At 42.8% G+C, this 51,359-nt stretch carries 67 protein-coding genes; 32 read left to right on the top strand and 35 right to left on the bottom strand.

The window, feature by feature from the left end; translation table 11 throughout:
- Positions 1–620 precede the first annotated feature (620 nt).
- Positions 621–758 carry a hypothetical protein gene (locus H6F98_RS01215; protein WP_192216849.1) on the bottom strand — a complete coding sequence of 46 codons (138 nt, stop codon included), beginning with the start codon at positions 756–758 and terminating at the stop codon, positions 621–623.
- Positions 759–1,189: 431 nt separating this feature from the next.
- Positions 1,190–1,327: a hypothetical protein gene (locus tag H6F98_RS01210; RefSeq protein ID WP_192216848.1), complete on the bottom strand. Its 138-nt coding sequence runs from the start codon at positions 1,325–1,327 to the stop codon at positions 1,190–1,192.
- Positions 1,328–1,410: 83 nt separating this feature from the next.
- Here H6F98_RS01210 and H6F98_RS01205 point away from each other — a divergent pair, with 83 nt between their 5' ends.
- Positions 1,411–1,932, top strand: a complete 522-nt coding sequence (locus H6F98_RS01205) for a hypothetical protein (RefSeq protein WP_192216847.1) — start codon at positions 1,411–1,413, stop codon at positions 1,930–1,932.
- An 87-nt stretch (positions 1,933–2,019) separates the two neighbouring features.
- Here H6F98_RS01205 and H6F98_RS01200 read toward each other — a convergent pair whose 3' ends face one another.
- A complete protein-coding gene (locus tag H6F98_RS01200; protein WP_192216846.1) occupies positions 2,020–3,819 on the bottom strand; it encodes a protelomerase family protein in 1,800 nt (599 codons plus the stop codon).
- A gap of 236 nt (positions 3,820–4,055) precedes the next feature.
- On the opposite strand from H6F98_RS01200, the gene H6F98_RS01195 reads away from it, so the two are divergent.
- Positions 4,056–4,775 (top strand): hypothetical protein, encoded by a 720-nt coding sequence (locus tag H6F98_RS01195; RefSeq protein WP_192216845.1) that lies wholly within the window; start codon positions 4,056–4,058, stop codon positions 4,773–4,775.
- 114 nt (positions 4,776–4,889) lie between these two features.
- Here the strand turns inward: H6F98_RS01195 and H6F98_RS01190 are convergent, their stop codons facing one another.
- Complete coding sequence (locus H6F98_RS01190; RefSeq protein WP_242058258.1) at positions 4,890–5,231, bottom strand: KGK domain-containing protein; 342 nt, start codon at positions 5,229–5,231, stop codon at positions 4,890–4,892.
- A 290-nt stretch (positions 5,232–5,521) separates the two neighbouring features.
- Here H6F98_RS01190 and H6F98_RS01185 point away from each other — a divergent pair, with 290 nt between their 5' ends.
- From H6F98_RS01185 to H6F98_RS01165, 5 genes are all read left to right on the top strand, one after another.
- Entirely contained in the window at positions 5,522–5,827 is a 306-nt protein-coding gene (locus tag H6F98_RS01185) for a hypothetical protein (RefSeq protein ID WP_192216844.1), read from the top strand.
- Positions 5,828–5,972: 145 nt separating this feature from the next.
- Positions 5,973–6,437: a hypothetical protein gene (locus tag H6F98_RS01180; RefSeq protein ID WP_192216843.1), complete on the top strand. Its 465-nt coding sequence runs from the start codon at positions 5,973–5,975 to the stop codon at positions 6,435–6,437.
- Positions 6,438–6,528: 91 nt separating this feature from the next.
- Positions 6,529–6,999 carry a pentapeptide repeat-containing protein gene (locus H6F98_RS01175; RefSeq protein WP_199348235.1) on the top strand — a complete coding sequence of 157 codons (471 nt, stop codon included), beginning with the start codon at positions 6,529–6,531 and terminating at the stop codon, positions 6,997–6,999.
- A gap of 669 nt (positions 7,000–7,668) precedes the next feature.
- The gene (locus H6F98_RS01170) at positions 7,669–7,857 is read left to right on the top strand and encodes a DUF2949 domain-containing protein (protein WP_192216842.1); all 189 of its coding nucleotides are present in this window, start codon (positions 7,669–7,671) and stop codon (positions 7,855–7,857) included.
- A gap of 168 nt (positions 7,858–8,025) precedes the next feature.
- Complete coding sequence (locus H6F98_RS01165; RefSeq protein WP_192216841.1) at positions 8,026–8,679, top strand: leucine-rich repeat domain-containing protein; 654 nt, start codon at positions 8,026–8,028, stop codon at positions 8,677–8,679.
- A 127-nt stretch (positions 8,680–8,806) separates the two neighbouring features.
- Here H6F98_RS01165 and H6F98_RS01160 read toward each other — a convergent pair whose 3' ends face one another.
- On the bottom strand, positions 8,807–9,019 hold the full coding sequence (locus H6F98_RS01160) for a hypothetical protein (RefSeq protein WP_192216840.1): 213 nt from the start codon (positions 9,017–9,019) through the stop codon (positions 8,807–8,809).
- Between the two features lie 135 nt (positions 9,020–9,154).
- Here H6F98_RS01160 and H6F98_RS01155 point away from each other — a divergent pair, with 135 nt between their 5' ends.
- The 3 genes from H6F98_RS01155 to H6F98_RS01150 all read left to right on the top strand — a co-directional run bounded on the left by H6F98_RS01155 (position 9,155) and on the right by H6F98_RS01150 (position 11,498).
- Positions 9,155–9,889 (top strand): class I SAM-dependent methyltransferase, encoded by a 735-nt coding sequence (locus H6F98_RS01155; RefSeq protein WP_192216839.1) that lies wholly within the window; start codon positions 9,155–9,157, stop codon positions 9,887–9,889.
- A gap of 875 nt (positions 9,890–10,764) precedes the next feature.
- The gene (locus H6F98_RS33875; RefSeq protein WP_277927482.1) at positions 10,765–10,887 is read left to right on the top strand and encodes a hypothetical protein; all 123 of its coding nucleotides are present in this window, start codon (positions 10,765–10,767) and stop codon (positions 10,885–10,887) included.
- A gap of 425 nt (positions 10,888–11,312) precedes the next feature.
- Positions 11,313–11,498 carry a hypothetical protein gene (locus H6F98_RS01150; RefSeq protein ID WP_192216838.1) on the top strand — a complete coding sequence of 62 codons (186 nt, stop codon included), beginning with the start codon at positions 11,313–11,315 and terminating at the stop codon, positions 11,496–11,498.
- 138 nt (positions 11,499–11,636) lie between these two features.
- On the opposite strand, the gene H6F98_RS01145 is transcribed toward H6F98_RS01150, so the two are convergent.
- Both H6F98_RS01145 and H6F98_RS01140 read right to left on the bottom strand, forming a co-directional pair.
- A complete protein-coding gene (locus tag H6F98_RS01145; protein ID WP_192216837.1) occupies positions 11,637–12,056 on the bottom strand; it encodes a hypothetical protein in 420 nt (139 codons plus the stop codon).
- 150 nt (positions 12,057–12,206) lie between these two features.
- On the bottom strand, positions 12,207–13,994 hold the full coding sequence (locus tag H6F98_RS01140) for a protelomerase family protein (protein ID WP_192216836.1): 1,788 nt from the start codon (positions 13,992–13,994) through the stop codon (positions 12,207–12,209).
- A gap of 233 nt (positions 13,995–14,227) precedes the next feature.
- Here H6F98_RS01140 and H6F98_RS01135 point away from each other — a divergent pair, with 233 nt between their 5' ends.
- From H6F98_RS01135 to H6F98_RS33200, 4 genes are all read left to right on the top strand, one after another.
- Entirely contained in the window at positions 14,228–14,371 is a 144-nt protein-coding gene (locus H6F98_RS01135; protein ID WP_206759629.1) for a hypothetical protein, read from the top strand.
- 111 nt (positions 14,372–14,482) lie between these two features.
- Positions 14,483–15,319, top strand: a complete 837-nt coding sequence (locus H6F98_RS01130; RefSeq protein WP_192216834.1) for a thermonuclease family protein — start codon at positions 14,483–14,485, stop codon at positions 15,317–15,319.
- A 175-nt stretch (positions 15,320–15,494) separates the two neighbouring features.
- Entirely contained in the window at positions 15,495–16,091 is a 597-nt protein-coding gene (locus H6F98_RS01125) for a hypothetical protein (RefSeq protein ID WP_313929779.1), read from the top strand.
- 68 nt (positions 16,092–16,159) lie between these two features.
- Entirely contained in the window at positions 16,160–17,215 is a 1,056-nt protein-coding gene (locus tag H6F98_RS33200) for a DNA/RNA non-specific endonuclease (protein ID WP_313929778.1), read from the top strand.
- Between the two features lie 15 nt (positions 17,216–17,230).
- Here the strand turns inward: H6F98_RS33200 and H6F98_RS01115 are convergent, their stop codons facing one another.
- Together H6F98_RS01115 and H6F98_RS01110 are read right to left on the bottom strand one after the other, a co-directional pair.
- Positions 17,231–17,641, bottom strand: coding sequence for a nuclease A inhibitor family protein (locus H6F98_RS01115; protein ID WP_192216833.1), 411 nt, complete (start codon positions 17,639–17,641; stop codon positions 17,231–17,233).
- A gap of 136 nt (positions 17,642–17,777) precedes the next feature.
- Positions 17,778–18,533, bottom strand: coding sequence for a hypothetical protein (locus tag H6F98_RS01110; RefSeq protein ID WP_192216832.1), 756 nt, complete (start codon positions 18,531–18,533; stop codon positions 17,778–17,780).
- A gap of 546 nt (positions 18,534–19,079) precedes the next feature.
- On the opposite strand from H6F98_RS01110, the gene H6F98_RS01105 reads away from it, so the two are divergent.
- The 4 genes from H6F98_RS01105 to H6F98_RS01090 all read left to right on the top strand — a co-directional run bounded on the left by H6F98_RS01105 (position 19,080) and on the right by H6F98_RS01090 (position 21,529).
- Positions 19,080–19,286: a hypothetical protein gene (locus H6F98_RS01105; RefSeq protein WP_192216831.1), complete on the top strand. Its 207-nt coding sequence runs from the start codon at positions 19,080–19,082 to the stop codon at positions 19,284–19,286.
- 96 nt (positions 19,287–19,382) lie between these two features.
- Entirely contained in the window at positions 19,383–19,559 is a 177-nt protein-coding gene (locus H6F98_RS01100; protein ID WP_192216830.1) for a hypothetical protein, read from the top strand.
- Between the two features lie 179 nt (positions 19,560–19,738).
- On the top strand, positions 19,739–20,368 hold the full coding sequence (locus H6F98_RS01095; protein WP_192216829.1) for a cytochrome b N-terminal domain-containing protein: 630 nt from the start codon (positions 19,739–19,741) through the stop codon (positions 20,366–20,368).
- A gap of 495 nt (positions 20,369–20,863) precedes the next feature.
- Positions 20,864–21,529, top strand: a complete 666-nt coding sequence (locus H6F98_RS01090; protein ID WP_313929777.1) for a calcium-binding protein — start codon at positions 20,864–20,866, stop codon at positions 21,527–21,529.
- Positions 21,530–22,394: 865 nt separating this feature from the next.
- On the opposite strand, the gene H6F98_RS01085 is transcribed toward H6F98_RS01090, so the two are convergent.
- The 4 genes from H6F98_RS01085 to H6F98_RS01070 form a co-directional block, all read right to left on the bottom strand.
- Positions 22,395–22,688 carry a hypothetical protein gene (locus H6F98_RS01085; RefSeq protein WP_192216828.1) on the bottom strand — a complete coding sequence of 98 codons (294 nt, stop codon included), beginning with the start codon at positions 22,686–22,688 and terminating at the stop codon, positions 22,395–22,397.
- A 23-nt stretch (positions 22,689–22,711) separates the two neighbouring features.
- On the bottom strand, positions 22,712–22,918 hold the full coding sequence (locus H6F98_RS01080; RefSeq protein WP_192216827.1) for a hypothetical protein: 207 nt from the start codon (positions 22,916–22,918) through the stop codon (positions 22,712–22,714).
- Positions 22,919–23,050: 132 nt separating this feature from the next.
- Positions 23,051–23,407 (bottom strand): metal-binding protein, encoded by a 357-nt coding sequence (locus H6F98_RS01075; RefSeq protein ID WP_192216826.1) that lies wholly within the window; start codon positions 23,405–23,407, stop codon positions 23,051–23,053.
- A 208-nt stretch (positions 23,408–23,615) separates the two neighbouring features.
- Positions 23,616–23,867: a hypothetical protein gene (locus tag H6F98_RS01070; protein ID WP_192216825.1), complete on the bottom strand. Its 252-nt coding sequence runs from the start codon at positions 23,865–23,867 to the stop codon at positions 23,616–23,618.
- Between the two features lie 528 nt (positions 23,868–24,395).
- On the opposite strand from H6F98_RS01070, the gene H6F98_RS01065 reads away from it, so the two are divergent.
- From H6F98_RS01065 to H6F98_RS01055, 3 genes are all read left to right on the top strand, one after another.
- Positions 24,396–25,082, top strand: coding sequence for an AAA family ATPase (locus H6F98_RS01065; RefSeq protein WP_192216824.1), 687 nt, complete (start codon positions 24,396–24,398; stop codon positions 25,080–25,082).
- The gene (locus tag H6F98_RS01060) at positions 25,072–25,347 is read left to right on the top strand and encodes a hypothetical protein (protein WP_192216823.1); all 276 of its coding nucleotides are present in this window, start codon (positions 25,072–25,074) and stop codon (positions 25,345–25,347) included. Before H6F98_RS01065 ends, H6F98_RS01060 begins: the two co-directional genes overlap by 11 nt.
- 71 nt (positions 25,348–25,418) lie before the next feature.
- Complete coding sequence (locus H6F98_RS01055; protein ID WP_192216822.1) at positions 25,419–26,183, top strand: hypothetical protein; 765 nt, start codon at positions 25,419–25,421, stop codon at positions 26,181–26,183.
- A gap of 104 nt (positions 26,184–26,287) precedes the next feature.
- On the opposite strand, the gene H6F98_RS01050 is transcribed toward H6F98_RS01055, so the two are convergent.
- The 8 genes from H6F98_RS01050 to H6F98_RS01015 all read right to left on the bottom strand — a co-directional run bounded on the left by H6F98_RS01050 (position 26,288) and on the right by H6F98_RS01015 (position 31,756).
- Positions 26,288–26,896: a hypothetical protein gene (locus H6F98_RS01050; protein ID WP_192216821.1), complete on the bottom strand. Its 609-nt coding sequence runs from the start codon at positions 26,894–26,896 to the stop codon at positions 26,288–26,290.
- 168 nt (positions 26,897–27,064) lie between these two features.
- On the bottom strand, positions 27,065–28,120 hold the full coding sequence (locus H6F98_RS01045) for an FHA domain-containing protein (protein ID WP_192216820.1): 1,056 nt from the start codon (positions 28,118–28,120) through the stop codon (positions 27,065–27,067).
- A 22-nt stretch (positions 28,121–28,142) separates the two neighbouring features.
- A complete protein-coding gene (locus H6F98_RS01040; protein WP_192216819.1) occupies positions 28,143–28,466 on the bottom strand; it encodes a hypothetical protein in 324 nt (107 codons plus the stop codon).
- 287 nt (positions 28,467–28,753) lie between these two features.
- Complete coding sequence (locus H6F98_RS01035; RefSeq protein WP_192216818.1) at positions 28,754–28,999, bottom strand: hypothetical protein; 246 nt, start codon at positions 28,997–28,999, stop codon at positions 28,754–28,756.
- 365 nt (positions 29,000–29,364) lie between these two features.
- Positions 29,365–30,033, bottom strand: coding sequence for a site-specific integrase (locus H6F98_RS01030; protein WP_192216817.1), 669 nt, complete (start codon positions 30,031–30,033; stop codon positions 29,365–29,367).
- 265 nt (positions 30,034–30,298) lie between these two features.
- Positions 30,299–30,706, bottom strand: a complete 408-nt coding sequence (locus H6F98_RS01025) for a type II toxin-antitoxin system VapC family toxin (RefSeq protein ID WP_192216816.1) — start codon at positions 30,704–30,706, stop codon at positions 30,299–30,301.
- Complete coding sequence (locus tag H6F98_RS01020) at positions 30,703–31,047, bottom strand: type II toxin-antitoxin system ParD family antitoxin (protein WP_192216815.1); 345 nt, start codon at positions 31,045–31,047, stop codon at positions 30,703–30,705. Before H6F98_RS01020 ends, H6F98_RS01025 begins: the two co-directional genes overlap by 4 nt.
- 202 nt (positions 31,048–31,249) lie before the next feature.
- Positions 31,250–31,756 (bottom strand): hypothetical protein, encoded by a 507-nt coding sequence (locus tag H6F98_RS01015; RefSeq protein ID WP_192216814.1) that lies wholly within the window; start codon positions 31,754–31,756, stop codon positions 31,250–31,252.
- A gap of 71 nt (positions 31,757–31,827) precedes the next feature.
- Between H6F98_RS01015 and H6F98_RS01010 the strand changes: the two genes are divergently transcribed.
- A complete protein-coding gene (locus tag H6F98_RS01010) occupies positions 31,828–32,322 on the top strand; it encodes a hypothetical protein (protein WP_192216813.1) in 495 nt (164 codons plus the stop codon).
- 83 nt (positions 32,323–32,405) lie between these two features.
- Here H6F98_RS01010 and H6F98_RS01005 read toward each other — a convergent pair whose 3' ends face one another.
- The 9 genes from H6F98_RS01005 to H6F98_RS00965 form a co-directional block, all read right to left on the bottom strand.
- Positions 32,406–33,245: a hypothetical protein gene (locus tag H6F98_RS01005; protein WP_192216812.1), complete on the bottom strand. Its 840-nt coding sequence runs from the start codon at positions 33,243–33,245 to the stop codon at positions 32,406–32,408.
- Positions 33,246–33,381: 136 nt separating this feature from the next.
- On the bottom strand, positions 33,382–33,687 hold the full coding sequence (locus tag H6F98_RS01000) for a helix-turn-helix domain-containing protein (RefSeq protein ID WP_192216811.1): 306 nt from the start codon (positions 33,685–33,687) through the stop codon (positions 33,382–33,384).
- Positions 33,684–33,995, bottom strand: coding sequence for a hypothetical protein (locus H6F98_RS00995; protein ID WP_199348234.1), 312 nt, complete (start codon positions 33,993–33,995; stop codon positions 33,684–33,686). The genes H6F98_RS01000 and H6F98_RS00995 overlap by 4 nt, the downstream gene beginning before the upstream one ends.
- Before the next feature lie 10 nt (positions 33,996–34,005).
- The gene (locus tag H6F98_RS00990) at positions 34,006–36,222 is read right to left on the bottom strand and encodes a hypothetical protein (protein WP_192216810.1); all 2,217 of its coding nucleotides are present in this window, start codon (positions 36,220–36,222) and stop codon (positions 34,006–34,008) included.
- A gap of 56 nt (positions 36,223–36,278) precedes the next feature.
- Positions 36,279–37,004 carry a hypothetical protein gene (locus H6F98_RS00985; RefSeq protein WP_192216809.1) on the bottom strand — a complete coding sequence of 242 codons (726 nt, stop codon included), beginning with the start codon at positions 37,002–37,004 and terminating at the stop codon, positions 36,279–36,281.
- Positions 36,997–37,185, bottom strand: a complete 189-nt coding sequence (locus tag H6F98_RS00980; RefSeq protein ID WP_192216808.1) for a hypothetical protein — start codon at positions 37,183–37,185, stop codon at positions 36,997–36,999. Before H6F98_RS00980 ends, H6F98_RS00985 begins: the two co-directional genes overlap by 8 nt.
- A gap of 223 nt (positions 37,186–37,408) precedes the next feature.
- Entirely contained in the window at positions 37,409–37,759 is a 351-nt protein-coding gene (locus H6F98_RS00975) for a hypothetical protein (protein WP_192216807.1), read from the bottom strand.
- Between the two features lie 224 nt (positions 37,760–37,983).
- On the bottom strand, positions 37,984–38,724 hold the full coding sequence (locus H6F98_RS00970; RefSeq protein ID WP_192216806.1) for a hypothetical protein: 741 nt from the start codon (positions 38,722–38,724) through the stop codon (positions 37,984–37,986).
- A gap of 4 nt (positions 38,725–38,728) precedes the next feature.
- Complete coding sequence (locus H6F98_RS00965) at positions 38,729–39,172, bottom strand: hypothetical protein (protein ID WP_192216805.1); 444 nt, start codon at positions 39,170–39,172, stop codon at positions 38,729–38,731.
- A gap of 547 nt (positions 39,173–39,719) precedes the next feature.
- Between H6F98_RS00965 and H6F98_RS00960 the strand changes: the two genes are divergently transcribed.
- The 3 genes from H6F98_RS00960 to H6F98_RS00950 are packed head-to-tail and all read left to right on the top strand — an operon-like array spanning position 39,720 to position 40,520.
- A complete protein-coding gene (locus tag H6F98_RS00960; RefSeq protein ID WP_192216804.1) occupies positions 39,720–39,992 on the top strand; it encodes a hypothetical protein in 273 nt (90 codons plus the stop codon).
- A complete protein-coding gene (locus tag H6F98_RS00955) occupies positions 39,989–40,177 on the top strand; it encodes a hypothetical protein (protein ID WP_192216803.1) in 189 nt (62 codons plus the stop codon). Before H6F98_RS00960 ends, H6F98_RS00955 begins: the two co-directional genes overlap by 4 nt.
- A 40-nt stretch (positions 40,178–40,217) precedes the next feature.
- Entirely contained in the window at positions 40,218–40,520 is a 303-nt protein-coding gene (locus tag H6F98_RS00950; RefSeq protein ID WP_192216802.1) for a fertility inhibition FinO-like protein, read from the top strand.
- 9 nt (positions 40,521–40,529) lie between these two features.
- Here the strand turns inward: H6F98_RS00950 and H6F98_RS00945 are convergent, their stop codons facing one another.
- On the bottom strand, positions 40,530–40,802 hold the full coding sequence (locus H6F98_RS00945; protein WP_192216801.1) for a hypothetical protein: 273 nt from the start codon (positions 40,800–40,802) through the stop codon (positions 40,530–40,532).
- 710 nt (positions 40,803–41,512) lie between these two features.
- Between H6F98_RS00945 and H6F98_RS00940 the strand changes: the two genes are divergently transcribed.
- The 5 genes from H6F98_RS00940 to H6F98_RS00920 all read left to right on the top strand — a co-directional run bounded on the left by H6F98_RS00940 (position 41,513) and on the right by H6F98_RS00920 (position 47,177).
- A complete protein-coding gene (locus tag H6F98_RS00940) occupies positions 41,513–41,656 on the top strand; it encodes a hypothetical protein (protein WP_192216800.1) in 144 nt (47 codons plus the stop codon).
- Positions 41,653–42,027: a hypothetical protein gene (locus tag H6F98_RS00935; protein WP_192216799.1), complete on the top strand. Its 375-nt coding sequence runs from the start codon at positions 41,653–41,655 to the stop codon at positions 42,025–42,027. The genes H6F98_RS00940 and H6F98_RS00935 overlap by 4 nt, the downstream gene beginning before the upstream one ends.
- Positions 42,027–46,061: a plasmid replication protein, CyRepA1 family gene (locus H6F98_RS00930; protein ID WP_192216798.1), complete on the top strand. Its 4,035-nt coding sequence runs from the start codon at positions 42,027–42,029 to the stop codon at positions 46,059–46,061. The genes H6F98_RS00935 and H6F98_RS00930 overlap by 1 nt, the downstream gene beginning before the upstream one ends.
- Before the next feature lie 68 nt (positions 46,062–46,129).
- The gene (locus H6F98_RS00925) at positions 46,130–46,627 is read left to right on the top strand and encodes a phBC6A51 family helix-turn-helix protein (protein WP_192216797.1); all 498 of its coding nucleotides are present in this window, start codon (positions 46,130–46,132) and stop codon (positions 46,625–46,627) included.
- 52 nt (positions 46,628–46,679) lie between these two features.
- On the top strand, positions 46,680–47,177 hold the full coding sequence (locus H6F98_RS00920; RefSeq protein WP_192216796.1) for a phBC6A51 family helix-turn-helix protein: 498 nt from the start codon (positions 46,680–46,682) through the stop codon (positions 47,175–47,177).
- Positions 47,178–47,276: 99 nt separating this feature from the next.
- Here H6F98_RS00920 and H6F98_RS00915 read toward each other — a convergent pair whose 3' ends face one another.
- The 4 genes from H6F98_RS00915 to H6F98_RS00900 all read right to left on the bottom strand — a co-directional run bounded on the left by H6F98_RS00915 (position 47,277) and on the right by H6F98_RS00900 (position 50,013).
- Positions 47,277–48,200 carry a pentapeptide repeat-containing protein gene (locus tag H6F98_RS00915; protein WP_192216795.1) on the bottom strand — a complete coding sequence of 308 codons (924 nt, stop codon included), beginning with the start codon at positions 48,198–48,200 and terminating at the stop codon, positions 47,277–47,279.
- 314 nt (positions 48,201–48,514) lie between these two features.
- Positions 48,515–48,967 carry an MAG6450 family protein gene (locus H6F98_RS00910; RefSeq protein ID WP_192216794.1) on the bottom strand — a complete coding sequence of 151 codons (453 nt, stop codon included), beginning with the start codon at positions 48,965–48,967 and terminating at the stop codon, positions 48,515–48,517.
- The gene (locus tag H6F98_RS00905; RefSeq protein WP_242058256.1) at positions 48,942–49,715 is read right to left on the bottom strand and encodes a Panacea domain-containing protein; all 774 of its coding nucleotides are present in this window, start codon (positions 49,713–49,715) and stop codon (positions 48,942–48,944) included. Before H6F98_RS00905 ends, H6F98_RS00910 begins: the two co-directional genes overlap by 26 nt.
- Complete coding sequence (locus H6F98_RS00900; RefSeq protein WP_192216793.1) at positions 49,693–50,013, bottom strand: hypothetical protein; 321 nt, start codon at positions 50,011–50,013, stop codon at positions 49,693–49,695. Before H6F98_RS00900 ends, H6F98_RS00905 begins: the two co-directional genes overlap by 23 nt.
- A 227-nt stretch (positions 50,014–50,240) precedes the next feature.
- Here H6F98_RS00900 and H6F98_RS00895 point away from each other — a divergent pair, with 227 nt between their 5' ends.
- Together H6F98_RS00895 and H6F98_RS00890 are read left to right on the top strand one after the other, a co-directional pair.
- The gene (locus H6F98_RS00895; protein WP_192216792.1) at positions 50,241–50,417 is read left to right on the top strand and encodes a hypothetical protein; all 177 of its coding nucleotides are present in this window, start codon (positions 50,241–50,243) and stop codon (positions 50,415–50,417) included.
- Positions 50,418–50,485: 68 nt separating this feature from the next.
- The gene (locus tag H6F98_RS00890; RefSeq protein ID WP_192216791.1) at positions 50,486–50,818 is read left to right on the top strand and encodes a hypothetical protein; all 333 of its coding nucleotides are present in this window, start codon (positions 50,486–50,488) and stop codon (positions 50,816–50,818) included.
- Positions 50,819–51,359: the final 541 nt, after the last annotated feature.

Raw genomic sequence — 51,359 nt, 5'->3', positions numbered from 1 at the left:
CAGTAACTAACCAGTTATGTCTGTTAATTTAAATTAACAGACATAACTGGTTAGTTACTGCGCTCCTAACCAGTTATTCTATTATCCCTTAACTTGTTCTATCTTGTATCTGGTTATCTCACAAGTTATTGTACTTTCCTAACTAGTTAATCTTGATTCTCCTAACCTGTCTGTAGTTATCTGTCTGAATGCTCGATTTACATAGGTTTCAGCCATTAGTTGAAAAAGTCGTTTTTGGTACTCCCTTAACTTGTTATTCATTGTCAGGCAGTTTCCTTAACTTGTTACTTTTATATTATAACTGGTTAGGTAAACGAATGCAAGTAGTTATAACCAGATACGTGTAACTAGTTACCTTGATTTAACCAGATGTTAAGTCACTGCGATCGCACCCGCGCTAGCTCCCAGTGACTCTCTCCAACCTGAGCATCCCAAACACTCATCCAATTGAGTGCCTAAATGGAGGCAAATTTAGGCATTATTGACCGCTAACCAGTTAGGTATAACTTTAAGCCTTACTGGGTAGAGACAAGCTTGAGCGCGATCGCAGTGATGCGCTCATCTCCCTCAAATTTGCGCTTTAGCCGTTTGCCCGTGGAATCCTACCAGACTAACCCTTATCACGGCTTGATGAGGCGGATAGGTGGCAGTGAGGGAGTAGCGCAGTAACCCCTATCTGTGAGGTTTGAGGTGTTATGGCTTATGGGCGATCGCATTCTCTCAACTCCCTCTAAATTGCGCTGTAACAGTTGGGGCATGGAATCCTACCTTACAGCCCTCTATCGCGTCTCACGGTTCATTCTCGTGGGGTCTGGTAGGATTCCCGCTTGCCAGCCGTGTGAGGGTAGTTATCTCTATCGCATCGAATACCTAAAAAGTTTGGTGGGACGGTTGGCAAATATAAACGTTGTCATTATCAATTGCAATAAGAAGTCTTGAATGGGAGTGGTAGTACCAATATACATACCCACAAAGCTTAAACCCGCATGGTTAAGGGAAACAGTATGCAGCACCTACCCCCCTTTTTTGAAAAAAGGGGGGGGTAGGTGCTGCAAGAAACTATGCAAATAGTTCTCAATAAGTAAGTACTCTATTGCGAATAAGCCAATGATAGACATGAAAAAACCCTCACGAAAGAGGGCTTGATTTTTACCTTTGTTTTCCAGGGTTAGCAAACTGGTATAGGAGTCTAGAACCAATCCCAGACGAATGTTGCCCATGCATCAACATCCCAAGGAGGTGCCAAATTGTCATTGGGGGTAGTTGGCGGATTCAATTCAGCAGTAGGACATTCTGAAGAAGGCTCACTAACTAAAGTACGCAGCACTGATGTCTTTCCTCTGCCAAACTAATTACCGGATAAACAAAATGTGCTTGGTATTTGAGAATAACCTGTAGATCGCGTGACACATGACACTTAAATATTCCTTGCCTAAATCAGAAGCAAAAAAACTTCTATCCGGTGCTGGGCTTACGCTTCTAGCGTCTGGTATTACTCAGCCAGCATTTTCACAATCATTACCACCCTATACAGAGGATGGCACTGATTATCAAATTGTTCCCCAACTTCCCATCATTACAAACCTTGACCTAATCAGACCTTCAACAAGTTCTCCAGAAAGGTTCCCGAATGAATTTGGGCGTAAAAGAACGGTTACTCGAAGGACAACCAGCGATGATGAGAAGTTTAAGCTTGTCCGGAGACTCTCTCCCATACGCCGAACCTATCGTATACCATCTCCAGACGACACAGAGTTTGCAAGCAATCGGGGTGGTCGAGCGGTAGGTGTTGTTGAACTTGTACAGATTTTAAATACAGAAACTGGAGAGAAATTCAACGCAGCAATTCCGCTCTGCTCTATACGGGATGGACAACTCGCTTACCCTGAGTTTTCTCCCAATATTTGTAGCTTTGCAACCTCAAATCAATAAATCAGTTTCTAGTGATAGCTAAATATCAAGCCTTAACTGGTTAGCTATATCAAGAATATATTTAACCAGTTAATTACTCAGCTTGCTCTACTGTTTGCTTTGCTGAGACTTTAGAGCCTCACCATCCAAGAACTGATCATTGACCAAGCCTAGAATTTTGCTAATCTTCTCAGCACCATGACGCTTATTATAGTAAGTCTCAGTCTTAGACGGGTCTTTAGCATTCTGCATTCCATACTTGCTATTGTGGCTAATCACCTCATCAGCATGAGCTTTAATCCATTCCCCGACTAACAGCCCATTGACTCCAGACAATTCTCTTAAGGCTTGATTAGTGATTGCGAGACGATCATCATCACCAGTTGCCACAGTACTGTTGTAGAGAGTAATCGCCTCATAACTGCGGCGTATCTTCTCTTCACTTGCTCCCTTAACCTTAGTCACCCACAAATCAGCATTAGACATTCCAGCCCAATCAATCACCTCTTGAGGTTTAGCAGGTGCCTGAATAGTCGGCTTGCTCTCACGAGGTTGATTGACTGCCTGACTAGCTGGAAGATTTGTGAGTGCTTGCTGTACCTTCTCTGTAACCATCTGATCAATCATTGCTTCCAGTTCAAACCTATTAACCGTAATTTGTTGGTTTTGGGCTTGAGCCTGTAACATTTCCTCTTTCTCCTTCTCTAATTGGTTAATCTTTGCTTTGGCTTCTAGTAACTGCTTTCCTAAATCAGCCAGTTTCTCTTGAGACTCAATGAGATGACTGATAACGCTTTGCTGATTAGGAGCTTCCCAGTCTTTCTGTAATTTTTTGAGCGGCTCTAGATCAAACTCATTGATTCTGATGGAGGTAGTTTTCTCCTTCTCTGGAGCCGTGGGGAAAGGTACGGGTTTAGTTGTGAAGTAATCGGCATAGCCTAAACTGGTTGCTACCCCTTGTAACTCTTTATCAGTCGGGTTCTCACTAACAAAGTGACCTAATAGACGCGCATAATGGAGCATCTTGGAACCCACTGAGCGCTCACAATCTCTCTGGGTAGCTAATGCAGCATAAGCGGCTCTTAGAGCTTTACAGTTGCCTTGCTCCTCACCATTGCGGAAAGCTAGGATAGGAACCCCATCATCTTGATTGCCAAACCTTTCACGTACAACCCGATTCAATGACCCGTTCCTACGGCTATCAATGGCTTGATTTTGAGCAACTAGATCATTTGGGAATTCCTTAGTAACCTCACTCAGTAGCGCTTTTGTACTGGCTTCTCTACGCAAGCGGGAAAGACATTTGATGATGTACTCAGCCGGATAGAGAGTAGCGATCGGGAATACTGGCTTCTCATCCCTCTTTTTCCCTTGACCTTCAAACTGAACCTGATAGGGTTGACCTTCAATAGGGACAAATTTGGCACGAGCTAGTATCTCATGAGGTCTTCTGCCAGTGGCAGCAACTAAACCAACTGCTAACTCATGGGGGTCTGAGCTTTCGAGTAATTGTCCTGTTACTTCCAGATAGGTATCTGGGTCTAACTCCTGATCATTCCCTAATCGCTCAATTACTCGTGTTGTCTCATTCCTTTGATTCCACTCATTACTGTCTAAGCCACAGAGCAACACTGCGTAGTGTCTTAACTGATGTCCTTTTACATTCCCATCTTTATCGTGTATGGGAATCGTGTCAGCATTTTTACCTTGCACTAATTTCAATTCTTTAAAGAATTTGTAGAAGCCGTAAGTGCTTAACTTAGTTCCTAGAGATTTGGTGCTGTAACTGGTATTTGCGTATACCCACTGATTGAAGATCTCGCAGTGAGGCTTAATTTCTTCAAAGCTCATGAGATCTTTGGTTGCCTCAAATAGCTCCTTTATTTTGTCCTGTAGTGCTTTGGACATTTGTGGTTAATTCCCTTTTGCAACTAGTTATATATTACCGAACTAGTTATGTAATGTCAATAACTTGTTAGATAATTTGTGTAACCTGTTGTTGGGTAGGATAGAAAGGCATACCAGAAACATCCCTTGAGAAAACCCCTGAAACTCGTGACGGATTAAGGGTTTTCTGGTTTACCTAGTAAAGCTTCCTCATCTTTATGCGATAAAACATAGTTAAGGTAATTATTTTTAAACCTATGAATCAGGTAAATGTCTCAGCAAATCTTGAAACGTCCGAGAAGGTATTAAGCAATCCTCTAGAACGTCCTAAAGGGGTAGAGGAATATATCGAGCAATCGGTTTTACCTGCTAGATATGGCATATCAAAGTCAACTCTCTCTTACCGAATAAGTAAGCTAAAGATTAAAACCTATAAAAGAGGTAGGACTTGTTATTTAACTTCAGGACAGGTAGAACTACTGGATAAACTAGACAAGTTTTGTCAAAGCAATGATGGTGCAAAGATAGATAAGTTTTTAGATAGCCTAGAATCACAGGAATACCTGGATAAAGTCTGTAACCCTTATGGTGAGGAATCTGAGGATACTTTGGAACGTTCTAACGGGATAGATGAGAGTATTTGGAAGGGAGTTATAGATGAAGTGATGAACCTACTTAATCAATCACTATCTCAGAGTCAAATTATTGATAGTGAGCGACAGCTTTGGATAAATCATGCTGTAAATTCTGACCAGACCATTAACGAGCAAAAGAAAAGGATTGCTGAATTAGAGACTAGCTATTTGATGCAGGTAGAGAATACAAATAGGATGCAATCTGAAATAGACCAACTAAAGAATGCTCTGGCTTTATTGAATCGGAATAGTCAGAGTGAGAATGTTGTGAATTTTCTTTCTCGCCAGCATCAACAAAAAATACCCCCATACAACCCTAAGCCAATGAATCATTCATCATGATTAGGGGTTATATGGGGGTTTGCTTTAATAGGAGTTACCGCAAACAGCATCCTTCTACTGTTCGGGGCTAATATCCTTTCTTAAATCATCAAGGAAATTTGCATCCGGACTAGGCTACTGATTCGGATAAAGCTCTGATCTTAACGAGTCGAGTGAATTTGGGTCGGTGTTTACAGGTTCCGGTTCTGGCTCCGGCTCCGGTTCAAGTTCAATCTCCAGCCGCAAGCGGATTTTTCCCTTTCTCCAGCCACGTCCCTGTGTGGTACTTAGAAGCTCACAGCTAAATCCCTCCTCTAACCACCTCCTTGCCGTGTGGTTGTTACTTGTCAAGGTTATAAATTGCTGTATAAGGGCTGCTTTCATTTGGTCAACCTTAAATGTGGTTGTTGTACCCAAAAATGGCAAATTCGGTGATAAAGACAGCACATCTTCATCATTCAGATCGTAATTACCCATCACAAAACTCTGTTAGGTTGACTTCAGCAAGCGGACAAATTCTGGTTCTAGTCCAGGTTTGCCTATCCTAATTATCTGCAATCCTTCACTAAGGAAAAACGGCAGCTACTCCCTCAGTTGCCCTTCAATCATGCTTTCACTCCACTCGGTAGGGATAACAGCTAGCCATCTAATAGCAGATGATTGAGAGCCGACAACTCCACTCCCACACAAGACCAATACCCTAGCGGTTCTAGTGTCGATTTGCTAGATTCTTGGTTGCTCTCCTTGTTGGGGTCAGTCAACACATCATGCCTAAACTTATTCTTCAAGTACGGACAAAAGACAATTTACTTGAATTACTTGCCAAAAATCAGACGGGTGATTGGATAGTGGCAAAAGAGAAGACTCACCATATTACCCATATTCAAGTTCTTAACTGGGAGGGGACGCAAATGATTGAGGGGATTTTTGACCGAAATGCCAGTTATTATCTAACTCCTCCAAACGCTAATAGATTGCTGGTGAAATTTCTGGATGGTCGTATTGTTAACTGCAAGGTTAAAGTTGGTGATCCTTACGCACTCCGATATCTAGAAGAGAATCCTCCAACCTAACCTTGAGTTCCAGCCAATCATTTTTTAATCCCTTTGGGCAGGGGGATGAGCAGACCATCCAGGAACAGATGATTGAGCGATGACAACTCCATCCCTGTAAAGAATACAAGGGAGAATATACTGATCTCTTCTGTAATAACTATCCATGAATCGGTTGAAAGATCATTGGACTTGGCTTTTGTCAGGCTCTGTTACTCTTTTTTTAGCTTTTGCTATATTTCTTTATCTTTCTCCTAACTGGTATTGGGCTGACTGGACTGGCTTTGGAGAAGACACAAGTAAAACTGTAGAAGAAACTTTACAGAACGGAAAACTTACAGTAACTAAGCGTATTACCCACTTCCAATCTGGCAAAACTCTTTGGGATTGGTTGGGTTTAGCTGGTGTCATCGCTATTCCAGTAGTCTTATTTCAGTTTCAACAACAGCAACAAAAAAAGACCGAGGAGCAAGCTGAAGTTGAAAAAGAAATAGCAGCTACTAATTTGCGAGAAGAAGCTTTACGAGATTATATTGACAAAATAGCAGAATTATTAATTGATAAAAACTTAAAAGTTTTATTAAAAAAAATTATCAGACGGAACCATCACAAAAGACAATCCAAGGCTTGATGCAGATCTAGATGTTTCACGAGCAAGAACACTATCCATACTAAGACGATTAGATGGAGATGGAGAACGAAAAAGCAGTGTTGTTCATTTTTTGATTGATGCGGAATTGATACAAGGTTTAGACCTATTAAAGGACGCTAACTTGAGTGGCGCCAATCTCTCACAAGCCAATCTCTCACTAGCCAATCTCTCACTAGCCAATCTCTCAGATGCCGATTTCTCACTAGCCAATCTCTCAGATGCCGATTTCTCACTAGCCAATCTCTCAGATGCCGATTTCTCACTAGCCAATCTTTCACAAGCCAATCTTTCACAAGCCAATCTTTCACAAGCCAATCTCTCACGAGCCAATCTTTCACAAGCCAATCTTTCACAAGCCAATCTCTTAGGTGCCAATCTCTCAGGTGCCAATCTCTCAGGTGCCAATCTCTTTAAAAGCAACTTCAAAAACACAAAAAACTTAACTCCAGAGCAAGTTAAAGTTGCAGAAAATTGGGATAAAGCCATATATGACCCAGATTTCCGTGAGCAATTAGGATTACCTCCAGAATCCAGTTCATAATGAATAGAGCGAGTATCTTTTCTTCATTTCATCACATTCACCCTATTAGACACTCTGGACATTAATTGTGACAATGTAGATTTATGTACTATGAGCATTGAAGACAGCAGCAGTCATTGAGTGCTCCCTTAGTGGGGCAAAGATAACTGGTAAGGAATTCATTAGCTTTGAAAGAGACTGATTGGAAAAGGTGATCGCTTCCGCAAAGTTCCAAGTAACTTCTCTTCCCCATGAACAACTGAACCTGCTCTAAAATCGCCTCTAGCCGATTGACGTGGAATCCACGCCCATAGACCTCTCCGGAAAATCAGTTTCAGCTACTGTGCTGCAAGGTTTTCAGGTTATTACCGGAGATGTCTAATCGTTACGTGTACCAGTCTGTGGGTCGGACAGCAGACTAGTTTTTCCCTAGGCACTCAGGTAGCTCGTAGTCACTCACATAACTTAAGTCTCTACCTAACTAGCAAATCTTACCTGGTAAGTTGTTCAATGCCGCTACATGATGGTGAAAACAAATCTAAGCAATTGGTTTGTTTCTCATGCTCCATTTGCCGTAGGGACATTCCGGTGAATATCCCTACGCTACTTACTACATTGTCAGTCCAATTCTCTTTGCCTTTGATATTTGGACTCAACCGTATGCAGAGTTCTTGAAGAGAGAGTTTAGCTATGGAAGCTACACATTGTCCACTCCTGCGTTTTCTCAAGGAAGATCTACAGCTTCCTACGGCTTCCATCACATTGGCATTACGGCATTCTGAACAGATTCCAAACTTACTACCGATAACACTTTGGCAATATGGATTAATTACGTTAGTACAACTTGACCAAATTTACGACTGGTTATACGCATCTTAGTTTGATTCAAAAATCTCATCCGTTTTTTACTAAGGCTGGAGTAAACATTAAGTGTAATTCCCTTAAGTTGCTTCTTAACTTGAGAAACTTGACTGTTCTAAATCGAATCAAAGTTGAAGAATGAAGATGAAGATATAAACATTATGACCACGGAAGATTTATCGCCATATGAACCCAGCTCTTACACCACCAGGCGTTCGATTTCTGGGAACTTTCTTCGGTTTCCTCTTCGTTGCCTCTTTTCCTGCGTCTGCCGTCCCCCTTTATGAGGCTACTACTCCTAGAAACTTTGCTGATTGGTGTTTGAATAAAACAACAGAGAGTTTGGAGGCAAGGCACACTGTTAATGTTCTGTTGCAAGTGGCTAACACTCCTGATTGTCATCAGGCTGAAAAGCTTCTTTCAACCCTCACCGAGCTTTCCCTCTACGACAAGCAAATAACCGACCTTAGACCCTTGTCAGGACTCACCAATCTAACTGCACTCTCCCTTGATAAAAATCAAATAGCCAACCTTATGCCCTTGTCAGGACTCACCAACCTAACGGTACTCTTCCTTAGTAACAATTCCATAGCCGACCTCAAACCCTTGTCAACACTCACCCGCCTGACTCACCTCAGGCTTAACAAGAATCAAATAATCGACCTCAAACCCTTATCAACACTCACTAACCTGAATCGGCTCGACCTCTTCAACAATTTTATAGCCGACATCCAACCTCTATCATCCCTCACCAACCTGACTAGACTTTACCTCAGTAACAATCAAATCCTCACCGATAAAACTTGTCCTGTCAAACCCGCATCTGTCTGTAGTTTTTAGGTCATTTCCTCATACCAGCCGTGTAACCAGTGTGCAAGTATTAGACAGTTTTTTTACTTCTATTTTTCGGCTAGAATCTTTATAAATAAAGGCTAAATTCTTGACTCTATATAATTTAAGAAACCGTCTATCTGTTAAATTTAGCGATCGGATTAAGGTGATCGCATCCGCGTAGCTCCCAATGACCGCTGTCTTCAGGACAGTCCTGTTTGTTCTGGACAACTGGCTCCAGTAGAGGCGATCGCGATTGCGGTGAGTGATGAGACAATGCGGCAACAGGTAAGAGCGATCGGTAACCAGATTCGAGCTGAGAATGGTGTTCAGCAGGCGATCGCTGCATTTCATCAGCACCTAAATATCAGGTCCGGTAAAACATCACTCTTGTATGATTTGAGTGTTGTAGGGGCGGGTTTATCGATATCCTTGGTTTCTCACACATATCTAAGGTAAACCCGCCCCTAAGAGCGAGAAAGCAATGAATATTTTCTCTGAACTCCATTGCGATATCCCACGAGAAGCACCAGGAGATAACGCATCAACAGCAAAAGCCTTGTCTTTAGTTCCACAATTGCCTGAAAATCCCAAAATTTTGGACATTGGTTGCGGTCCTGGGATGCAAACACTAGCGCTTGCCAAAATAACAGGAGGATATATTACTGCTATAGACAACCATCAACCATTTCTTGATGAGTTAAAGCGGCGGGCTGAGCAAGAATACTTATCAAGCCATATCATCACGCAAAACTGCTCCATGTTTTCTCTGGAGTTTGAACAGGAGAGTTTCGATCTAATTTGGTCTGAAGGAGCTATTTATATTATGGGCTTTCGAGACGGCTTACAGTCCTGGCGTCGTTTCTTGAAACTTGGGGGTGCGCTTGCTGTCACAGAACTGTCGTGGTTGGTCACAAATCCTCCTGAAGAACCTTTGAATTTCTGGAGAAATGCGTATCCTCCTATGAAGAACATTGAGGAAAATATCACTATCCTTCAGGAGTCAGGATACACCTATATCAACAGTTTTACGCTTCCCGAATCGTCATGGTGGGATGATTACTACATTCCCTTAGAGCGGAGGCTAGCTGATTTACGAAAGAAATATCAGTCCGATGAAGATGCTAATGCCATCTTAGATGAACAACAAATAGAAATAGAGCTTTATAAAAACTATTCTCATTATTATGGGTATGTTTTTTATATAATGCAGAAATAAATTTAGTCTCTTACTTCGCAATCGCTAATGTCATTCTCACTCCAAATTCTCTGCACCTTTGTTGGTTAATTCACATCTTGCACCTGATGTTCTCAATCCTCCTTACCCCCCTTGTTAAGGGGGGAGCGGAAGGAGAAATTTTTATTCTTGGGCAGTGGAAAGAGAAACTTTTATTCTTGGGAGAAGTCAATTTCCACTTCTTGTTCCCCCCTTAATAAGGCAGGGCTAATTCATTGTGATGAGAGAAAATAAAGGCAGAAGTTAGCTTAGACTCTCACTAGTTGGAGGGAGCCACTCTCTCCTATACAAGTCAATCTCTGGGAAGCTTTAACTGAAGTTCGAGAGACATTTGACCAACACTTGTTTACTTGAGCAAGCAAGTTTTTAAAATGACAAAACTGTAATGCAATTAACCTCAAAAACTGAAAAGAGCCAAAGTCTGAAATGCTGATGATGGTGGGAGTTTCGAGGATTTGAAAGGTAACGCCCCCCAGTATTAGCATTAAAGCTCTTACAGGCGTAGCATTACCAGAATTGGGAGCCGCTCGACTTGACTCCCCTCAGAAGTGCGATCGCACTCGCGCTAGCTCCAAGTAACCTCTCTTCCACATGGTCAACCCAGACAACTTCCGACTGTGGTGCCTAATTCTCTGCTGTGGTTACTAGAGATTGACCGTAAGGGCGATCGCACCCGCGCTAGCTCCCAGTGACTCTCTCCAACATGGGCATCCCCAAAATTCAGCCTAGTTAATGCCTAACTGGAGACTAAATTAGGCATTACAGACAGCTAGAAGTTTGGCTCTTACTAGGTCGGCTTGATTTGAGAGCGATCGCATCTGCTGACTGCCTCAAAATTGGGCTGTGACCGTTTGACCGTGGAATCCTACTGGGATTATCCCTATCACGGCTTGATGCTCAATCTAGAGGGAGTAGGGGTGACTCTCTTGACCGCTGGCTACTGCCTGATGTGGATGATTGCTGGCAACATTCCCTTATAGGCGATCGCATCCGCGCTAGCTCCAAGTAACCTCTCTCCAACATGGACAACCCGACCCTACCTCAGTGACCGCTGTCTTCAGGACAGTCCTGTTTGTTCTGGACAACTGGCTCAAGAAAGGCGATCGCTTCCGCGTTAGCTCCCAGTGACCACTGTCTTCAGGACTGTCCTGTTTGTTCTGGACAGTTGACACGGGAAGGCGAACACATTTTTAGTGCCTCCTGTTAGTCTTATCTCAGAGCTGAATAGGGGAAGAGGTAGTAGGTTTATGAAGGTCAAAAAGCATCCTCAACTAAACATGAACCTTACCCCTAACAAGCTTTCGACCTCTGGAGACTTTAGCGCTTCTCCTGTTGGTTTCCTCTTTTCTTGCCAATGCTTTCCCTCGAAGGAGGCTACTATGCCTAAAACCTTTGTGATAAAAAGATGAAAACAAAAATAGGTGAAACCAAAGAAATCGCTTCACGATTACTAGCTGGAATGCTTGCCAACCCAAGTATTTACCAGAATACAAGTGATATGAGACTTACGGGGCAACAAGAGCAAAAGCTCATTTCTCTCTCAATTGAAATGGCTAAGGATTTAATTAAGAAAGTTGAGTCCATGTCTTGAAGCCTTCAAGCTCTTTTAGCTTAGAGCCAGAATCAGGGAAAGGTTTTACGTGTATGAAACTCGAAAAGCATCCTCAACTAAACATGAACCCGACTTTTACACTATTTCGACCTCTGGTGGCTCTCTTCGTTTTTCTACTTATTCAGGAGCGGGATTTGACGCTGATTTGACAAGTATTTCCCACATAATTGGTCTGAAGGAGAGAATAAGATCAACTTCATGTTGGAAAAGTCCTCTTAATCTGTCTGCCTTATCAATACCTGCAATGATGAAATTACCTGAAACTTCGTAATTATAATCCCCTGATTTAATACGAATCATTTTTGGTTGAAATCTACTGTTAGCATGAATATCAAAAACTATTCCCCAGTCACCAGGGATTTTTGGAAAGAGACGATGAATCACAAGATTAGTATCTTTGTATTTATCTTTTAGTATCAATTCTTTAAACAGATCACTTGTAACTTCCAATGGTTCCTGCCATAGCCAAGGATACTGTACATAGACTGTATCAGTAGGCTTTAAAACTTTACCGTATATACAAAAAGTACTTACCATAAAATTAATACTAATGAGTTTTAAATGAAAATAATTACAGCGTTATTCTAACTTACAAAAAAATAACTCCTAGAATTTATAACGTTAGGAATTTTGAATAATAAGAAATTGAGATTTTTTTTACAAGCGTTCAAAGTCGTTTGGTTACATCTACTTGTCTTGCTGAGATCTTAATGCTTCACCCTCCAAGAACTGCTCATTAACCAAGTTCAGAATCTTTGTAATCTTTTCAGCACCATGACGCTTGTTGTAGTAGGTCGTAGGGTTGCTAGGGTCTTTGGGATTCTGCATTCCATACTTGCTATTGTGGCTAATCACCTCATCAGCATGAGCCTTTATCCACTCTCCAACTATCAAACCATTGACCCCTGATAGCTCTCTAAGCGCTTGGTTAGTTAAGGCTAAGCGGTCATCATCCCCAGTTGCTACCGTGTCATTGTAAAGGCAGATAGCCTCATAGCTCCGTCTTGTCTTCTCTTCAGATGCTCCCTTGACCTTAGTTACCCACAAATCAGCGTTAGTCATTCCAGCCCAGTCAATCACCTCTTGTTCTTTGACAGGTGCCTGAGTTGTTGGCTTGCTCTGACTGGCTTGCTGAGTAACTGGAAGATTTGACAGCGCTTGCTCTACCTTCTGTGTAACCATCCGCTCGATCATTGCTTCCAGTTCAGACCGATTAACTGTGACTTGTTGGGTTTGCGCTTGAACCTGTGACATTTCCTCTTTCTCCTTCTCTAACTGGTTAATCCTTGCTTTGGCTTCTAGTAACTGTTTTCCTAAATCAGCCAGTTTCTCTTGCGACTCAATTAAATGACTAATAACACTTTGCTGATTGGGAGCTTCCCAGTCCTTCTGTAAACGCTTGATGGTTTCGTAATCCTCATCAGTTACCCGTACCTGCATCACCTTCTCTTTCTGTGGAGCCGTAGGGAATGAAATGGGTTTAGTCGTGAAATAGTCGGCATAGCCCAAACTGGTTGCTACCCCTTGTAACTCTTTATCTGTCGGGTTCTCACTAACAAAGTGACCTAATAGACGGGCATAATGGAGCATCTTGGAACCCACTGAGCGCTCACAATCTCTCTCGGTTGCTAGTGCAGCATAAGCGGCTCTTAACGCTTTACAGTTGCCTTGCTCCTCTCCATTACGGAAAGTCAAGATAGGCAGTCCATCATCTTGATTGCCAAACCGCTCACGTACAACCCGATTCAATGACCCGTTCCTGCGACTATCAATGGCTTGATTTTGGGCAACTAAATCACCAGGAAATTCTTTACTAACCTCTCTGAGTAAGGTTCTTGTAGCCGCTTCCCTACGCAAGCGGGAAAGGCACTTAATAATGTATTCAGCAGGATAGAGAGTTGCAATCGAGAATACTGGCTTCTCATTCCTCTTTTTCCCTTGACCTTCAAACTGAACCTGATAAGGTTGACCTTCAACAGGTACAAACTTGGCACGAGCAAGAATTTCATGAGGTCTCCTGCCAGTAGCAGCAATCAAACCTACTGCTAACTCATGAGGGTCTGCACTTTCGAGTAATTGTCCTGTTACTTCCAGATAGGTATCTGGGTCTATCTCCTGATCATTGCCTAAACGCTCAATTACTCGTGTTGTGTCGTTACGTTCTTTCCACTCCTTTAGGTCTAAACCACACAGCAACACTGCGTAATGTCTTAATTGATAGCCCTTTGGATTCCCCTCTTTATCGTGTATGGGAATTGTGTCGGCATTTTTCCCTTGCACTAATTTCAAGCTTTTAAAGAGTTTGTAGAAGCCGTACCGACTGAGAACAGTTCCCAGTGATTTAGTGCTGTAATTAGTATTCGCACTTATCCACTCATTGAAGCGATCACAGTGCGGTTTGATTTCTTCTAAGCTCTTGAGGTCTTTTGTTGCCTCGAATAACTCGTCTATCTTTGCTTTTAGTGCTTTAGACATTTGTGGTTAGTGCCTTGTTGTAACCTGTTCTTAGTTTAAGAAACTGGTTAGGCAATGTCAAGAACTAGATAAAAACATGTAACCAGATGAGAACTTGTATGATAGTGACGTAAACTGACACATTCCATAAAAAACCCCTAGTACTTGCGGCGGCTAGGGGTTTTGTATCATCTATCAGGTATTAAATATCAGGTGTTGGCTTTCGCTACTCCTATACTTAGTATCTGAATGTGATGTATGCGATCGTGTTTGCGGAATGTTGTATTGAGGATTCTCAGAAATATTTAATTGCTGTGGATGATTTAGAGGAGCATGGCTACCGAGTGGTCAGTAATGGTGGAATTACGGATATGGATATTTGCAAGGTTCACTTATAGATAAACAACCCTTTGGATTTTTAAACTTTTATCAAAAAGGCATCAACACGGATGTTCCTTGGTTAGATTGAGCGGGGAATGCTAGTAATAGCGATTTGAAAAGAAGACTGAATGAAATTTCGTTGGCTCATTACCCTCGTGCTTCTCGCATCAACTAGCTGCACGACCCAATCTCAAATACCGGAAGCTACGCAACCTTTGCCAGCAACTAGCCCTACACCGAAAGCTTCGACAACGAGCGTGAGTTCACCCGTTGCCCAAAATGACTTATCTACGATAGTCAGCGTTGGAGATGGTGATACGGTCAGAGTGCAACGTGGGGATGAGACGACCACAGTAAGACTGGCTTGCATTGACACTCCAGAATCAGGACAAGTCCCGTGGGGACAACAAGCTACTAACAGGCTGAAACAACTACTCCCGGTAGGGCAAGCCGTTCAAGTGCGTCCCGTGGACGTTGATCAATACAAACGAACTGTTGGCGAGTTATTTATGGACAACCAGTCCGTCAATTTAACAATGGTGCGTGAAGGACAAGCTGTTGTCTACACCGAATATTTGAACGGCTGCTCTGAGACTAAAGACCAATACCTTCAAGCTGAAGCCGAGGCTAAAGCAAAAAAACTAGGCTTTTGGAATCAGCCCAATCCAGTTATGCCTTGGGATTTCCGGAGCGGTGGACAGTCAAACAACCAGTCATCCAGCAATGCTAGCCCTAGCCCCCAATCAACAGTTCAACAACCCAGCGTCCAGGCTACAAACTCACCTGAAACATCACAGCAAGCTCAATCTAACAATTGTGACCCAGCTTACCCGGATGTCTGCATCCCTCCGTCACCACCAGATTTAGATTGCGGAGACATCTCTGAGAAGAACTTTCGAGTATTAGCCCCCGACCCGCACAGGTTTGATGGAAGAGATAAGGACGGTATTGGTTGCGAGGGATAAGACAGGTTTAGTTGCGTAATCGCTTGTCTATGTTGAGCGGGCATTAGTTTTAAATATGCGATTACTTTTGGTTGGCTGTGGCTTGCATGTGCAGGTTTTTGCAGGCAGGAGTTTTGTGTGAGTGAATTTGAGCCATTGCGCTGAGCGAATTCTGTGAAAACTTTTAGGGAGCTGTGTGAAAAAATGGAGCTGCTGGAATTTGGAAACGCCTTTGACAGACGAACAGTTAGACCTCTTCAATAACGCTACCTTTAGAACCACTCTCCGGCAAGAGCAATTGCTAATGGATGCAGATGCATTAAGGCAGTGGAAAGCTCAGATATTTAACTATCAGAAGCAAGTCAGGGAGAGCCAGCCGCCGCAACAGACAAGGTTGTTTGACCTGATTCCCACTCATTGCGATCCTGACAGCATAGATCCATTCAGTTTAAGACTCAACACAATGCAGTTTTGGAGAATGCCTGCTGATTCACCGGGGTATCCCTGCATTTACTTTGTCATTGACAACACTTTGCCGATCGTGCTGTATGTTGGCGAGTCCTGCCAGTCTAATCAGCGCTGGAAAGGGGTACATGACTGTAAGAGATATGTGGAGAAGTACCACGACCTGCATTCTAAACATGGATTGAACAGAGCTGTATCAATTGCCTTCTGGTTTGATACCCCAGCTAACCGAACAGCAAGGCTGAATTTAGAACTGAGCCTGATAAAAAGGTGGCGATCGCCATTCAACAAGGAGAACTGGCAGATGTGGGGTCAACCCTTTGGATAGTGTGATTACATTCAACAGCATTCATCTGCGACCAAAAACATCTCTAACTTGGATTAGGATTTGAGAAGGTGAAGGGAGATTTTTTGTCATTGATTGTTGTGTCAAGAAAGCTACAGGTTTGGGGCGCAACGCTGTTGTTGCTCACTCTGGTTGTTGGTTGTGAAGTTCTCCTCCAACCCGAAGTGAGTCTTCCTACTTGTACTCAACAAGCAGGAGGTTGCAATTGCTCTGACTTCACCTATCAAGAAGACGCGCAGAGTGTTCTTGATGCTGACAATAACGATCCGCACGGTTTAGACGGCTCTCCCAAAAACAGACGAGCTTGTGAAAGCTTGCCCTCGCGGAATTCCTCGGAAAACACCGCCGATAATCCTTTCCCTGAGGCAGCTAATAATTCATCCACAAGCCTTCATTTGACACTCGGTAATCCCAGTTCTGCTACCACTAACACTAGCAACGCCGATAACTACTTGATGGTGAAACCTCAGTATGCTCTTTCTTACAACAATCGCCAGGGTACTCCCAACTGGGTAAGCTGGCAGCTAAACCGCTCTTGGATTGGCAATGCTCAACGCCAAAATAACTTTCGACCTGAGCCAGAGCTTCCAGATTCTTGGTATCAAGTCCGACCAAGTGATTATTCCAATAGCGGGTACGACAAAGGTCACATGGCTCCTTCGGCTGACCGCACAAAAAATCAAGCGGATAACTCAGCTACCTTTTTAATGACAAACATCGTTCCTCAGGCACCAGATAATAATCAAGGGCCATGGGCTGCTCTCGAAGATTATTGTCGGGAACTTGTTTCTCAGGGGAAAGAACTCTATATCGTTGCGGGTCCATTCGGCAAGTCCAAGGCGATCGCACAGGGCAAGATTACTGTGCCGACAAAAACCTGGAAGGTCATCGTTGTTTTAGATCCGGGTCGGGGAATAGGCGGTATTAGTGCCAACACACGAGTAATTGCTGTAGAGATGCCTAACGAGCCGGGGATTAGAAACACCGACTGGAGAAACTATCGAGTCTCCGTTGACAAAGTTGAAGCGACTACTCGCTATGATTTTCTGTCCAATGTCCCGACCACTATTCAAAAAGTCATTGAGAGCCAGATTGATAATCAGTAATTTTCAATCTTTAGGCTAAGTTTCGACAACCTTTGTCGAAAGCCCTGCATAGTCTCCTATTGGGGTTTTTCCAACAATATAGACATCGATACTTCTTTCACCCAGCCGATAGACTTTTATTTCACTAAGGTTGTGCTTCAGCGTCTCAACAAGAGTCTGAAACTTTTTTACCATTTCGCGTTCTTCTGGGTTGTGCCACTCCTGTTCTGTTGTCGCTACTGAAAAAAAAGAATCAATGTCTACAACTTCAACGGGTGTGTCTATAGGGTGTCCTGTCTTCTTTAGAATTGTTTCTGGAGTGATAACTAAGCTGTCTGATGCTTCCCACAAGACTACTTCAAAGGGATAGTCAGACTCGCTCATCAATAGCAAGCCATCAGAAGCTTTTTGAAGTTGGTTAAGTAGCTCAGAGTTTGTATTAGTCATTTAGGTGAGCTGGATACTTTCCTTTAAAAGCTAAGATAATGTTTGCGTAATTACACAAAGAGTATCACCACAAGTCCTGATTGTTTTCTTTCAGAAGATGTACCCAGTTTACGCCTTAGTTACTTAGATTCCCCGACTAATCTTCAAATAAATCTACCCAAAACCAGTTATGCTTAATTTTCTTGGACTCTAATAACCAGATATAGAAATTAAGATTGGCGACCCCAAATAGGTCTTGTTGACTAATTGACTTGGTATCAGCTTTATAAACAAAAGCTGTATAGTTAGGCTCCCCTTCAAAGCTACCAAAGCTATTAAAAAACACAACCCTTTCTGGCTGGCTTGTCTTCTCATCTACAAGAATGTTTATTTCTCCATCTGATTTTCTTCCTTTTGAGAGATGGGTGTACTTAGAGGGTAATGTCAGGTTGTAAATCTTGTAAGGATGGTCAGGAATTATTGGCACCTCTATTCTCTGTGATTCCTTGGGTGTTAATTGCCCTGAAGTTATTTGGGCAACTACGGCTTCACGTTCTTTAAGATTTGCATAAAAATCAGGCAGCACGACAACATACTGCATAAAGAGAAGCACTATTACTGTAAATAGATTTATGGCTAGTGGGATAAAGGCTTTATATTTATATTGATTAAACGCCCTAAATCCATAAGAGAAAGAGTAAACTATTAATCCTAAAAAAACTAAAAATATTATCGGTAGACTGAGTAACCCTGGAAGCGGAACTATAGTAAATATAGGAAAAATGGCATAAATTATTATGTACATTAAAGAATGAGGTAAGTAGGAAATCCTCAGCCAAAGTACAAAAGCGCTTATTCCCAATGATAAATAGGTGAAGCTCTGCTGTTGCTCACGTAAACGTAGAGAAACCATCTTATTCTTTTCCTACACTAAAATTGCTGAATGATTAAAACTCGTAGTTTTTAGACAGCTTATTAAGCGCTGTACTCCATAGCTTGTGCGAGTTGTCTGTTTTCGAGAACTATCGATTCGCTTTATTTATCCCAAAGGTATATGTATTTATTATTCCTTCATTAAAAGCCGGGTCAAAACTTTTAGATAAACTTCATACAAACTTCAAGGGAATTGACAGAGTTGTTCAATCCTGTGTTCCTCAGATCTGTCGTATATATTTTGTACACTACGGGCTTCGTAAACTGTAGTGTGCATTTCGTACACTACAACAAAGTTTTTCTCGACAAACAGCGTCGGGTTGTAGTTATAACGAAAGAGGCAGTAGTTATAACTACACTAATGACTAATGCCTTGTCTCTCTTTGCCGTATTTAGCGAACCACTGTCAAAGGCGTAGAGCTAGCATATGGCGTAAGCTTTCTCAACCACAAGCTCAAACAGATTTACCTGATCTTGTGTTGAGCCAACTGGGAATACTGAGGAAAACGTCAGGGCTTTCTCTTTTATGGATACCAATAAACCCTCACAACAAGTTCGCTGGAAACGCATACTGCTGATTGTGGCACTCGCTACCCCAATCATCACGTTCCCTATTTGGCATCGGCTCTTATTGCCTAGTTTCTGGTCAGCCGACACGCGCTGCGTTTTTGAAGATTCTCAAGGAACCGTTCAGAAGGGACAAGGGATTAATTGTGAAGGTATTGAACAGTGATAACAAAAAATTAGTGTAACGCTTACGTTCTTGGACAACTGCCTCAAGGAGAGGTAATCTGCGATCAAGCTTTACTCGCAACGTGATTGAGCAAAAGTGAACACTATTCCAAGAACTCGCCTGTTTATCGTGATCGCCGCATTTTTCCTAATTGGAATGGCGTTTGGATTGTTGCTATATCCCTCCATTGGTTCTCCCACAGGATTTTCCATTGTCTTGGTATCCCTTAGTGGCTTGCTGATTTTAATTAGCCTACTTTGGGAGCGAAGTTAACCCAATCCCCATTTCCGAAAATCTCCTACACAAAAAGTAGCATCCAGTTGGCAGACCTCCCAGGCTTGACGCGATCGCACTTGCCCTTAAAGAGCCGCTGCCAATCACATAGAAAAAGTCAATATAATCAATATAATAAGTATAAATACATATTCAACCAATGACGGTTGGAGTTAGCCATGAAAAATGTACCGTACAGTTTCATACTTCGACGGCTGGCTACTATTTTGGCGATCGTTACTCTCTCCCTCTGCCTCACAGCAGCCATAACAGGAATTCTTCTCTCGTTCTATTATGAACCGACGGCGGGTGGAGCCTACAATTCACTAAGAATAATTAAATCGGAAATTCCCAACGGCTGGATGATTCAGCGTATCCATCAGATTGCAGGTCAGGGATTAATCGCGACCTCTTTGGTAGAAATAGTTGTGATGTTTCTGGGTGAGAAATTTCGTCCTAGCTGGCTCACGGCTTGGATTAGTGGAATTTTATTAACCTTAAGTGCGATCGCTTTAAGTTGGACGGCGATGCTTTTGGATTGGACACAGTTAGGTTATTGGCGTTTTCAAATCGAGTTAGGAACCCTCGAAGTCATTCCGGTTATTGGTTCTCTACTGCGAGACATTCTTACTGGTGGTGGAGCTGTTAACACGGTAACCGTAGCACATCTATATACCTTGCATAGTTATGTTCTTTCAATTGGGGCGCTAGTACTTGCGATTATTCATTTAGGAGGACTATTGCTACAGGAGAAAGAAGAGAAGCAAACGCTTATGGAAACAGAGGAGAATCTCTCTTTTTCTGAGTAGAAGGAAGTTGTATTAGCAGAAAGCAGAAAGCTTTCTGCCATCAGCTTTTTTCTCCTGAGTAGTAGCACTTATTTCACAGCCTTTGGCTGTACCTCTAATCCGTGAAAAGTGATCGCACTTCTTAAATGAACAACTTGATGTGCGATCACTTCCAATCAATAGGAATCCCTCTCAGGGATTGAAATATATGACAGTTGGGCGCATTTGGTTGTTGGCTAGCTTTACGTTTGGGAGGTTATGCAAATGCTTCACGAACAACTTACCTTCTAGCCGGACTAACCTTTTTCGCGGTCTTAGTCTTTTTTTCCAACATTTTTATGGCTTTGACGAGGGGAATAAACGCGGCGTTCTGGCTGCTAGTGGGGTTATGACGTTAACGACCCGCAAATCTACCTGTATAACGACAGCAACATTATTCAGCTAACCAACAACAGCGAGGATTATAGTCCCCAAATCTCTGGCAATAATCTAGTTTGGCTAAGCCTTAACAGTCCTGTGAGCTTCGGGGATGACCTTGTCTCCACAACACTACCTCTGTGGTCTTCCGTTACCACAACTTTACCCACGGATATCTATGACCTGACTTTAACCGGACCCGATAGCATCAATGGCTTCGGCAACTCCTTGAGCAATACCCTAACGGGTAATCAGGCTAACAATCTTCTGTTTGGCAAGTCGGGAGATGACACTCTTCTAGGTTTAATGGGTAGCGATCGCTTAGTCGGTGGTAGTGGTGCTGATACCCTTACAGGTGGTGCTGGGGCTGACCGTTTTATCCGCAAGTACAGCCACACAGGAGTTGACACGATAACTGATTTTAATGTCGCTGAAGATACGTTTTTAGTCTCTGCTAGTAGTTTCGGTGGCGAACTCGTTGGCGGGTCAGTAATTAGGGAAACTCAATTTACTGTTGGAGAAGCGGCACTAGATGAAAGTGATCGCTTTATCTACAACAGCACTACAGGTGGGTTGTTCTTTGATGCCGATGGTACAGGCATTTCTGAGGTAATCCAAGATGAAAGTGATCGCTTTATCTACAACAGCACTACAGGTGGGTTGTTCTTTGATGCCGATGGTACAGGCATTTCTGAGGTAATCCAAGTGGCTCAGCTTTCAAGTGGTTTAGCCATGACTCATGCCGATATCTTTGTTTTTGCGTGAAGGCATCAACAGGATATTGGATTGGAAAATAGGTCGTGAAATGAGGGTTAAAATGAGAACTTCTAAATTTTTATAAACCTAATGAAGATGAATAGCAATGATGCTAACCGTAGAGTAACGATTTTGCATTCCCATGAGAATTGGACACAACGATATACCACCTATCTTCAGCAATTAAGCCAATGCATAGGCTTGAATGGTAGCTACAAGTTTTAAGAAATGATACTTACCGCAAACTCTTCCCCTACCCCTTCAACCTCTGCTTCACCGACGCTGGCAATTGCAACAACAACCCATCCAATAACAGATGATTCAACGCACTTAACTTCACTCCGAGAAAGAACGCGATCGCCTACTGAACTTAATCAACTATTAACTGCATTACTAGGTAAATCACAAACACATAGGACAGTAACGCCCACATGCTTAAGCCAAGTATCACTAACCGTGATATTGGTCTCACTCTTCCCCTCTGCCAGAGAAGCTGCGTAAAATTAAGAGCAAGTAGACTCGAAAGGATGATCGCTGCCTGTATCCAATTACCCTCACTCACACCCTGTAGTGCCCTGACCGGCGTTCCCACATTAATACCGTTGGGTTGGAAAGCTGGATCTCTTAATGGTGAAACTTGATATACAAAGATTGCACTCACTCCCGTAACAAGCGTTAGGAATATAAGACTCGGAATAGATAAGCGTCGAAAAACCCTGTCTAAATGCCTATAAATCATGTCGAAATACCTAGGGATAGGAAATTAAATTTATAACGATGTAGAGCCAAACACTAAATGTGATTAGCGCTTCCACCTCTCCTGTGCGCTACATACCTGAAACTCAAAATAGCCACACAACGCTTTCCGCTTGCACTAATCAATTAACCACTGCTCTAGCAAGTAAAACACAAACGCATAGGACAGTATTAACCACATCCCAATGCCAATCCCATAATGCATCCCGACAATCAAAAAATGCCTCAACGCCATCCCTTCTCGGTGCCGATAAACCGCCAAGAGATCTTGTGATTTGCACCATTGCCAAAGGTCTAACGTAATATTGAGCGCAAGCAGACTTGCAAGCATGAAAGCTGCTAGCGTCCAAAGATCCTCAGGCACACTCGCTGGCAAGGGTTTCAGCAAGCCATCTAGTAATAGAGCTATCACCACGATCTATCCTCAATCACCCTTCAGTTCTGGCGATCAATGACTTTCTGAGCTTCCTCAATCGCTGTTACTGCATGAGAAGCCCGTAAGGTGTTGTAGACCATATCGTAAACAGGCTTGTAGGATCTATTCGGTGGGCTGTACCTATCGAGCATGAAGTCTCCTACAGCTTTCCAGGCTGGCTGGTTGTCCCAGTATTCAGGCATTCCTATTACGTGTTTTGTTTCCATTGATTAATTCCCTTTCAACCGTTGTTTAATTCCATCTGGCAGGGGTATCAGCAAGCCATCCAATAACAGATGATTCAGTGCCGACAACTCGACTCCTACCAGAAACGCGATCGCTTTTTGCCAAGTGATAGCCTACTCGACTTGTCGCAAGCCTGGGAAGATAAACCAGAAGGGTAGGAGTAAAGCTGAGAAGTAGAGCAAACGAATAGTTGACCCTAACAATGGGGCATGAGACAGCGGTGATCTGTGAGGGATGTATTTTTGGTATGGAATCCAGATCCAACGTAACCATCCCCAACGTTTATAAGGTTTACTCACTAAATCTAAATCTGGACTCAGGTAAAGACCTCCTAAGCAGTGAGCCGACATTGATATTATTCCCAGTTCTAACGAATGAGAAACACCAATGATTCCAATGATGGGTGTTGTAAATAAAATGGCTTGATCGTGTCGTCTTCCGCTAGCGATACTGCATCTCCTAATCTTCAAAATTACGGCTCAGTGACTGAACCTCCAAAACCTTGCTCAACCTATTACCCTGTCTACTTTCTACAGCTTTGAAACCTGCCTGAATCTCCTCAATCTCGTTAAGTTCTTTTGGTAGGTTTGAGGAGATTTTGGGAAGGTATTGGTCAGGTTTGCCGATCCTTGCAACTAACCTCCCCTAAACCTGCCTCAAGCTCATGTGGTTTATGTCTTACAGTCTCAATGCTGCCTGAATCTTTTCTGTAGCCAATTCAGAATCTTCAAACTGTGGGAATACCGTAACTGTTTTTTGGTATTCCCCTTGCTCATCCATAATTTTGTAATGAAATTGAATGCTTGCATTACCTACACAGTTCAGATCAATACATTGAAGTTTTACTCGCTTTGAATCTACTTTGTGATACGTTTCAGCAGTTGCGAGGTCTTGCTGATACTCACCTGATAGCTTGAATTCTGCAAACATTGTTAACTCCTTAATAGGCTCACCCTATTGGACACTCAGGACATTCTCTAATGTCCTGACATTTCTCACAATCAACAGATTGCTTGTTGATTCCTTGGCAACTATTCAAAAGCAGGCTCAGAATCAACAAATAAACTATCTTGTTTTTCATCATCACCTCTACTTCCACACCATTTTGCTTTCTACACGTCTTGCTCCACAGTCTGTACATTTGTATCTGTTTTGGCTTTGAGACTTAACATTACTACTGCCACATTCAGGACAATGGGGTAAGCTTTCCTGACCCCCTATAGGTGATTTTTCCGCTTGAGAGGGATGACTGGAAATACTTACGGTTAGTGGTTTTGAGCCATTCGTGGGATACTCGCTGGAAAACCCCTTCCCAGATGCAGGACTTAGGCAATTTTCACAATGTCTCCAAAGGTAAGAAGGGCATAAAGATTCGAGATGTAATCTCTTGGTAATAGACTTCATTTAGATTGAATAGTGATATATGCTTGGGACTAATTGTGATATCACATTAGTCCCATGATTATTGTTTTTGGTGGAGTTAAGGGGGGTGAAGGGAAGAGTACCCTTGCCTGTAATGCAGCAGTTTTAAGAGGTAGAAATCGTGATGTGTTACTGGTGGATGGAGACAAACAGGCTACAGCTACCGACTTTACGGTTATGCGAAAAGAAACGCTAAAAAAAGATGTTGGCTATACCGCAATCCAATTGAGGGGAAATGCTTTAAGGGATGAGGTAAAGAAGTTAGCACCAAAATATGAAGACGTGATCATTGATGTTGGGGGTCGGGATACTGTTGAGCAACGATGCGCTCTTGCTATTGCTAATGTTTATGCTGTTCCTGTAAGTCCTTCATCCTTCGACCTCTGGACACTTGAGCAAGTAGCTGAATTGGTGGAAGAAGCAAGTGCATTTAACCCTAATCTTCATGCCCTCTGTTTTTTGAGTCGAGCCGACTCTAGGGGTAAGGAAAATGAAGCCGCCATTGAAGTGATTGAGGAAATACCCGCCCTTACCTTTATAGACACCCCAATCACTAATCGCAAAATCTACCGTGATGCTTCCGCCAGTGGACTAGCGATAAGTGAATACAAGCCCCGCAATCCAAAAGCTGAAGGGGAATTGGAAGATCTGATCAATTTTCTGTTTGACCCCCGTTTTGATATCAAAAAGAAATCTAAGAAGGGAGTAAAGAATGCCCGTTAGTCGCAGACCTAAAGCAAGAACTGAGGAAGAGTTCATCAATCAAGCCAATGATGATGTTCTTGTGGAACCCAAAGTGATATCAGAATTGGAGTCACCTAGAAATCAATTAGAAGATGAATCAGATATCCAACCCTTAAAATTGCGTGTCCCTCGTGAGCTAGTTCGAGATATTGATAACCTACTCAGCCAGAGGAAACCCAAGATCAGTAGGCATAACTGGATTTTGGAAGCTCTTTACGAAAAGCTAGAACGAGATTCTGGTTAAATTTCCCTAAGTCTCATAAAAGTCTGTTAAACAATTTATGATTGGGTTATCAGACTGTATGAGATTCAATCATGAGAAATACTTTAGCCCCACTCGTGACACTTGATGGACTAACTGACCCAACACTACCAGCAGTAATCGGCATTCCTAGAATTAGAGCAGAGATGCAAAAATCTGCTTGGCTGGAATGGTTGGAGTCTCATAGTCGCTTTAGGTTTGAAATTCCGGGCGGAAAGTTTACAGCTTATAAATCTGCTAAAGGCTATTGGACTGCTCAGAGACGAGTACACGGCAAACTTAGACATGAATATTTGGGCAGCACTCAAGCCTTAACTTATGACGTGCTTAACCAAATAGCTAAAAAAATGAATATGGGTGATTGTGCTTACTGGAGAGAAAAGCATCCAGACCCACGCTCTGAACAAAAGTCAGTTGTGGAATCTCATATAGGTAACTATGAGACTGCCAGTGAGGTAGTCTTGCAGACCACGGCAAAATTGCTGGAGATGAATCGCCAGGTCACTGAACTCACAAATCACTGTACTTACCTAGAGAATGAAAACAATCGTCTGAAGCGATTGCAGCAAGAGTGTAGCCAAGCTACTGTCGCTAAGCTAAACGAGAAATATGCCAAAGCTCTCGAAGAGATTCAACAATGGAAAGAATCTTCTGAAAGTTACCAGCGGCAAGCAGCTAGATTAAAAGCTGAATTAGATGAGACATTAGGGAATCAGGAGAAAGAAGAGTTAGTTCGCCAAATCCTCAAAACTGAAGCCGAAGTGAATCTGGTTAAGGATGAACTAGGATACTTCCGCAACAAGTTTGGTAGTCAGTAGGAATATAAAAAAGTGATCGCAAATCTCCAGCAACTCCTCAAAGTTTTGAGTTAGCTCCCCCGAATGCTTGAGTAAGCACGCTACCCCTACGGCTGTGGCAATACTTACTCGTGAGTCGTACCATCAGGCATAATCGTGCCACTAAGCTTTGCTTTATCCAAAATTGCTCCATCTAAGTTGGCATCTTTCAAACTCCAAAATTCTCCAGCACTGATAGGCGTTTCCTGTGCCTGATTCTCTTGTTCAGCTAAATAAGCTCTAATCAGCAACATATCTCCGAAGGCATTCATAAGCTGAGTCATTCTCGCTATTTTGAATCCTTCATCACTGAAAACTGTTAGGCGTGATTCCTCTGGGACAGCCGTATCAGTTTTATTTTGTTCAATTTCATCAAGGTTGACTTCGACTTCAATGGGTTGGGCAAGCATTACGGTAGTCGAGTTATTGAGCATAATGCTTTTGCCACTATCAGCCGCTGATTCAACTACTATGGCTTCGCTTGATACTAGTCCATTAGTAGGTTTGGAGCCGTTCAAGCCATTGCTCAAAGCTGGTTGCTGCTCAAAGCGCTGTTGTAGGTCATTAAATTGCTCAGTCAATTTATCTAACTGACGTTTAACATTTACTGCATACTTTGCAGTAATATTTTGTCGTTCTTCAAGCTGTTCAATTCTTGCAATCAGGGATAATATGTCTTGTTGAGATTCCGTCATAATTATAGTTTTTATTTAGTTAGTACTTCAATAACCAGTGTCAGCACTTAAAGGGTGTAGACACTGGTTGAATAAAACTCCTTTAATTAGTCTTCTTTATATTCCAGACTATCGAGGACAAATACAAAGAAGGTTTTCTTGGCTAGCAAACTAATGATTGAGTCATAGTTATCTGCCTTTACGTTCCTTATCTACAAAGTGAGTATTGGGATTGTCATCTCTATACCAGCGTTCTCTTGCAGTTGTTTCTCCTATATAACAAGCGGGTTCTTTGCCTCCTGGTCTGACATAAGCTGACCTTGCTCCACAAATGCTGTAATCCCTAGCTCGGTCATAAGGGCAGTCACAGGAAGGTTGTTCTGGAGGACGGTTCTCGTTCGTGTATGGCACACGAATTCTACGTGGTTCCTTAAGTTGTTTCCCAGGCAGCTTAATATCAGGGAGTTTTACAGGTATCTCTACAAAGGGCTTGTTAACAGAACGAGCAACTGTTGTTGAGGTGCTAGCTGTTTGTACACTTTTCAGCAACAGAGCTATTAACAGACCTATCAAGAACAGAACAATTAAGAATATTCCAGCCTTAATAGCGCGGCTAATCAGTTTACGAATTAGCTGGCTAACCCAATTACCCAAAATGGATGTCAGGCTGCTGAAAATAGATGTCACTTTAGCAAAGAGATTAGCTAAAAGAGATTTAAAATGGCTAAAGCCAAATGATTCTTCTTGGTTTGACTCTCCTTGATTTTGTTCTCGTTGGTTTCCTGTATTCGTTTCTCGATGAGTAAATACAGGAATGTTGCTAACTGAATTCTTTGAAGTCGATGCCTGTCTGTTGTTTCTTGTTGAAGAACTACTAAATGCAGTAGAAGGCTGCCTAGCTTCTTTAAAGAGCAAGGTAAATCGCTCATCTTTACCCAGATCTATTTTATCTCCAACCCTAAGCTGGCATGGAGTAAAAGGTCTTAAGAGCGAACCATTAAGGTACGTTCCGTTAGCGCTGCCTAAATCCTCAATATAATAATTATTATCTTCTAGACGAATCTCTAAATGAGAGCGAGAAACAATATCCGAATTCGGGAAATTTGATAGGTCGATATCAGGCAACCAATTAGTATTTGGTTTGCCAATGCGAATTCTTGAAAGCTGTTGTGGTATCTCAAGTAGAGTAGTAGTCTGAACGTGAAACAGCCTCAGTTTTGGCTTAGCTTTTCCTGTGCTTTGCATGGTTTTAAAAACTGAAGTCTACCTAAAATCGAACTCTTCCAGAGGTAAACAATTGATATCCAGACGACAAAGCAGCAAATGCCAACATGAAAGATAAGAGACTTGTCGAGGTGACGATAAGGCCACCGCTGGCAAAAGCAATAACAATTCCTATAGTTATTAAAATCCATCCCCAACTCTGCTGAAGCTTAGTTAACACCAAGATTCCAGCAATACACAAAAGAACAGAACCGGAGGCAGGGAGATAGCCTAGCGAAAGAGTTCCTAAAATCACACTAGAAGATAAGAATCCAACTCCTCCTAGCATCAAACCTAAGCCTATAAGCCTAGTCAAAATAAACATCATAGATTTCCTCCGGTAGTTATTTTGCACCAAATATTCTCTCTAAAAAACAAACTAACAATCCACGTACAAAATTGCTGTGAATCTATAAAAACTTCTTCAAAGCTTTACAAGAAAGACTTAATAAGTGGAGCCTGAAATGAAGATTTGAAAGGGGCATCAGCAAGATAGCTGAATTTTTATTAGCACTCTAAGCTTAATTGCTTAAAAAGTTTCCGATTGCTCAGTGTCTGATTCAGCCCCACAGCTAGTGCGCTCATGTCGAGCCTTTCAGGTCTGCCAACTGACACTCAATATCTTATTGAATAGCTGTCTCTTGTCTTATTAACAGCCATTTGTCTAGTCTCTGCCTCAGTCTGTTGACACTCAGCCCCATACAACACTTTCTCGGAACCATCCGGGTAGTACTGCACACACCAGCCGTCTCGTCTTCTCCATGTATCGTAGGCTCCGAAAGTTACTAGGACTATTACTGTACCTATGCCAGTACCAATCAATACTCTTTTCCAACGTACTTCTGAAATCTGTGCTTTCACCCTCAGTTTTCCCTGATGAATACTTTCCTATTGATACTGGAAGAGAACTGGCAGAGAAACTGGGAAACTACGGGACTTTTGAGAAAGAATTTTGAGTCTCCGTAGTTTTACGGAAACTATCAGCCTTATCTGACAAAGTCCTGACAAGGTTTGTCTGCTTCGTCTTTCAACCTTAAGGTTAGAGAGCAGATGATGAGATTTGCGATTCAGACAAGCCTGAGATACTTCAGACAGCCATTCAGAGATTAAGGGAGGGAGGGAAAGAAGTTGATGCCGATAGAGCCGAATTGCTCAAATTGGCAACTTGGTTTTTGTGTTCCTGTTGACGAATCAAGATATTTCTGACCTCGACAAGCCTTCTGTTATCAGGAAGGGGACTCAGGAAGGTTATTTTCTGCCTGTTGTGAGGCTTGAAAGGGGAGGTCAACATATTCGTATTTCCTGACCTCTTCTCCCACTGGCGACAACATTGACAGTGCCGTTACCGCTCCCAAGACCTGCGAATCCTGCACTTCCAAATAGTTCTGAAGCTGGCTCAAGGAACGATGACCCGACACTTCCTGAATGATTCTCAACGGAATTCCCGCATTACTCATCTGGGTCAGAGCTGTCCGACGAAATGAGTGAGTGCTGACCCCCTCAATTCCCACTCGCCTTAATGCCTTTCTCAATATCCTAGACGCTGATTCGGGGTCTATATGCCCACTGAACCGACCGGGGAACAGATAATCTTGCCCTGCTGCTGGCTGGTAGTTTGTCAAAATCAACCGCAAATCTTCAATGACCGGAATCGTGCGAGTCGCTAATTTTCCCTTTGTGTTTTGCTTGCGGATTATCAATTTGGGTCGCACTCTGCCAGCCGTGTCGTAGGCATCCCTTACCTTCAACGTGCAAGCTTCATTGACGCGACAAGCACTGAACAGGCAGATTCCAAATAAGGCACGGTCACGGCTGTTCTGAAACCCTTCTCTGAATAGAAGTTGAATCTCTTGTTGTGTAAGAATCTTTGCTTTGCCGTGGCGATCTACCTTCATCCCTGACAATCAAGCTATTGATTCATCAGGCTACCTTGAAAGCGTACTCTCACAAACAAAAAAGGGATCACTATTGATACCTGGTTACAGTCGCTCTCTCACGTCTGATGAGGTTGGGTAAATTCCTGTTGCAGCAAACCTAGAACCCCGCCCAAGCTTATTGCAGCGAAGCTCAGAACGTAAGAATGAGGGTTTCAGCCCTAAGCTCTCCCCTCTGACTACTGAGCGGAAAAGGCGATGGCATACTGGTAACAATCTCTATGACTCACCCCACCTCTTCCCAATCTTCTATTTGTAGTCCATTCACCCGACTGAATTCACCTGTATTGTGCGTAACCAAGATTAAATTATTTACCAGAGCAATAGCAGCAATTTGTACATCATAGGGACCAATCGGCGTACCTAGTGCCGCTAATTGAGCGCGAATTTGTCCTGTAACTTTGGCAGCACGCTCATCCAAAGGCAAACTAGAAAATTGACTGAAAAACCGTTCTAATATTGCTAAATTTCGTTCGGAATTGGCACTGCGATACGCTCCATAAACTAGCTCCATCTGCACAACAGTACACAAATAAATATTTTCTGGCTGTTGTGCCGCCAGCCGAGCCGTAACCGTTGGACTGGTATTATTCAACAACCGAATGCAAACATTAGTATCGAGCAGGTAAGTCAAAACATCTGCTCCCGAGTCTCATACTCTCCCTGCGGTTCGCGCACTAGCGGTTCTCCAACCCAACCCCCAATCACCTCTTCAAAAAAACCAGGCATCCAACCTTTTCTTTTTTGCAGTTGGCTCAAAAACGTCTCGCCGTCAACAACCTCTCCCCGTTCAGACGCTTCAACACCGAGCGCCATTTCCCCTCTCAACTCCTCAAAGCGCCCCTTGTAGATGCGTTCGCGTTCCTCTAACAGCCTGATCCCAGCAATAATCACTTCCTCTGGTGATGTGTAATTACCGCTTTCTACCTGACTTTGAATAAACTGTTCCAACTCTGGAGTTAATAATATGTTCATTGATGCTTACTCTTGAATCTTGTTAATCGTCTTCCTATTCTAGAAGCGCGGTTTCAGTCTCTTCCTCATCGTCCAGCAGTGCCGTTAGCGCTTTCGCTAAAACGCTTAGCTTCATTCGAGAGCGTTCCAAACGTTTCAGCCGTTCTAGAAAACAATGGGCAGCACGTCTAGCTGCATCATGATTTTTGAATACTCTAGATTATCAAATCGGTTCAATCCGCGTTGCCATCATTTCAAACAAAGCCCAGATTGTCACAAAGGCATGAGGATTATTACACCAAGCCTCTACAAGAAGAGACTGAGCCATCAAGGCATCTTCCAGATTCAATAGCCCGTATTGATTCACTCTTTGAGCGATGGGAGCGAGTATTCCTTCCCAACGACCACAGTTAAGCAACGATGATGTCCAGGTTTCATCTGATAAATCGTATCCCAGCCACTTCAATCGAGGATGATGTTGTGGAATCGTTGTCTTTAACGCATCAGCAAAAAGTAGATAGTATTGTTGACCAGGTTTCGGTGAAGGTAACAAATAAAGTACATCCTCTACCTGTTCTAAACAGTCCAATAGATAGTTGCCTGACCCCTCGGCGTGAGGATTACACCATGAGTCGATGCTGCGAACTTCGCCTAAGTGGGGTAAACCCAGGAAATTAATATAATCTGCCCATTCAGGATCACCAACACGGCGAATAACTCTTGTACTCAAGCACCACATTCACTTTCTAATCCCTGTATAAATCTACGATAAAGTCGGTATGAGCATTACTCAGGAAAACTATGTCTTGTTTCGGCTTGCTGTTGCATTTAAAAATCACATCTCTCTATCTTGCTAATGCAGGAATTCCACTATTTAGCCAAAGCATTATCTATCAAATTGTACTGCTAGTTCCAATTATTGTAATCGAAGCCTACGTTCACAAAAAACTCCTAAAAGTTACTATCATTAAAGCGAGTTGCGTTTCTTTAAGTACAAATTTAATCTCAACGATTATTGGAGGATTACTTATTCTATTTCTCAGTGGAACATTTCTGGGAGTTCCCGTACAACCTGGCGACTTCCCATTCCTCCCGTTAGAAATTATGATTACACTCCTTCCTCTGTTTGTCTTTTCCGTTATTCAGGAAGTATTCGTTGGAGGTTTCGGGCTTCAAGGGATTGGAAAAGATAAGGTAAATAAATCATTTCTAATTGCTAATGCTTTCACTTATTTGATGCTCGAAGTCTTGGCGATTAGCCAACTTGTTAAAGGATACATTGAAGGGCGTGGCTAACACATCCTGGAGAGCGCAGCCAAAATGGTTACAGATGTGATAGCTCATTTACTGATAATGAGCTACCACTATTTCGGTTAATTCTAGCTAGATGTATGCTGGCTACTGCTATACTCTTTTGCTCTGTTTTCAAACCAAGTTAGAATCTGAGGCAATCTAGTACTATCAAACAAATCCTCAACATTCATGATATAGAGGTGAGCATATCTAGAAAAATAGATTCCTAATCGTTTGATTTCATGATTAGAAGAAACGCCATGAATTCCACCTATCTTTGACAAAAGGTAGTAGCCAACTACTTGGTCAAAGTCCTTTCTTTGTAAAACTAACTCCTTGATTGTTTTGATATCTATTAGGCAATCATCAATGACAACATCAGCATCAGCACCTCCTACTAATTCGGAAGCCAAACCAAAGGTAGGATTTAAAGCAACTACGCCTGAAGTTGTAAAGTCAGTGGATTTGACGATTGCTAACAAGCCTTTCAAATCTTCAACATCTCTTTCATTAATATCTAGAAAATCCTCTTGGAGATTTGCCCCTCGAACAACGGCTTCTAATTTAGCTAGCAGTAGAACTGACTTAATTACTTCGTCATTCATTATTTGAGTTGTGAGAAATTGCGTATAGTTTTCTCTGGCTTGAACAAGAGCAAAATATCCTTGCTCGTACAAGCGTTTTGAGCCACACTGCTTTACATACTGTAGTCCGTATTCAGCAATCCAGTTCTGACTTACGGCTTGTGGATTTAATTTCTGGAGCTGGAAACGTAGTAGATAATCAAAAGCGACTCCGATTAAGCTATAGTTTTTTGTTTGAGGGGCAGCTAAGGGTTGTGTTTGTTTTTTCAAACTAGGCTTCTTAAACTCTTGTCGGAATCTTTCTCTGACATCTGGAAATTGCAGAAAAGAAGTTAATGGCATAGTTTTGTCCTCTATCTTAAGAAAAAATTATCCCAGGAGAGCCACTTTTTATAAGTTTGTGGCTCTCTTGAGCTTTTTCAAAAATAGCTGAAGACTATGTAGCAAAAACTATCGTGTCGATATTGCTTTTTTGCCGCTAATCCCTACTGATTCGGGGACACAGTAAATCTCTCATTCCAGAAGGAATGTCCTCGAAATGCTCAAGGATAAAGTCCATTAATGCTAGATGACGTAGATCATCTGGGGTAGGATTTCTTCTGTTTCTACCAACTGAAAACCAGAAGCTAACGTTAGACACAGAGCGATTACAGATATCAGCAATTTGCTGATGATTAACATCCCACTTCTCGTAAAAAGTTTTGGGAGTCATTGCTAGCTGGCACTCGCTGTAGAGTTTAATTAAGCTTAACTCACGCTCAGACAGAGGACGATTATGGTTCATAATGCTTCCTCCTCGAACAGTTTAAGGTCATCTTCCCAAGCCGTATCAGCAACTACCCAAGCCGCACTTGGAGACTTCTTATCAAGCAAAATTAGGTAACACCAACTCCAGCGCTTGAGGTGAGGAGCGTCATTAAAAAATCTGCCAATAACGATTCCCCAATCATTCGGTTCATTCTCGGAAATCCAGCGAACAAATTGACCCTCCTTGTAGCGAGGCGAAATCACATTTGGAAAATTAGCAGGTAGCAAGAGAGAAGGTTGAGCTATTTCCCGAATCAGTAGCCCAGATAGTACGTCTTTTTTCAATGACTTTCTCCTATTTTTTCCAAGACTTAGGCTGCTCAGGAGCAACATTTAAATGCTCGGAATTGAGGCATAACCACTTATCACCTTTGCTTCTCACCTGAGTAGAACCGCAGTAAGGGCAAGCGGGTTTAAGTGACGTGTCCGGACGTGTCCCTAAAACCGACATAGGGGAATGTCCGGACGTGTCCGTATTTCCTGGAATCCCTGTTATATAAGCATCCTGTGAAAGGTGTGGGACGCTTGCCGACACGCTCTGTCCCTTGCGTCCCTGTCTAATGTCCTTCACTTCTTCCAGTGTTTCTAGGTAAGCTTGGGTATCAATTTCAACGCTATCAAAGTAAGGAAGCTGATAGAAAATCGGGGAACGATTAGCCGTTACCATTGCCATCCTGAACTCTCTTGCCGTATCGCAAATAATCTCGTTTTGCTCCTCAATCTCAAGCTCAATTTCTCCTAAAGTAGCGAGAGCTTTTTCAACTGCCTTCTTTGAGTAAAACCGCTCACCATATTGAGTCAGAAAAGTCCGAATAGAAACGGGGTCGATGTAAATGTTAGTCATCATCTTTTGGTCATCAATACTCAATCCCTTTGAGGTAGAGATATTGGCACTTTGACCCATAACAATCACGCCTAAGTTGACATGACCTCCATCCTTTAGAGCATCCTTAAATGGCTTGGCTTCATCCTTGGTAAGGTCTGCCATAGTGACATCAATTTCATCCGCAACCCAGACGTAACCGACTTGATTTTTATAATCTGCATTGGCTGGATTCTTACGAGAGCGGTATTCTTCAGTTAGTCCTTTAAATCCCTTCTTACCGTCATTCCAGCACAGGCAAAAATCAAGTTCATCCCCATTCTTGACACTAATACCTGCTAGAGGATTGCACAATTCTACGATTGTGTAAGCTAATTTACGACCATTGGGAGTATTCGCTTCAAGAAATCCCCGCTTGAGTATGTGACTTAATAGGACAGCTACAGTCGGAGTCTTACCACTACCAGGTTCACCAATGATTCGCAGTCTTAGGGGGAGAGAGAGGATGTACTTGATAAACTCTTCCTTGCTGCGGTAGAGACTGCCTTTATCCGTTTTACGAGCAGGTCTTTCCTTCCTTATCTTCACAGCTAAGCATTCGGTGATTTCGAGCTTCCTTGCTCCCTCTACTGCGTACAATCCTAAGTTTTGGGCTATCTGCTTAGAATCATCCTCGATTAGTCTTACCAGGGCTTCAGAAGCTATAGAACGCGAGTAAGAATAACCAGCCGTTACCGTATTATCAGACCCTACCTCAAAGCCCGTAACCTTTAAGGGAATCTGGCGATGTACCCAAATCCAGTTTGCTAGAGCGTTTGCAATCTTGCCGTCTGGGTTGAACCCAAATTCACCATAAACAGGTTCAACCCAATCACCTGCTAATTGGTGCTGTAACCGTCCAACCTTCTCATTGAGTAATTCAATTTGCTCTAGGTAGTGACCGCGCTCCGTCTCAACCGAGTCGTTTATCTGACCCAAGTTGCTGTTGTAGGTACTAGCTAGGCTGGTGATCAATTCCCGTTTTTGCTCGTGGGAGACAGCTACCTTCTGACCCCATGACTGCAATCGCTTAAATAACTCCATTGCCTTGCAAGTGATCTGATCATGCTCATCAAAGATGCGCTGAATCTCTTCTCGCTTAGCGGCTTTAAATCTTTCTTCCGCTTCATCCTGTACTTTCTGATCAAAGTCATCCTCCAGACTTTCAATCTCTGCCTGTAATGTCTCAACAGTCTCGTGAGCCATTCTCAGTTCTTGCTGTAACTGGGTGATAGTCGGCTGTACATTGTTTGCATAGACAAGCAACCGATCTCGATGCAGATTGACTTCCTCCAATACCTGACTGATTGATGTGAGGTCATTTGCCAATTCACTATTTTTCTTGCTCAACTCACTGAGTCTTGCCTGTTTCTTTTCAAGGTTAGCGATCGCATCCGATAACCCTAATTCAGCTTGTTTAGCTTTCCGCTGTGCATTGCTAACCTTACTCTCAGCCTCATTAATCCTTTTGGTTGCCTTTCCATCCAAGACCAGATGAAGAGCCGCTACAGTTGGGAGACTCAGTAGGGTAGCGAGTGTGATGGTCTGACCAGCATTCTTGAAGTTGGCGCTTAGAAGGGTGCCAGTGCATAAGCTCACAACACCAGCGGCAACCGAAAGCACTACTCGATTACTGCGTGATAATTTCATTAGTTACAATCCTTCAGACTTAAGGGGCATCTGTGATAGATGCCCTTTTTTGCGCTCTACTTGGCTGGCGTTAAAGCGCCTAATTGAGACTTGAATTCATTTAAGCTAGACTGCTTTTCTTGGGTCTTTGCCCTAGCTGCGTCAGCAGAAATTTCCGCTTGACTCAACTTCTCATCTAGTTCGTCCTGAGTATGAACCGCAACATCTCGCTCAACATCTGTTCGATGAATGTTCGTTGAAAGAGATATTGACTTCTGATCAGTCGTTTCTGCTTGAGATAGATAGTCATAGTAATCGCCCTCAACTGCCTTAATTGCTGTAGCTGCCTTAATTCCCGCTCCAAACGCCTTGGCTTGCTTACCGACAGTTGTGAACACTTCCTTGCCTAAGTCAAAGGCTAGACCTGTCAGCTTAGCGGCTCTAATTCCACCCTGATAAATAGCCTCTCCTGAGTCGAAATCGACTTGAGAAACTTGAGGGATACTCGGATTGGGTTTTAACGGGTCAGCAATCTTGTAGCTCTCAGGATTAAATGTAGGTAACTGTGCTGAGATTGATTCAGGAGTGAGTAAGGGTAAACCTGGAATCTTTGCTTCAGTTATCCCACCTCTGCGAGTACCATTGGCTCTTGTAAGAGCATTAGAAATTAAAGCCGGACTAGAACTCGAACTTGATTTAGCAGGAGTAGAGGTTTTAGCAGGTTTTGAGGATTTAGGTTTGGCTACTCGGTTAGCTGCTTTCCGTCCTGCTCTTGCTCTTGTCGCGTCTCGTAAATTAGGCATTGTTCAGAAATTTCCTTGTGTTCAGGAGGGATTTGTAAATAATCTGAAGCTGATTGAACTCTGCATCTATCGCGTCAAATTCAGCTTCTAGAGACTCATCTAGGTCGTATTCGTTTAGAAACTCCTCTAAATCCTCTTCATCAGTTTTGAATCTCTCAATTTCTTCTGATAGCTCATCCATTGGCTACCTCTCTCTACATGTGAGTGCCAGTCATGAATCCTTAAATGCAACCCATGACTGACATTGAATTTATTTTTCAGGGGTGACTACTTGCTGGCTTAAGACTGGGAAGCGGAAGTAGGGATAGTTCCAGCCCACCAATCCACCTACAACAGCGGAAGATATGAAGGTTGGGACTAGTGGGCAATCGCAAACTTTTCCACTGGTAGGCGATTGCCCATCTCTATTCCAAGTAAGTTTCTGGCTCAATTACGATTGCAGCAGCTTGATGGATGCCAGTAATTGAGTCGGCTATCGCAGTAGCCAGGTCAGGTAGACGGGAATATCTTTTAGCTGTCACCAGTGCCGAATCAAGCTTGTTTCGGCATTCTGTAAGTACCTCAACCAGATATTGCTCATCAGCCAGGGTGAATGGTGAGGATGAGGTAGGAACTATCGCGCCTTCAGTAGGTGATTGCTTTGCTCTCAGGTCTGAATATTTGAGTAAGTCACTCCGGCTTGGGGTCGGCTCTGGTTGCTGAGTGGCTTTAATCTTGCTGTAGAGTTGCTGTTTGAGGTCATTCAGGTCTGTCATCTACCTCATGCCTCCCGTAAATGCGATCGCAAAATTAGAGTCGTCTACATCTAAATGAAGGGGTTGAAATAGAAAAGCTCTTACTCGCTGGAATAGATTCACCTTAGTTAGCTCCTGCTGCTCAAATTGATCTAAATGCTGGTAGTAATCCTCAAAGTCAATTTGGAGGTGTGACGCGAATTCCTCAAATTCCTCAATTGACTCGTTCTCGACAAGAGTAGAGACTAAATCCCGAAGTTCGCCCTCATCTCTATCAACCGCTTGTCGAATGAGTCGAAAAAATCAGAGGTTTCCTGCTGGCGTGATGCAGATGCTTGAAGTAAGGCTTTCTTGATTAAGTTCTCATCTCCAGACGCTTGTTGGTTATGGTCACTAATCAGCTTCAACAATATGTCTAAACGCATCTGGCGAAGCTTACTGAGAGCTTGCTGTAGCTCTGTCGCAGTGGCAAAAGTATCTTGGGCAATATAGTTGAGGATTACGGTTTTTGTTTCCACATTCTCTCGCCCAAACTGTTGCTCTACTGCTTCTTGAATTTGTTGTTGGGTGACGGTTGTAAATGCTCCAGACAAGTGAGATGAGGTAGAGCCATTAGATGTTGCTAAATCACCTCTCTCTTCTTGTGCGGGTTGTGTAGGTTGCATCATTTCTTCGGGTTCCTGTATGGCGGGTTGTGAAGGTTCTTGGGTAGGAGGCTCTAAAATTTCCCAAGTATCCGGATCGCCCTCTGGAGTAATCTCGGTTATTTCGGGTTCTGGGATTGTTAGATCTCCTTGACTACCTTCATGAGATGGCGCTTGATACTGTTTTTCTAGCCGTTCCATCACTACACTCAGTTCATCTTCAGTAGGTGCTAGTGGTGCTACAACAACCTCGTTATAGATCTCCCTAATTTGAGACTTGCTCAATCTGGTTCCCTTACGGGTCAAACGAGTCTGGACGGTTTTGATGTAGTCGGTAGTCATTGATTTAGGCTCCTAGCTTGATTGAGTTGACGGTCTGGTAGATGAAAGCAGCAGTTAAAACGGGAGTGAGCTTTTCGGGATAGTAGAGGCGAGTCTTCCTAAATCCGCCCACTGGTTTGAACCATCTACTGATAGTGGCTGGATGTGGGTTAATCCCTTGATTACTAAGGATTTCCAGAATCTCCAAACCCCTAATCTTTGATGCCGACTGAGCCAGTAACTTTTCAGCCTTTTGGTAATGCTCGAAAACCTTAAGCGTCCCTACGGATGTTCTGGGTAAATGCTGCTTGAGTTTGGCGTAAAAGACTGCCGTATCTGCATTTACCTCAAATCCTCCATCTTCTAAATTGCGCTTGACCTTATACCAGTGGTTGTCACTGACTCTCTTACCTAGATGTAGTTCGTAAGCCAGTCGAGCTTCTGAATTCGTTTGAGTCTTATTCCCCATAATTTGCGACCTTGCGAACAATACAATTACGTGTTTCTTCCTAAACAAGAGGCTTGCACTATTAATTTGCAGATGCAGTAACCACATAGAGGCTTTATTGCGGGTGCATTCTGCTGTCAGTCTGAACTTTTATGGCTTTATTCCTTTGCACATGACGCACATATGGGGGCATCAAGGGTTAGAGCCGTTTGAGTGGTGTGCAATCTTGCGCTGTTGTTGTTATGCTATCTACAGGTACATCACTTTGTCAATTAAATTGGCAAAGTGATGTAAATACTGAAAATTAAAGCCTAGTCGCAGATAATGTCTGATAAATAGACATAATGATGCGATTGATGGCTACAAAAAGACCTAGAACTACGGTGTCTTTTGACCCTAGGGAATATGAGGAGTTACAAAAATGGGCTGAATCAGAGTTTAGGACTATCCCCCAGTTAATTTCAGCAATAGTCAAGCAATCACTGATTGAACGGAGAGAAAAGAAGCAAAAAGACTAAGGCGATCACTATATAGCACAGTACCTTTCAGCTAATCAGGGGATGAGGTCATGAGTGAAGTACCAGGGCAGTACAACAAGAGTGATGGCACTCCTTTTAATCTACCTATATCGAGTGCAGAACACACCACACTCGACTTTGTTACCGCGATCAATAGCTTCCACTGGAAAACTGACTACTTCAAATTCTGCCAGGTCTTAGGGCTTACCTCTGACAGCTACGCAGAAGAAAAATATTCCCAGTTTCAGGAGTTGATCAGCAACCTAAATCAGTTTGACGTGGATCTGTTGACAAAGATGATCGAGTCAGGGGAGAACAAATGACCCTAACGAAAATCCATCTGCTCACTACCACACCCCTTGGCATCCTTATTGTCTATTTCACTAATGGCAGCGGCTGGGAGTTCCGAGTCCTCAGCAATGGTTCTATATTTGGGCATAGCAAGATCTACTACACGGCTGAAGCGGCTGAGAGGGCAGGTAGAGTGTGGGTTGGGACTGGCTGGTGAAATTTATTATGTGATGAAGTAATTGAGTAAAGGAGGTTCTATGACAACAGCAGGAAAACTAGAAATCACAATCAAAATTAACGAGTTCCCAGAACCCCAGACTGTAGAGAACGGCTGGAAGCAATTCGATTTAGACTGTGAAGGTCAGCTAGTTCGGGTCAAAGTAAAACCCAAAGTCTTCAAGAAACTCGAAGAGGCTAGAGACAACTATCCTATGTGGGTTGCTGCAATAGCGGGAAAGATGGGGGAACCGATTGAGGGCGGCTTTGTACTAGACCAACCAAATATTCAGGTATTTGAGCGGAAGCCGAAAGAGCCTAAGCCAGAAGAAGCAGCAGTCTAGGAATGACTCCTACCAATCGTCAACATCTCCTAGGTTGTAGAGTTGAGAGCCAATTCTTTCGTAGTAAATGGGCTTAGCAGGGGATTCCTCAGTCTGAGGTTCCTCGATATGAGCCTCCTCAGCCAAGTAATTGGGAGGATTATCTGGATCTCCTCCGTTTTCAATATATTCCCAGTAACGATCCCTGATCTTGAGGCATTGTTCTACCAAAGGGTCAGGCATCCTAACGTGAGTCGAAAGATACTGACTCTTACCACGTCCACCTTTAGGGGCTTTAGCCATTGTTAATTCCAAATATTAACTGTTACGGTACTCCTAAGCTCAATAAAACCCGTTAACTCGTTAACGACTTTTATCCTGTTAACGACTTTAGCAACTTGTAACAGATTTTTCTAGGGTAAATTCATCAATAAATGAGCTTGAATTGAACCTAAAATCTCTCCTAAGCCAGTCACAGCAATGCTCACAGCCTCCGTTTCTATCAAATGCGTTACTCACTCTATGGTTTTTGCACTCATTTGGGTATGCAGTTCACAAAAGTAGGTCTAAAATTTGGCAAAACAAAAAGCCGATGTACTTGATCGGCTTCAATAGTGTAATATTCACATAGAGTTCTGATCGAAAAGGAGATGCTCTAGTTTATTAACAAATAAATTTTTAGGTTGATTTGGTTCGGAGATTGCGAGACCGCAAATCTTTCAACAATCTAGAACCAGCCAAAGCGAGTTGCTGTGTGATTTTTATATTATCACAGCAGTGGAGCTTTGTATGCAGTTTTAAAATTAGGAAAATGCGGCAACAGCTTGAGCTACTTCTTCTAATTTCTTGAGTCAGTCAGGGTTGATTTTGCAGCAACCCTCATCACAAAAGCAGTCACCACAAAGCTTTGACATATATATACTCTAATTTTTCTATAGCAAGACTGCAAGCTGCTCAGGAAGTAAACAAGAAAGACTTTTGCTGTATGCCGCTCTACACAAGCGATACAGCTAATGAGAATTAAAAACAATCAGGGTATAAATAATTCCTGCTACATCACCTTTTCCCAAAATGGTGTACCAGCAGGTTATGGGTTCAGTCAATTAATCAAAAATTCTATCGGTAACTTGTTTGCTCCTGGTGGAGGTGAAGCATGAATCGCATCACCCTCATCCCCACTAGCAAAAACAAGTCTTGTGCCATCTGCGACAACACTTCAGGCAAATGTCGCCAGAGCAAGACAGATCAAGATTACTGGCAATGCATGGAGTATGCCGATGCCAGAAAAGGCGAGATTATTAGCAGCTACAAATGCCTAGGACATTCAAAAGATGGTGTTTGGGGTCAGTTCCGGATCGACAACTCTCAAGAATGGTCTGACCAACAACGGCAAGAGTGGAAAGCTCGTAAACCACAACGTCAACAACAACAAGCTAAAAGCAACCAAATCAAGCACCTCAACACAGGCAGACTTCCTACGGGGATTCTCAAGAAATACTCCCAGATTGAAGAAGGGGGTAAGCAGTGATGCAACCTCCCAAAGATTGGAAGATTTACCAGCCAACTAACAACGCAAAACTGATTGCTGAGTCCATACATCAGCTCCCCTCTCATTGGTCACTTACGCCACTGCAAGACAAGGCACCCAAGCGACTAGATTGGCAAACTGAACCATTTATCCCTCACAATCTTATTGCCAGCTTAATCACTGAAGGGGAGCAAGCTACAAACAAGCGAACAGGTAAATCCTACAGACGATATTGGTCTGGGTACGGACTGCGAACTGGTGACACTTCAGGCGGATTACTAGCGATTGACGTGGACGGGGTATCGGCTCAGCCAATCCTAGAGGCAATGAGTGGCGGCAATATCCCCGATACTGTTAGTTGGACTAGTGGCAAGCCAGGGCGCTATCAGATTCTCTTTCAAATTCCAGATGATATTCGTGTTAACCTTCAGAACTTCACAAGATACGTTGTCACTCAATGGCAAGGACTAGAGACTACCAAGGATGAATCGGGTAAACCTAGTGAACTATTAGAGTTTAGGTACAACCGTTGTCAGTCAGTTTTACCTCCTAGTAGGCATCCGGATACCGGATCGTACCGATGGCTCAATTCACCTGCGAATAATGGCGTAGCATTAGCACCAGACTGGCTATGTAATCTACTTTTAGATTTTGTCAGCAAAGAGCAGCATCACGTTACTGAAACATCAAAGAGGATTGAGTGCGTAAAGATACGACAGCGGGAACGAGAGCTTACACCAATATCAAGCAATAATGGCACCCTCTCAGATATTCTTGACCTCTCACTAAATCGCCTCAATCCTGAAGACGTTTTTAATTGGAGCAATCACAACTGGAGAGTTCAAGGGCGTTATGAATGGGCAGGCTATTGCCCTCGACACGACTCTAAAAGCGGTACGGCTTTCAAAATCAATACCAATACACTCGAATGGTATTGCTTTGGCTGTGATGTTGGCGGTCATGCTGCCCAATATCGTCATTTTGTTAACGGTGGGAATGGAACTCCAAAAGGCAAAGACTTTGCTGAGATAGTCAAGGGATTGGCTAATGAGGCTGGCGTTAGTCTTCAGAAAGCTAATCCACGAGAGTATATCCCTATCCCTGGCAGTGGGACTAAATTCAGAGTCCAACGACGAAACCTCGATGAACTGCTGAAGGTATTTCCAGCGCTTAAAACACCATCAGGGCAAAACTGGCTGAAGTCACGAGAGTTTACAGCCGATGTCACCGTCAATTCAGAATACTACTACCACGAACCACCTAAAGAAGGAGAGGGTCATATTGTTCGTAGTGGACTAGGAACTGGTAAGTCTTACTACGCAAACGAGTACTACATCAAGGAAGATGACGGCGCAATCGGTCTAGGGAATCGCAATAGTGTACTCTTGCAGATGCAGGAAAACGCCAAGGAAAGGCATGGTCATACCTGGTATCACATCCAACAGGACTTAAAAGGTAGTCCAGAAGAGTTGATGCTTATCAAAGATCCTCAAAGCAAAATCCTGATGTGTGGAGATAGCATTACCTACATTCAGCCTGATGATGCAGTCGGTAAAAAGTTTCTCATAGATGAGATTGAAAGCAACCTCAAACATCTACATCACAGTAGTACAGCCGTTAGCTACAAACGACAAATCTGTAAAGAACGACTCAGCCAAATTGCTACAAACTGCGCGTCATTTCTTGCCTGTGATGGCAACATGACCAACATGACGGCTGATTACACAAAAGCTATCAGCGGCAAGAAAATAATAAAAATTGAAAATGTTTTTACCGGAAATCGCGGCTCTTTAACTCTCTACAATGGCACGGTCAAGCGTGAAGAAAATAAAGAAACAGGTAAATGGGAGGAAGTTGAGAGGCGGCTTGACGAATACTCTCTCTTGCTGCAAATGATGATGGAGGATAGTGAAAGATTCATTGTTGCTGCTGATTCACAAGAGCAACTTGAAACTTGGGAGAGGCAACTACAAGCCAAAGGTAAAAAGACCTTTCGAGTTGATGGAAGTAATTCCAACACACCAGAAAGACAGAAGTTTATCAAAGACCCAGCTAAATATATCCTTGAGAATCAAATTGATGTAGTTCTTTACAGCCCATCTCTTGACCAAGGCGTATCAATTGATTTAAAGAACTACTTCAAGCGCGGTTATTTCTTCTTCTTCGGTGTAGTTCTGACCGACACACAAATTCAGTTCCTAGGACGAGTAAGAGATCCAAATATTGAACTTTTTGTGTTTTGCCAGACAAGGAACCTGAATGCTAACAAGCTCAACGCCGACTCAACACCTGAACTCCTTAAGGAATTTAGTATTGACTTTATGACAGAATGCCTTCACCTCTCTACTGAAGGCGAAACCTTTGCCGATAAGGTGCGAGAACTGGGAGAGCGCTTGATCCAAAGGTCAAATGATATCCACTTTGATTATGATTGCAAGCTACGAGCAAAACAGCACTTCGAGGAAAATAACGCTAGAAACTGTTTTGAGTACGCAGCGCGTAAGGCTGGGTGGACAGTTACGGTTGTAACTGGGCATAAGGTCAGCACTAAAGAACGGGATGAAACAAAGTCTGTCATCCGCTTAGAGAAGGCACAAAGACTGTTAAACTCCAACCGACTCACCGACAGTGAGGCTGAAGAAAAAAAACGGAACCCAGCCGCGACACTAGAAGATAAAACCGAAGTTGCAATGCATAGCCTCTTAAAGAGGCTACCAGGCATTGAGACTAAAACCATCACTGAAAAGAAGAAAATCTTAGTCCCAGCGTCTGAAATCGCGTCTGAAAAAACGGGTCAAAATTCGGGGGCTTTAGAGGCTGAAATACGCATTGAGACTAGTGTTGAGGTTGGACACCCTCTGTCAGGAACTACTATATATAACCAGGGAGAGGGTGTCCACGACGAGGGGATCACAGTGGAGGTTGAAACCGAGGTAACACGCCCTATATTAGATGCGGATTTTGTTGAAAAAGTGAAGTTTAGCGATCGCAAGCTAATCGGCAGACTTGAAGCGCTTTTCTTCCTGAATAACCCTGATATTACTAAGCGGCGGCAACAGGAGAAATGGTATAAAGCATTATCTCTATTCGTTGATGAGGAAGCACTTGATGAGGTCAAGACGGTAAACCCTGCATCTTACAAAAGCCATTTAGTGAGACTGAAGACACTCTTTAAAATGGGGCTGGGGTTCTTCGTGTCACCCGATGCAGCTTGGACGCAAGAGACTCCAGAGGTCTTGCATTTTTGGGAACAAGGCAAAGACCCAAAAATCGCTAGAAAAATTGGTTGTGAGGTGGGAGAGAGCGACCCCTGTGGATATGTTGGCAAAGTACTAGGCTCATTTGGTCTGAAGCGAGACAGTAGCGAACGAGTCGTCTTAGCTAGTGGTAAGAGGGCTAGGAAGTATCGGCTTAAGCCATTAGATCCTATTAGCCAAGCTATCTATGACTGTATTGAAGCCAGAATCATGGCTTCAATAGACGAAGACGCTATTATTCTTGACTGGGAAGAGATTCTAAAAAAAGCACCTCGTCAGGTGACTGAAACGCTTACTGAATCAAGTGTTGAGTGTGGACACCCTCTGTCAGGAACTACTATATATAACCAGGGAGAGGGTGTCCAAAATGAGGCAGGTGATTTGACGATAGTTGAGCAATTGGCACTAGCACTCCCACTATCTGAAAGTCCTGAGCAGTTTGCTACTCTCACCAAGGGATACACTCAGGAGGTTATTGAAGCGGCGGTTGACTCTCAGGATAGCCACCCTCTTCGCAATCAGTTAAAGCAATGGCGGAACGCGCAAGCGACAGTGGTGGAAGTAGCAGCGGCCCAAGCGGTAGAGCCTAACTCGATTCAAATCCAAGTAGGCGATCGCCTACGACTCGCTAAGGACTTACTAGCAACGACCAAGGGTAAGGTCATTCAAGTTCTTGAATCGTTTGGGGATTGGTTCGAGACAAGCTGGGGGGCTGTGAGTCTCACAGAAGTTGAGTCAGGTACTTGGGAATTGATACCGCAAGGAGTTGCTTGTTGATTCCTTCCACTAGTGTCGCTGTTGAAACCCTCAGCCTGTTTAGATCCGGGCGATAATGGGGAGTAACTGTGTCGCTGCTTGTCATTGCCATGTCGCTATCACCTCAGCAACTCGAAGCGGTTGCCCTACTAGGCAAGGGAACAAAAACTTCTGAAGTTGCCAGCCAGTTAGGAATCACACAGCGGACTGTCCAACGCTGGCTTAAGGATGATGAGTTTGCCAAGGCTGTCGCAGAAATAGGCAGACAGGCGACAAAGTTAGTCGTTGAATCGACTAGTTTTGATTTGTTTAAGGAGATTGAGAGAGCTACTGAGTCATCAGTCAAACTCCTAACGGAAATGATTGAGAACCCAGACATCAGACCAAGCGATCGACTTAAAGCCGTCGATATTGTCAGACGCTGGGGTGATAAACACCGTTTTGAGGAAGCGATGGATCGAGACTTTGAGCGCATGATACGCAAATTAGACAAATTGTTGAAGCCAGATACTTACGAAGAGATGTTAAAGGCAATGTCCTTGCTGTACCCTACGGAACGCCTCAACCTCAACGAGAATGAGCCGTGAGACGTGGTAGAGACGTTAAAATTGTCCCATCTAGAGACAATTTGAGACACAAATGGACAATTTGACTGTCCAACAGCTTCAAGCCGCACAATTGACAGCAAAAGACTGTCCAGCCGTAGAAATTGCAAGCAAACTCGGTATTTCAACTAAAACGCTTCAAAGATGGAGTAAAAAGCCAGCTTTTCAGGATTTCTTGAGTGAAGTTCGCAGCCAAGCCAGGGTAAAAACAGCCGATCAACTCACCGATGAACTGTCTTTGAGTCTTGAACAATTAGCACAAGAGCATTTAGAAGCTCACCGGAAGGTCAGACGTTTAGCTGAGAAAGCAATTGCTGCCCTTGAGACACGAGATCCTAATGAAATTAATATGAGAGAACTTGGAGTATGGAGCCAAGTGCTAGCGCGTCATATCGAGGGAGAAAGAACTGCTAGTAGTTTGCAATATTTGGATCTGAATAAGGCGATCGCGCTAGTGACTCAAGCGGGGTATGAAGTTAGCGAATCAATAACAGATGATAATCTTCTCTACTCCCACAAGAATGAGCTGTGAGCTGTGGTAGAGGGTAGCTCGGTAGGATTCCATCTAGCAGCAATCAAAAAGTGGTTTCCGCTACTGGGTTTTGTATCAGTTTCTCCGGTTGCGGTTTAATCATAAAAACTCTTCTTGTAAATCTCTTCCTATATATTGTTCATAATTTTCAATTCGCCATTTAAGATACTCCTCATCTGGTGAGCGACCAATTTTCTTATAGGCTCTTAGGGTCATATCGCTAAATTTTTTGTAATATTCACTAGCTAATAAGGAGGGTTTAATTTCTATTTTCTTAGAATCGGGATGAATAACAATTAGATTGAGGTCAAAAAGAGTATGCAAATCGGCTCTTAGTAATATCCCATTTGTAGGAGAGTTGTCTTTAGAAATGGAATAAGGTTTCACATGAGCAGCTTCTAGCACTCCTTTTATTGGACAACCTGTTATAGCACAGCGTCCTTTATATACTTCAAGCAGTGTTTGGCGAAATCTCTCTTGTCCTTGCCGCTTTTGAATAGATTTCCTCAGTTCAATTAAAGCAGTTTGAAATTTTCTATCAGTTTCAGATAATGACTGCTCTCTAGAGTTTTGTGTAGCATATTGACCTCTTCTACTTGTTAAAATAAGGTTTCTATTCCTTGGAGAAAAACCCCTAGGAAACCGAGTTTTCCTATTATACTCAGCGTTCTCCCAATCCGCAGACTCCCAGCCTTTACATTCATTCAATTTTGCTCCGTGAAGCTTTGCCCCTTTGAAGCTCGATTCGGGGAGGTTGGCGAACTGAAGATTAGCATCTTGAAGGTCGGCTCCTTGAAATTTTGCTCCGCAGAGAATTGCCGACTGAAGATTAGCATCTCTAAGGTTGGCTCCTTGGAATTCTGCTCCGTAGAGAATTACCGACTGAAGATTAGCGTTTCTAAGGTTGGCTCCTTGGAATTTAGCTTTTATAAGCTGCTCAGATTCATAAAATCGTTCAAAATTAAAGTTTTGACGGTTTTCACCTTGAAAGTCGAGGGGAGAGTTTGAGCTAGAACTCGTCATTATCTAAGCTATCTCCTGCTAAAGAGTACCATTAGTATCCCCGCCAAAACTTTTGTAGAACCAGATACCCAGTTCACTGCCAAGGGCAAAGATTACTGAGGCTGTTGGCTCCATAAGACTTCTTAAGGTAAGTTGCTTAATATTAGTTTTCTTAAATCCACCTGAGCATCGCTCAAATGCCTCTGCACACTGTCAAACGCTTAAAGCTCAATTTCGAGGGAGCTAACACAGAATCGATCGCCTCTCCTATTGAGCGGCTGTTCAGGATAAATAGGACTGTATTGGTTACTGGAAGACTTTTAAGAAACTATTTTTTACTCACGACAAACGTTATGATCTCGATCAAACCATACAAGACAGTAGATAGGACTACTGGGTATACGAAAACCGAAAATACGTTTTTTTTTACAAACACGCATTTCTGACATTGTTACGTCCTCACTAATACTTTCAGGTAGCTTTGGATAGCCATCAGTAACAATTTTAAATCCGCAGCCCACACTTTCACCACGCTGTCTTGAGCCTTGAGATTTTATCTGAAACCAAGTAAGGCTTCCTATTTTTTTAAGCGCCTTAACTAAATCATCAATTTCTCGCGACTCCCATTCCGATAATTGATATTTATTATTGTCAGCGTGTATAAAACTAAAACTTGGTTTCTCGCTATCTGTACTACCAGATTTCGTCGTCTTAGTTGTTGCCAGATCAGGGATTCTGCCTGAATTTGTAGGCACAGAAGGCTTAGGGATTTTGTTCTTCTTCCCCATCTTCAACCACTAAAGAGAGATAGTAGGATTTCATATCATCTAAAGAAATGACATTTTGAGATCTTTCGCCAGCATCCAAACCTTGGCGAGCTTTGATCCAAGGTGTCTCTGAATGAGTTAACTGTTCAAGGCGTTTAGCACTTAATTCACCATAAGCATTCCAGACTTCATCTAGAACTTCTATCTGATCATCAATAAACTCAGGTAGAGGATCTGAAGGTAAGGGAATAGCACTATACTTATATTCTTTATAAGTATCCCAAATTTTATAAACTACTGGACCATGTACCCAAGCTTGAATCTCTTCAGAAAAAAGAGGTTTGTCTTTGAGAGCTAAGCTCCAAGCCTGTGCATAATATACAAGCTTCTGTAATTTCAACGGAGAAATTGTATCTCCAGCTTCTCTGTCAACCTGGTATAGAAAATAACACGCTACATCTAAAGCATCAGTTGTATGTGGTTCCTCTTTGTGTTTTTTTTCTTCTTTTTCTTGAGGATTAAACTTGTCTTTTGTCAGGAGTATGCCCTGCGTTTCCGACATTAAATTTCTAGGTTTAGTGCTGACGACCGGATTTTGTTGAGGTAGGGATCTGTATTTGTAATATACTTGATTTTTTTGTTGATGAATTAGTCCTAACAACGATCTTCCTGTGGTTGTAATGTTGAATGTAGTCTCATTCGTAGGAGTAGTGTCCTTGTTTACTTCGTAGTGTTGAATTATAAGGTTAGGGGGATTCACTTTTGACATTACCAATTGCTGCTTGTATTTGTAAAACTAGTTGTTCAGCCACTTCTCTATTAATAACAAATCGAACAGTAGACTTAATTGGTATAGAATCGATATTCTTTAAATCTTCCATGCTTTTCCCTACCCATTCTTTTTGTACTTCACTAAGCAATAAAGGATCGAGAAAACCTAAATCAAAAAGTAAACCCTCAGGCAAGGCATTTACTAAAACTGCATTTACATAAAGGGGAATGTTGCCTTCAGTATAAACAAAGCTTAATGGAATTTGAAATTGACTTTCTTTAGCTTGATCTGTCATTAAAATAAATTCCTTTACAATTTTATACTTAGCATTCAAACGGCTTTATACCAATTGTAATGTTCTTACATCTAGACTATTCGACGTATAAATGTAATGCAAGTATCTCAGCTATAGTTTAGAGCATTGGTACGATGAGCCTTTATCAGCGAGAGGGAGCTAGCGCGGTCATGATCGCCTATCAACCCCTCTCTTTCCTACCCTCTCCACTCCCACGCGAATAAGCCGTGGCAGAGGGTAGCCCAGTAGGATTCCACGGTCAAACGCTTAAAGCTCAATTTCGAGGGAGCTTTTCAAGGAAGCGATCGCCTATCCTTGAGCCAGTTGTCCAGAACAAACAGGACAGTCCTGAAGACATCGGTTACTGGGAGCTACGCAAATGCGATCGCAACTCAGTTAGTTGATAAACAGGCTTGTTAGTTTTGCCAGAATAGGCGGGAATCCTAAATTTAGTGGATTGAGTCTTTTCTTTATGAAGCGAGTTAAGTTTGTTTCTCGTATTGTTGTTTTTGCTGTACTTGCCTCAGTGTCTAGCTCATGTAACTCGTCTAATACTGTTACTGTATCCACGCCCTCTTCTAGTCCAGTAGAGGCTCCACCCCGTTGTAGTCAAGCGGCTGGATATATCTGGGCTAATGTCACGCTTTACCGAGATAGCGCTTGTAAAGAGCCGTTTGCAAAGATAGTTTCTGCAAGCAGGGAGCAAGTGGTTATTCAACTCGATTCAGGAGGAGTCGAAACACAAAACCGAGATGCTATCAAAAGACAAGTTTATGTCATGACTAATGACCCTGCTATGCCATGAAATACCCGATCTCCTTCTCTCCCTATCTTCTCCACCCCTGCGAGAATGAGCCGTGAGTCGTGGTAGAGGGTAGCCCAATAGGATTCCACGGTCAAATTGTTCTAGGACATTTTAGAGAGGGTCGTCGGAAGCGATCGCGTCTAAGTCCAGACCAGTTAGGCAACTGATAACTAGTTATGAGTTAAGAACTAGTTAAATATCCAGTTAGACTCTATCAAACTAGTTAGATAACAGGATACAAAGCAAGCGTAACTAGTTACGCTTGCTACAGAGGTAACAACTAACTAGTTGCGTTGGTGGCAAATGAGGTAGAGCAAGGTGGTAGCTAGAATGTTGTTATATGGTCATCCTAGCCTACCAAGGATAAGGCTAGGGCAACTGGTTAGGCTCAACTAGTTAGACAAGAGGAGGCAAACTAGTTAGATATAACAACCAGTTAGGGACTGCACACGAACCAGTTCTCCCACCCTATACTAACCAGTTGTGTCTGTTAATTTAAATTAACAGACACAACTGGTTAGTATAGGGTGGGAGAACTGGT

Source organism: Microcoleus sp. FACHB-SPT15 (assembly GCF_014849525.1).
GTDB classification, from domain to species: Bacteria; Cyanobacteriota; Cyanobacteriia; order Cyanobacteriales; family Coleofasciculaceae; genus Symplocastrum; species Symplocastrum torsivum.
Note: the sequence above shows the minus strand (reverse complement) of the source record. Positions and strands in the feature narration are given on the sequence as shown.

What these genes read in the sequence shown, in the direction of transcription:
- H6F98_RS01020 (WP_192216815.1), bottom strand. Translation starts at nt 31,047, where the DNA reads ATGAACATATTATTAACTCCAGAGTTGGAACAGTTTATTCAAAGTCAG.
- H6F98_RS01050 (WP_192216821.1), bottom strand. Translation starts at nt 26,896, where the DNA reads ATGACGGAATCTCAACAAGACATATTATCCCTGATTGCAAGAATTGAA.
- H6F98_RS01165 (WP_192216841.1), top strand. Translation starts at nt 8,026, where the DNA reads ATGAACCCAGCTCTTACACCACCAGGCGTTCGATTTCTGGGAACTTTC.
- H6F98_RS00990 (WP_192216810.1), bottom strand. Translation starts at nt 36,222, where the DNA reads ATGAAATTATCACGCAGTAATCGAGTAGTGCTTTCGGTTGCCGCTGGT.
- H6F98_RS01195 (WP_192216845.1), top strand. Translation starts at nt 4,056, where the DNA reads ATGAATCAGGTAAATGTCTCAGCAAATCTTGAAACGTCCGAGAAGGTA.
- H6F98_RS01080 (WP_192216827.1), bottom strand. Translation starts at nt 22,918, where the DNA reads ATGGAAACAAAACACGTAATAGGAATGCCTGAATACTGGGACAACCAG.
- H6F98_RS01130 (WP_192216834.1), top strand. Translation starts at nt 14,483, where the DNA reads ATGAAATTTCGTTGGCTCATTACCCTCGTGCTTCTCGCATCAACTAGC.
- H6F98_RS00900 (WP_192216793.1), bottom strand. Translation starts at nt 50,013, where the DNA reads ATGACAGATCAAGCTAAAGAAAGTCAATTTCAAATTCCATTAAGCTTT.
- H6F98_RS01145 (WP_192216837.1), bottom strand. Translation starts at nt 12,056, where the DNA reads ATGGTAAGTACTTTTTGTATATACGGTAAAGTTTTAAAGCCTACTGAT.
- H6F98_RS00955 (WP_192216803.1), top strand. Translation starts at nt 39,989, where the DNA reads ATGACCCTAACGAAAATCCATCTGCTCACTACCACACCCCTTGGCATC.
- H6F98_RS01055 (WP_192216822.1), top strand. Translation starts at nt 25,419, where the DNA reads ATGAGAAATACTTTAGCCCCACTCGTGACACTTGATGGACTAACTGAC.
- H6F98_RS01065 (WP_192216824.1), top strand. Translation starts at nt 24,396, where the DNA reads ATGATTATTGTTTTTGGTGGAGTTAAGGGGGGTGAAGGGAAGAGTACC.
- H6F98_RS01115 (WP_192216833.1), bottom strand. Translation starts at nt 17,641, where the DNA reads ATGACTAATACAAACTCTGAGCTACTTAACCAACTTCAAAAAGCTTCT.
- H6F98_RS01190 (WP_242058258.1), bottom strand. Translation starts at nt 5,231, where the DNA reads ATGGGTAATTACGATCTGAATGATGAAGATGTGCTGTCTTTATCACCG.
- H6F98_RS01005 (WP_192216812.1), bottom strand. Translation starts at nt 33,245, where the DNA reads ATGCCATTAACTTCTTTTCTGCAATTTCCAGATGTCAGAGAAAGATTC.
- H6F98_RS00970 (WP_192216806.1), bottom strand. Translation starts at nt 38,724, where the DNA reads ATGACTACCGACTACATCAAAACCGTCCAGACTCGTTTGACCCGTAAG.
- H6F98_RS01040 (WP_192216819.1), bottom strand. Translation starts at nt 28,466, where the DNA reads ATGATGTTTATTTTGACTAGGCTTATAGGCTTAGGTTTGATGCTAGGA.
- H6F98_RS01180 (WP_192216843.1), top strand. Translation starts at nt 5,973, where the DNA reads ATGAATCGGTTGAAAGATCATTGGACTTGGCTTTTGTCAGGCTCTGTT.
- H6F98_RS01110 (WP_192216832.1), bottom strand. Translation starts at nt 18,533, where the DNA reads ATGGTTTCTCTACGTTTACGTGAGCAACAGCAGAGCTTCACCTATTTA.
- H6F98_RS00905 (WP_242058256.1), bottom strand. Translation starts at nt 49,715, where the DNA reads ATGTCAAAAGTGAATCCCCCTAACCTTATAATTCAACACTACGAAGTA.
- H6F98_RS01105 (WP_192216831.1), top strand. Translation starts at nt 19,080, where the DNA reads ATGGATACCAATAAACCCTCACAACAAGTTCGCTGGAAACGCATACTG.
- H6F98_RS01070 (WP_192216825.1), bottom strand. Translation starts at nt 23,867, where the DNA reads ATGTTTGCAGAATTCAAGCTATCAGGTGAGTATCAGCAAGACCTCGCA.
- H6F98_RS00890 (WP_192216791.1), top strand. Translation starts at nt 50,486, where the DNA reads ATGAAGCGAGTTAAGTTTGTTTCTCGTATTGTTGTTTTTGCTGTACTT.
- H6F98_RS00950 (WP_192216802.1), top strand. Translation starts at nt 40,218, where the DNA reads ATGACAACAGCAGGAAAACTAGAAATCACAATCAAAATTAACGAGTTC.
- H6F98_RS01045 (WP_192216820.1), bottom strand. Translation starts at nt 28,120, where the DNA reads ATGCAAAGCACAGGAAAAGCTAAGCCAAAACTGAGGCTGTTTCACGTT.
- H6F98_RS00930 (WP_192216798.1), top strand. Translation starts at nt 42,027, where the DNA reads ATGCAACCTCCCAAAGATTGGAAGATTTACCAGCCAACTAACAACGCA.
- H6F98_RS00915 (WP_192216795.1), bottom strand. Translation starts at nt 48,200, where the DNA reads ATGACGAGTTCTAGCTCAAACTCTCCCCTCGACTTTCAAGGTGAAAAC.
- H6F98_RS01150 (WP_192216838.1), top strand. Translation starts at nt 11,313, where the DNA reads ATGAAAACAAAAATAGGTGAAACCAAAGAAATCGCTTCACGATTACTA.
- H6F98_RS01140 (WP_192216836.1), bottom strand. Translation starts at nt 13,994, where the DNA reads ATGTCTAAAGCACTAAAAGCAAAGATAGACGAGTTATTCGAGGCAACA.
- H6F98_RS00985 (WP_192216809.1), bottom strand. Translation starts at nt 37,004, where the DNA reads ATGCCTAATTTACGAGACGCGACAAGAGCAAGAGCAGGACGGAAAGCA.
- H6F98_RS00980 (WP_192216808.1), bottom strand. Translation starts at nt 37,185, where the DNA reads ATGGATGAGCTATCAGAAGAAATTGAGAGATTCAAAACTGATGAAGAG.
- H6F98_RS01060 (WP_192216823.1), top strand. Translation starts at nt 25,072, where the DNA reads ATGCCCGTTAGTCGCAGACCTAAAGCAAGAACTGAGGAAGAGTTCATC.
- H6F98_RS01160 (WP_192216840.1), bottom strand. Translation starts at nt 9,019, where the DNA reads ATGCAGCGATCGCCTGCTGAACACCATTCTCAGCTCGAATCTGGTTAC.
- H6F98_RS00965 (WP_192216805.1), bottom strand. Translation starts at nt 39,172, where the DNA reads ATGGGGAATAAGACTCAAACGAATTCAGAAGCTCGACTGGCTTACGAA.
- H6F98_RS01000 (WP_192216811.1), bottom strand. Translation starts at nt 33,687, where the DNA reads ATGAACCATAATCGTCCTCTGTCTGAGCGTGAGTTAAGCTTAATTAAA.
- H6F98_RS01205 (WP_192216847.1), top strand. Translation starts at nt 1,411, where the DNA reads ATGACACTTAAATATTCCTTGCCTAAATCAGAAGCAAAAAAACTTCTA.
- H6F98_RS00920 (WP_192216796.1), top strand. Translation starts at nt 46,680, where the DNA reads ATGGACAATTTGACTGTCCAACAGCTTCAAGCCGCACAATTGACAGCA.
- H6F98_RS01135 (WP_206759629.1), top strand. Translation starts at nt 14,228, where the DNA reads ATGTATGCGATCGTGTTTGCGGAATGTTGTATTGAGGATTCTCAGAAA.
- H6F98_RS01185 (WP_192216844.1), top strand. Translation starts at nt 5,522, where the DNA reads ATGCCTAAACTTATTCTTCAAGTACGGACAAAAGACAATTTACTTGAA.
- H6F98_RS00935 (WP_192216799.1), top strand. Translation starts at nt 41,653, where the DNA reads ATGAATCGCATCACCCTCATCCCCACTAGCAAAAACAAGTCTTGTGCC.
- H6F98_RS00975 (WP_192216807.1), bottom strand. Translation starts at nt 37,759, where the DNA reads ATGACAGACCTGAATGACCTCAAACAGCAACTCTACAGCAAGATTAAA.
- H6F98_RS01155 (WP_192216839.1), top strand. Translation starts at nt 9,155, where the DNA reads ATGAATATTTTCTCTGAACTCCATTGCGATATCCCACGAGAAGCACCA.
- H6F98_RS00945 (WP_192216801.1), bottom strand. Translation starts at nt 40,802, where the DNA reads ATGGCTAAAGCCCCTAAAGGTGGACGTGGTAAGAGTCAGTATCTTTCG.
- H6F98_RS01170 (WP_192216842.1), top strand. Translation starts at nt 7,669, where the DNA reads ATGGAAGCTACACATTGTCCACTCCTGCGTTTTCTCAAGGAAGATCTA.
- H6F98_RS01095 (WP_192216829.1), top strand. Translation starts at nt 19,739, where the DNA reads ATGAAAAATGTACCGTACAGTTTCATACTTCGACGGCTGGCTACTATT.
- H6F98_RS01010 (WP_192216813.1), top strand. Translation starts at nt 31,828, where the DNA reads ATGTCTTGTTTCGGCTTGCTGTTGCATTTAAAAATCACATCTCTCTAT.
- H6F98_RS01030 (WP_192216817.1), bottom strand. Translation starts at nt 30,033, where the DNA reads ATGAAGGTAGATCGCCACGGCAAAGCAAAGATTCTTACACAACAAGAG.
- H6F98_RS00960 (WP_192216804.1), top strand. Translation starts at nt 39,720, where the DNA reads ATGAGTGAAGTACCAGGGCAGTACAACAAGAGTGATGGCACTCCTTTT.
- H6F98_RS01200 (WP_192216846.1), bottom strand. Translation starts at nt 3,819, where the DNA reads ATGTCCAAAGCACTACAGGACAAAATAAAGGAGCTATTTGAGGCAACC.
- H6F98_RS00940 (WP_192216800.1), top strand. Translation starts at nt 41,513, where the DNA reads ATGAGAATTAAAAACAATCAGGGTATAAATAATTCCTGCTACATCACC.
- H6F98_RS01215 (WP_192216849.1), bottom strand. Translation starts at nt 758, where the DNA reads ATGCCCCAACTGTTACAGCGCAATTTAGAGGGAGTTGAGAGAATGCGA.
- H6F98_RS00910 (WP_192216794.1), bottom strand. Translation starts at nt 48,967, where the DNA reads ATGGGGAAGAAGAACAAAATCCCTAAGCCTTCTGTGCCTACAAATTCA.